At 53.5% G+C, this 57,671-nt stretch carries 51 protein-coding genes (2 of these 51 cut by a window edge); 12 read left to right on the top strand and 39 right to left on the bottom strand.

Annotated elements, in window-relative coordinates:
- Window positions 1-122: the final stretch of a hypothetical protein gene (locus MYS68_RS00685; RefSeq protein WP_248923972.1), read on the top strand. Its footprint begins 253 nt before the window's first position; only the last 122 of its 375 coding nucleotides appear in the window; its start codon lies off the left edge, out of view; the stop codon is at window positions 120-122.
- A 135-nt stretch (window positions 123-257) separates the two neighbouring features.
- Here MYS68_RS00685 and MYS68_RS00680 read toward each other — a convergent pair whose 3' ends face one another.
- Together MYS68_RS00680 and MYS68_RS00675 are read right to left on the bottom strand one after the other, a co-directional pair.
- Window positions 258-1,028 carry a hypothetical protein gene (locus tag MYS68_RS00680; protein WP_248923971.1) on the bottom strand — a complete coding sequence of 257 codons (771 nt, stop codon included), beginning with the start codon at window positions 1,026-1,028 and terminating at the stop codon, window positions 258-260.
- Between the two features lie 231 nt (window positions 1,029-1,259).
- Window positions 1,260-1,502 carry a hypothetical protein gene (locus tag MYS68_RS00675; protein ID WP_248923970.1) on the bottom strand — a complete coding sequence of 81 codons (243 nt, stop codon included), beginning with the start codon at window positions 1,500-1,502 and terminating at the stop codon, window positions 1,260-1,262.
- 245 nt (window positions 1,503-1,747) lie between these two features.
- Between MYS68_RS00675 and MYS68_RS00670 the strand changes: the two genes are divergently transcribed.
- Window positions 1,748-2,533: a stalk domain-containing protein gene (locus tag MYS68_RS00670; RefSeq protein WP_248923969.1), complete on the top strand. Its 786-nt coding sequence runs from the start codon at window positions 1,748-1,750 to the stop codon at window positions 2,531-2,533.
- Window positions 2,534-2,620: 87 nt separating this feature from the next.
- Here the strand turns inward: MYS68_RS00670 and MYS68_RS00665 are convergent, their stop codons facing one another.
- The 26 genes from MYS68_RS00665 to MYS68_RS00545 all read right to left on the bottom strand — a co-directional run bounded on the left by MYS68_RS00665 (window position 2,621) and on the right by MYS68_RS00545 (window position 36,507).
- The gene (locus MYS68_RS00665; protein ID WP_248923968.1) at window positions 2,621-4,282 is read right to left on the bottom strand and encodes a glycerol-3-phosphate dehydrogenase/oxidase; all 1,662 of its coding nucleotides are present in this window, start codon (window positions 4,280-4,282) and stop codon (window positions 2,621-2,623) included.
- Window positions 4,283-4,308: 26 nt separating this feature from the next.
- A complete protein-coding gene (locus tag MYS68_RS00660) occupies window positions 4,309-6,795 on the bottom strand; it encodes a glycoside hydrolase family 31 protein (RefSeq protein ID WP_248923967.1) in 2,487 nt (828 codons plus the stop codon).
- A gap of 26 nt (window positions 6,796-6,821) precedes the next feature.
- Window positions 6,822-8,309 carry a glycerol kinase GlpK gene (glpK, locus tag MYS68_RS00655; RefSeq protein ID WP_248923966.1) on the bottom strand — a complete coding sequence of 496 codons (1,488 nt, stop codon included), beginning with the start codon at window positions 8,307-8,309 and terminating at the stop codon, window positions 6,822-6,824.
- 77 nt (window positions 8,310-8,386) lie between these two features.
- Window positions 8,387-9,208, bottom strand: a complete 822-nt coding sequence (locus MYS68_RS00650) for a carbohydrate ABC transporter permease (RefSeq protein ID WP_248923965.1) — start codon at window positions 9,206-9,208, stop codon at window positions 8,387-8,389.
- A gap of 1 nt (window position 9,209) precedes the next feature.
- Window positions 9,210-10,115: a carbohydrate ABC transporter permease gene (locus MYS68_RS00645; protein WP_248923964.1), complete on the bottom strand. Its 906-nt coding sequence runs from the start codon at window positions 10,113-10,115 to the stop codon at window positions 9,210-9,212.
- A gap of 82 nt (window positions 10,116-10,197) precedes the next feature.
- Window positions 10,198-11,496 (bottom strand): ABC transporter substrate-binding protein, encoded by a 1,299-nt coding sequence (locus MYS68_RS00640; protein WP_248923963.1) that lies wholly within the window; start codon window positions 11,494-11,496, stop codon window positions 10,198-10,200.
- Window positions 11,497-11,555: 59 nt separating this feature from the next.
- The gene (locus MYS68_RS00635) at window positions 11,556-12,419 is read right to left on the bottom strand and encodes an AraC family transcriptional regulator (protein WP_248923962.1); all 864 of its coding nucleotides are present in this window, start codon (window positions 12,417-12,419) and stop codon (window positions 11,556-11,558) included.
- Window positions 12,420-12,990: 571 nt separating this feature from the next.
- Window positions 12,991-13,854 carry an SDR family oxidoreductase gene (locus MYS68_RS00630; protein WP_248923961.1) on the bottom strand — a complete coding sequence of 288 codons (864 nt, stop codon included), beginning with the start codon at window positions 13,852-13,854 and terminating at the stop codon, window positions 12,991-12,993.
- 96 nt (window positions 13,855-13,950) lie between these two features.
- Window positions 13,951-14,367: an Rrf2 family transcriptional regulator gene (locus MYS68_RS00625; RefSeq protein WP_248930769.1), complete on the bottom strand. Its 417-nt coding sequence runs from the start codon at window positions 14,365-14,367 to the stop codon at window positions 13,951-13,953.
- A 79-nt stretch (window positions 14,368-14,446) separates the two neighbouring features.
- Window positions 14,447-15,148, bottom strand: a complete 702-nt coding sequence (locus MYS68_RS00620; RefSeq protein ID WP_248923960.1) for a response regulator — start codon at window positions 15,146-15,148, stop codon at window positions 14,447-14,449.
- On the bottom strand, window positions 15,132-16,799 hold the full coding sequence (locus MYS68_RS00615) for an ATP-binding protein (protein ID WP_248923959.1): 1,668 nt from the start codon (window positions 16,797-16,799) through the stop codon (window positions 15,132-15,134). The genes MYS68_RS00620 and MYS68_RS00615 overlap by 17 nt, the downstream gene beginning before the upstream one ends.
- Before the next feature lie 35 nt (window positions 16,800-16,834).
- A complete protein-coding gene (locus tag MYS68_RS00610) occupies window positions 16,835-19,159 on the bottom strand; it encodes a histidine kinase (protein WP_248923958.1) in 2,325 nt (774 codons plus the stop codon).
- 369 nt (window positions 19,160-19,528) lie between these two features.
- Window positions 19,529-20,092, bottom strand: a complete 564-nt coding sequence (kdpC, locus tag MYS68_RS00605) for a potassium-transporting ATPase subunit KdpC (protein ID WP_248923957.1) — start codon at window positions 20,090-20,092, stop codon at window positions 19,529-19,531.
- Window positions 20,093-20,115: 23 nt separating this feature from the next.
- Window positions 20,116-22,158: a potassium-transporting ATPase subunit KdpB gene (gene kdpB, locus MYS68_RS00600; protein ID WP_248923956.1), complete on the bottom strand. Its 2,043-nt coding sequence runs from the start codon at window positions 22,156-22,158 to the stop codon at window positions 20,116-20,118.
- 30 nt (window positions 22,159-22,188) lie between these two features.
- A complete protein-coding gene (kdpA, locus tag MYS68_RS00595; protein ID WP_248930768.1) occupies window positions 22,189-23,862 on the bottom strand; it encodes a potassium-transporting ATPase subunit KdpA in 1,674 nt (557 codons plus the stop codon).
- A gap of 47 nt (window positions 23,863-23,909) precedes the next feature.
- Window positions 23,910-23,987, bottom strand: a complete 78-nt coding sequence (locus tag MYS68_RS39005; protein WP_420852196.1) for a potassium-transporting ATPase subunit F — start codon at window positions 23,985-23,987, stop codon at window positions 23,910-23,912.
- Window positions 23,988-24,240: 253 nt separating this feature from the next.
- The gene (locus tag MYS68_RS00590) at window positions 24,241-25,323 is read right to left on the bottom strand and encodes a Ger(x)C family spore germination protein (RefSeq protein ID WP_248923955.1); all 1,083 of its coding nucleotides are present in this window, start codon (window positions 25,321-25,323) and stop codon (window positions 24,241-24,243) included.
- Window positions 25,320-26,405, bottom strand: coding sequence for a GerAB/ArcD/ProY family transporter (locus MYS68_RS00585; RefSeq protein WP_248923954.1), 1,086 nt, complete (start codon window positions 26,403-26,405; stop codon window positions 25,320-25,322). Before MYS68_RS00585 ends, MYS68_RS00590 begins: the two co-directional genes overlap by 4 nt.
- Window positions 26,398-27,729, bottom strand: coding sequence for a spore germination protein (locus MYS68_RS00580; RefSeq protein WP_248923953.1), 1,332 nt, complete (start codon window positions 27,727-27,729; stop codon window positions 26,398-26,400). Before MYS68_RS00580 ends, MYS68_RS00585 begins: the two co-directional genes overlap by 8 nt.
- A gap of 41 nt (window positions 27,730-27,770) precedes the next feature.
- On the bottom strand, window positions 27,771-29,597 hold the full coding sequence (locus MYS68_RS00575) for an APC family permease (RefSeq protein ID WP_248923952.1): 1,827 nt from the start codon (window positions 29,595-29,597) through the stop codon (window positions 27,771-27,773).
- Window positions 29,598-30,003: 406 nt separating this feature from the next.
- Window positions 30,004-30,891, bottom strand: a complete 888-nt coding sequence (locus MYS68_RS00570; RefSeq protein ID WP_248923951.1) for a sugar phosphate isomerase/epimerase family protein — start codon at window positions 30,889-30,891, stop codon at window positions 30,004-30,006.
- Entirely contained in the window at window positions 30,888-31,835 is a 948-nt protein-coding gene (locus tag MYS68_RS00565) for an NAD-dependent epimerase/dehydratase family protein (protein ID WP_248923950.1), read from the bottom strand. Before MYS68_RS00565 ends, MYS68_RS00570 begins: the two co-directional genes overlap by 4 nt.
- Before the next feature lie 51 nt (window positions 31,836-31,886).
- On the bottom strand, window positions 31,887-32,813 hold the full coding sequence (locus tag MYS68_RS00560) for a sugar phosphate isomerase/epimerase family protein (RefSeq protein WP_248923949.1): 927 nt from the start codon (window positions 32,811-32,813) through the stop codon (window positions 31,887-31,889).
- A 63-nt stretch (window positions 32,814-32,876) separates the two neighbouring features.
- On the bottom strand, window positions 32,877-34,541 hold the full coding sequence (locus MYS68_RS00555) for an extracellular solute-binding protein (RefSeq protein ID WP_248923948.1): 1,665 nt from the start codon (window positions 34,539-34,541) through the stop codon (window positions 32,877-32,879).
- A gap of 85 nt (window positions 34,542-34,626) precedes the next feature.
- A complete protein-coding gene (locus tag MYS68_RS00550) occupies window positions 34,627-35,523 on the bottom strand; it encodes a carbohydrate ABC transporter permease (protein ID WP_248923947.1) in 897 nt (298 codons plus the stop codon).
- Window positions 35,524-35,541: 18 nt separating this feature from the next.
- Complete coding sequence (locus MYS68_RS00545) at window positions 35,542-36,507, bottom strand: ABC transporter permease (protein ID WP_248923946.1); 966 nt, start codon at window positions 36,505-36,507, stop codon at window positions 35,542-35,544.
- Between the two features lie 244 nt (window positions 36,508-36,751).
- Between MYS68_RS00545 and MYS68_RS00540 the strand changes: the two genes are divergently transcribed.
- Window positions 36,752-37,660, top strand: a complete 909-nt coding sequence (locus MYS68_RS00540) for a helix-turn-helix domain-containing protein (protein WP_248923945.1) — start codon at window positions 36,752-36,754, stop codon at window positions 37,658-37,660.
- A gap of 115 nt (window positions 37,661-37,775) precedes the next feature.
- On the opposite strand, the gene MYS68_RS00535 is transcribed toward MYS68_RS00540, so the two are convergent.
- The 7 genes from MYS68_RS00535 to rpoN all read right to left on the bottom strand — a co-directional run bounded on the left by MYS68_RS00535 (window position 37,776) and on the right by rpoN (window position 44,880).
- Window positions 37,776-39,104: a DRTGG domain-containing protein gene (locus MYS68_RS00535; protein ID WP_248923944.1), complete on the bottom strand. Its 1,329-nt coding sequence runs from the start codon at window positions 39,102-39,104 to the stop codon at window positions 37,776-37,778.
- 104 nt (window positions 39,105-39,208) lie between these two features.
- Window positions 39,209-40,486 (bottom strand): isocitrate lyase, encoded by a 1,278-nt coding sequence (aceA, locus tag MYS68_RS00530; protein ID WP_248923943.1) that lies wholly within the window; start codon window positions 40,484-40,486, stop codon window positions 39,209-39,211.
- A gap of 37 nt (window positions 40,487-40,523) precedes the next feature.
- Entirely contained in the window at window positions 40,524-40,697 is a 174-nt protein-coding gene (locus MYS68_RS00525; RefSeq protein ID WP_248923942.1) for a hypothetical protein, read from the bottom strand.
- A gap of 196 nt (window positions 40,698-40,893) precedes the next feature.
- Window positions 40,894-41,079 (bottom strand): hypothetical protein, encoded by a 186-nt coding sequence (locus tag MYS68_RS00520; RefSeq protein ID WP_248923941.1) that lies wholly within the window; start codon window positions 41,077-41,079, stop codon window positions 40,894-40,896.
- Between the two features lie 498 nt (window positions 41,080-41,577).
- Window positions 41,578-41,937 (bottom strand): DUF779 domain-containing protein, encoded by a 360-nt coding sequence (locus tag MYS68_RS00515; protein WP_248923940.1) that lies wholly within the window; start codon window positions 41,935-41,937, stop codon window positions 41,578-41,580.
- 16 nt (window positions 41,938-41,953) lie between these two features.
- Window positions 41,954-43,474: an aldehyde dehydrogenase gene (gene adh, locus MYS68_RS00510; RefSeq protein WP_248923939.1), complete on the bottom strand. Its 1,521-nt coding sequence runs from the start codon at window positions 43,472-43,474 to the stop codon at window positions 41,954-41,956.
- Between the two features lie 95 nt (window positions 43,475-43,569).
- Window positions 43,570-44,880, bottom strand: coding sequence for an RNA polymerase factor sigma-54 (gene rpoN / locus MYS68_RS00505; protein ID WP_248923938.1), 1,311 nt, complete (start codon window positions 44,878-44,880; stop codon window positions 43,570-43,572).
- A gap of 313 nt (window positions 44,881-45,193) precedes the next feature.
- Here rpoN and MYS68_RS00500 point away from each other — a divergent pair, with 313 nt between their 5' ends.
- The 6 genes from MYS68_RS00500 to MYS68_RS00475 all read left to right on the top strand — a co-directional run bounded on the left by MYS68_RS00500 (window position 45,194) and on the right by MYS68_RS00475 (window position 52,910).
- Window positions 45,194-46,189 (top strand): thiamine pyrophosphate-dependent dehydrogenase E1 component subunit alpha, encoded by a 996-nt coding sequence (locus tag MYS68_RS00500; RefSeq protein WP_248923937.1) that lies wholly within the window; start codon window positions 45,194-45,196, stop codon window positions 46,187-46,189.
- Between the two features lie 33 nt (window positions 46,190-46,222).
- A complete protein-coding gene (locus tag MYS68_RS00495; protein WP_248923936.1) occupies window positions 46,223-47,257 on the top strand; it encodes an alpha-ketoacid dehydrogenase subunit beta in 1,035 nt (344 codons plus the stop codon).
- Window positions 47,258-47,283: 26 nt separating this feature from the next.
- Complete coding sequence (locus tag MYS68_RS00490; RefSeq protein WP_248923935.1) at window positions 47,284-48,528, top strand: dihydrolipoamide acetyltransferase family protein; 1,245 nt, start codon at window positions 47,284-47,286, stop codon at window positions 48,526-48,528.
- A 16-nt stretch (window positions 48,529-48,544) separates the two neighbouring features.
- Window positions 48,545-49,924, top strand: a complete 1,380-nt coding sequence (gene lpdA / locus MYS68_RS00485) for a dihydrolipoyl dehydrogenase (protein ID WP_248923934.1) — start codon at window positions 48,545-48,547, stop codon at window positions 49,922-49,924.
- A gap of 25 nt (window positions 49,925-49,949) precedes the next feature.
- Entirely contained in the window at window positions 49,950-50,726 is a 777-nt protein-coding gene (locus tag MYS68_RS00480) for an acetoin reductase (RefSeq protein WP_248923933.1), read from the top strand.
- 345 nt (window positions 50,727-51,071) lie between these two features.
- On the top strand, window positions 51,072-52,910 hold the full coding sequence (locus tag MYS68_RS00475) for a sigma-54-dependent Fis family transcriptional regulator (protein ID WP_248923932.1): 1,839 nt from the start codon (window positions 51,072-51,074) through the stop codon (window positions 52,908-52,910).
- Between the two features lie 55 nt (window positions 52,911-52,965).
- On the opposite strand, the gene MYS68_RS00470 is transcribed toward MYS68_RS00475, so the two are convergent.
- A complete protein-coding gene (locus MYS68_RS00470; RefSeq protein ID WP_248923931.1) occupies window positions 52,966-54,012 on the bottom strand; it encodes a 2,3-butanediol dehydrogenase in 1,047 nt (348 codons plus the stop codon).
- Between the two features lie 440 nt (window positions 54,013-54,452).
- Here MYS68_RS00470 and MYS68_RS00465 point away from each other — a divergent pair, with 440 nt between their 5' ends.
- From MYS68_RS00465 to MYS68_RS00455, 3 genes are all read left to right on the top strand, one after another.
- On the top strand, window positions 54,453-54,866 hold the full coding sequence (locus tag MYS68_RS00465; RefSeq protein ID WP_248923930.1) for a BlaI/MecI/CopY family transcriptional regulator: 414 nt from the start codon (window positions 54,453-54,455) through the stop codon (window positions 54,864-54,866).
- A 1-nt stretch (window position 54,867) separates the two neighbouring features.
- On the top strand, window positions 54,868-55,725 hold the full coding sequence (locus MYS68_RS00460) for a M56 family metallopeptidase (protein WP_248923929.1): 858 nt from the start codon (window positions 54,868-54,870) through the stop codon (window positions 55,723-55,725).
- Window positions 55,726-55,820: 95 nt separating this feature from the next.
- The gene (locus MYS68_RS00455; RefSeq protein WP_248923928.1) at window positions 55,821-56,507 is read left to right on the top strand and encodes a YceI family protein; all 687 of its coding nucleotides are present in this window, start codon (window positions 55,821-55,823) and stop codon (window positions 56,505-56,507) included.
- 139 nt (window positions 56,508-56,646) lie between these two features.
- On the opposite strand, the gene MYS68_RS00450 is transcribed toward MYS68_RS00455, so the two are convergent.
- From MYS68_RS00450 to MYS68_RS00440, 3 genes are all read right to left on the bottom strand, one after another.
- Window positions 56,647-56,742 carry a YjcZ family sporulation protein gene (locus MYS68_RS00450; protein ID WP_248923927.1) on the bottom strand — a complete coding sequence of 32 codons (96 nt, stop codon included), beginning with the start codon at window positions 56,740-56,742 and terminating at the stop codon, window positions 56,647-56,649.
- Between the two features lie 118 nt (window positions 56,743-56,860).
- Entirely contained in the window at window positions 56,861-57,085 is a 225-nt protein-coding gene (locus tag MYS68_RS00445; RefSeq protein ID WP_248923926.1) for a spore germination protein, read from the bottom strand.
- Window positions 57,086-57,435: 350 nt separating this feature from the next.
- Window positions 57,436-57,671, bottom strand: the 3' portion of a protein-coding gene (locus MYS68_RS00440) for a hypothetical protein (RefSeq protein ID WP_248923925.1). Its footprint extends 295 nt past the window's final position; the window shows 236 of its 531 coding nt (coding positions 296-531); its start codon lies beyond the right edge, outside the window — the gene reads right to left on this strand; the stop codon is at window positions 57,436-57,438.

The following is a 57,671-nucleotide window of genomic DNA, read 5'->3' as shown; positions in this document are numbered from 1 at the left end:
CGGGCGATTCGGACTTCAGCCAGGTCTACGATACCGACCAGATAGAAGATTACGAACTGAGGGTACAATGCCTCCAGGCATGGCAATGCGAAGGCGAAGCTTTCATGGAAGCCACCGATTAGCATTCTCCTCCTCTTTTTTATATAGATTCGCTGGCACTGTCCCGAAAGCTATCACATGGCTGCGGGATAGCTTTTTTTAATGCGCAAAAAAACTGCCTGATAAGAGGCAGTTTTTTCGTGCATCCTCCTTATGACTTAATCAGCGGCCTTATCGCTTGAGTTTGACGAGGATGGAGCCTGATCTGCGGTTCCTTTTTTATCGATGAATTGGGTGATTTTGTCCGTCATGCTGTCTTTGATTTTACCGATCAGCTGATCTTTGGCAATTCCTTTGGCCTCTGCAATTTCAGCCAGGGATTTGCCTGCCTGAAGCTCCGTGTTCAGCTCCGTTTCGGTCATCCCGAGGATTTGGGACAGCGCCGCCGGGTCGGTAAAGGAACCGAAGCGCCCATCACCTTTGCCATGTCCGCGGCCTTCGTTTTGCCTTATCTCGGACACTTCCTGTTTCAAACGATCCGCCAAAGCGGATTTTTGTTGATCGGCTTGTTCCTGTGTCAAGGTGCCGGTCGTAACGGCGGCGTCAATGGACGTGTTGGCGGCGGCGGTCAGCTTTTGCATAAGGACGTCCTCCGTTACGCCTTTATCCTGTGCGATTTGCAGAAGTGTTTTGCCTTGCGCCTGCTGATCGCGGATGCTGGTCTCATCGACTCCCAGAATGGACGCCGTTTCCTTTTCCACGTTAACGACGCGGAATCCGTCGTGGCCGCCGCCGCGTTTGCCTTGGCCATGGCCGGGAACCGCATTATTCGATGCCGCCATACCCGCATCCGCGTTTACGGGCGCCGATGCGCTTGTCCCATCCGCTGCCGCAAAAGCTGTGTTATAAATCGCTCCGGTTAAGCCGCCTCCCAGTAAAATGCTTGCCGCCAGCGTGCCCGTCAAAATTTTCTTGTTCACCGTCTTCATAGTATCTCTCCATCCTTTTTTTTGTATTTGCCTTACACCCAGTACTTTACCGCCCAGGCCTGAATCCCCACTGAGCAGGGACTGAGAGAAACCTAAAGTTTGCCTTAAGGTATGCTGAATTTACCATATTTTCGGCAAACGGGTATGCGCGATTTTGTCATATTGGTCATGCAAAAAGAAAAGACCCTGAGGAAGCCCTCACGATCTTTCGTGTTTTTTGCATTTTTCGACTCAGCGAATGAACACATAGGTCTGATCACCATGCAGTTTATCCACATGATCTATTATTTCATGTATGTTGGCGCTTTCCAACTGAAAGCGGTCATTTAAAGTAATTATCCACTTATCGTCAATGTAAGATACCAAAATGACTCCATTCACCGCTTTGACGGCAACGTTGCGCATCTTTGCATCTTTCAAGCTCATCAGCTCGTCGTACAATGGATGAGGTTCGCCTTCTCTGAACAAATCCATAAAAACCTCCGTTTTACCGTTAGGCTTCCCCTCACGTAACACATTTATGCGGCATTCTGCCGGGTGTTATTGCGACATTTACAACACCAACAACGTTATATTATTACGGACGCTCAACTCAGTTTGCCAACTCAAACACCAGGTGAACTTCGAAATCGAACGCGGAAATCACCGAAGGGGCAACAGCTTGGACCGCATATTGGAGAGTGGAAACTATTTATACTTTACTTTAGGAGGGTGTGAAAATGAAAAAATTTGTACCCGGATTATTGGCGGGAATCATACTCGCATCGGCATCAGCTGCATATGCTGAAGAAGGTCTGCAAAAGGTGGAAGCCTATCTTAGACCGGCGCTGCCTATCACTCTGGACGGAAAGCCCGCTAAACTTGAGAGTTCGCCGGTTATTTACGACGGATCGACCTATCTTAAGCTTCGCGATTTAGCTGCATTGACAGGTCTTCAAGTAAATTGGAACGAAGCTGCTCAAACGGTGGAGCTTCAAAATGGAGAAGCGAAGATAAGCTCTCATGTTATTGAAAGTAAGGCGTCGACAATAACTGATTTTCTTCAAACAAAATCACTTGAACTCATCAGCGGCGATATTGGAGATGATAAGGTTACTTTGACTATAAGGAAGCTCCATGACCATCGTTCACTTTTAAAAGCTTCAGAAGTAAGTGAGCTGATAAGTTCCATTTATCGGTTAATAGGTCAGAATAATTTTGACCTGATCATCGATCAATTTATTATTCCGGAAACGGCGAATATTGTTGGAGAGATATCGTCAATTGATGTCGAAAATAAAAAAGTACTTATTATCAATAAGGATAAAATTAATTCTAATGGTAATCCAGATGCCGTTTGGGTCTCTTTCACTCCTGATGCATTTATTGGCATCGACTCTAAGGAGAGGATTCCATTTAACGATCTTAAGGTTGGACAAAAAGTAAAAGCGTGGAGTGTAGGTGCTGGGTTCGATAGTTATCCGGGTCGAGCTAGAGTTATCCAACTTATTGTTGCAAAGGAATAGCTGTGCCATAGCGAGCCACTCATTTTTTTACAAATTTCGGGTGTTCTCAACAAACTCAAGGCGCATGCCTGTGCATGCGCCTTGGTTTTACTCGGCGGGAACAACCGCTTCGTGAAGGTATTTTTCCAGCTCCTCGCCGTACTTTCGCGTCTCATCAGCGCTCCAATGCAAGTAGTGCGCCATAATAGCGATAACCGGCTCCTTATATTTATGCACCCAGGCGATATCGAACAGCAGTGCGCCGGTGCGCCGGTTGAAGAAGTCGATCGGCTTCACTGCCATCTCCTCTTCCAAAGCGTAAATGATCATAGCCAGCACGTCCAAAGAAAGCCCGAAGGCCGTACCGCTCTCCGCGTACGCCTCCGCCAACTCGTACACCCGGTCGATATTCGAGCCGTATTTGCGAACCAGCTTCTCCGCCTGTTCCTTGGTAAATCCCCGATTCAAGCCTTCCGCCGTTTTCTTGGCGATAAAGGCGGGAAATTGCTTCGATCCGCCGACATGCCCGCCCGAAATCGGCATCGTCTTCGTTTTGCAAGGGGTGAAGCGGGTTACGCCTTCCTTCTTGAACAGTTCGTCGACAAGATCGACGACCATCTCCGCCATTTTACGGTAACCGGTCAGCTTGCCCCCGGCGATGGTAATCAAACCGGATGCCGACTGCCAAATTTCATCCTTACGGGAAATTTCCGACGCGTTTTTGCCTTCTTCAAAGATGAGCGGACGAAGTCCGGCCCAGCTGGATTCGATATCCTGAGGGCCGATATTCAGCGTAGGGAACATGTAGTTGATCGCATCGATGATATACTTCCGGTCCTCCGCAGTCATCCTCGGATGTGCGGTATCACCCTTGAACACGGTGTCGGTGGTGCCTACGTACGTTTTGCCGTCTCTTGGAATGGCGAATACCATCCGGCCGTCCGGCGTGTCGAAGTAGATCGCCTGCTGCAGTGGGAATCGGGACTGGTTGATGACCAAATGCACCCCTTTGGTGAGCTGCAGGTGCTTGCCCGTTTTCGATTTGTCCATTTCTCGCAGCGTGTCCACCCACGGCCCGGCCGCATTGACGATTTTGCGGGCATATATATCATATACGCCGCCATGGATCATATCGGTCACCTTCACTCCGACCGCTTTGCCGTTTTGGTAAATAAACTGCTCGACCTTGGCATAGTTGACCGCTTTGGCGCCACGGGAAACCGCTTCTTTCATGACCTCGATCGTGAGCCGGGCGTCATCGGTCCGATATTCGACATAGACGCCGCTGCCCTTCAGCCCTTCGCGTTTGACAAGCGGCTCCCGCCGGATCGTCTCCTGCACTCCCAGCATCGTCCGCCGTTCGCTCCGTTTCACGCCCGCCAGAAAATCATACAGCCGGAGGCCCAGAGAGGTGCTGAATTTGCCGAACGTACCGCCTTGATGGAACGGCAGCAGCATCCACTCCGGAGTGGTCACATGCGGACCGTTCTCATACACGACCGCGCGTTCTTTGCCGACCTCGGCGACCATTTTCACCTCGAGCTGCTTCAAATAACGGAGCCCGCCATGGACCAGCTTGGTCGACCGGCTGGACGTGCCTGCGGCAAAGTCCTGCATCTCCACAAGCACCGTGTTCATGCCCCTGGTCGTTGCATCCAGAGCAATGCCGGCCCCTGTAATGCCGCCGCCGATGACGAGCAAATCAAACGTTTGATTGTCCAAATCCCGTAAAATATCCGTTCGTTTATCGCTTGAAAAAGTTCCGACCATCTTGCATTACCCCCGAATCAGACGAATTATATGGAAATCAGGTCTTTGACATCGAAGTTGACGGCAATGTCATAATCGGCCCGGCTGTTGTCGTATTTGATTTTCGCCGATTTGAGTTCCATATCGTAATACCAGCCTTCTTCCTGCGCTTCCCACTCTGCCGGATCCAGAAACATCGGAAGTTTTCTGCCCTGCAGCGTCACTTGAACCGGAGCGATTTCTCTGCATACCAGATCGATGACGATCCGCTTCACACTGCTGGCGTAAGCCCCTTCTTTCTTGAAGGATATCGTCGTATTCCGATTCGTTTCGACACCGATCGCCGTTTTCAAATAGTCTCCGTTCTTGTAATTGTTCGTAACTCCGTCATCTTCATAAAACACGAAGCTTGCTTGTTCGGACGGTTCGATCAGCAGGTGCAGTTCTTCCACACGGTCGTTGTGAATGTTTTGCAAATTCGGGGCGAGCGGAATAACGGCTCCGCTGCGAATGAACATCGGAATCGACCCGAGAGTTACGGGAATTTCGATCGTCTGTCCACCGGCATACCTTTCCCGCGTATACCAATCGATCCACTCGCTTCCTTTCGGCAAATACACCTTCCTCGTTTTCGCATCCTTTTCAAGGACGTTGGCCACCAGAATCGACCGCCCGAGCATGAAATCGAAGCTTTCCTCCCAGGTGGCGGGGTCATGCTGGAACTCGTACACCATCGGGCGCATCACCGGGGAGCCCAGTTCGGAAGCCTCGTACAGCAAGGAGTAAAAGTACGGAACGAGGCGGTAACGAAGCCGGATCGCTTCCCGGACATACGGAGTGTACGAAGGATACATCCACGGCTCGGTTACGGTATTGTCGGTGTTGCAGGAATGGATCGAAAATCTCGGCTGGAAAATCCCGTTCTGCACCCAGCGGACGAACAGCTCCGGTTCCGGAGCGGGACCGAAGAAGCCGCCGATATCGCAGCCCTGATTGGCCACGCCGGAAAGCCCCATTCCCAAAATAACGGGAACATTGAACTTCAGGCTGTGCCAGCTCGTATTGTTGTCGCCGGCCCACGTTTGGGCAAAACGCTGAATGCCGGCAAATCCGGCGCGGTTGACGATATACGGCCTCGTATTCGGCGCCGCTTCGGCAATGGCTTCCTTCGCCATTTGCGCCATCAGGTTAGGCAAAATCGGCCGCAAGGCGCTGATCTCCTTCTTGTCGCCTTCAAACTCGCAAAGCGCATCCGGATTGTTGATTTCATATTCGTTGTTGTCGTTCCAGATCGAGGTGACGCCCAGCTCGATAAACGATGCTTTCAGATGCTTCTTCCACAATTCTCTGCCCTTCGGGTTCGTGAAATCGACAAAAGAAGCTTGTCCGCCCCAATAGCGGTCGGTTTGCGATGTTTCGCCTTTTTCGTCCTTAATGTAGGCGCCCGCCTCGTCGAATTGCTTGTAGAGCGGGTGGGTCAGCAGCATGCCCGGCTTGATGTTCGGCGCAAGCGCCGCTCCCTTTTGATGCATCTGTTCGATGAAGCTTTGCGGGTCGGGGAACCTGTTATAATTCCAGTTAAACACATATCTTTTCCCGTCTTCTCCCGTCGTATACCCCGAAGACATGAAAAACCCGTCGCAAGGAATGCCTTCCGCCTTGCATTTATCGAGAAAATTCAAGATCGCTTTGTCCGAATCCCGGTCAAGCTCGGTGTAATACATCGTGGAGCCCATATAACCAAGCGAATATTGGGTCGGCAAAATCGTCTTGCCCGTCAAATCCGTATAATGCCGGACGACATCCTTGATCTGCGGACCGTACATGAAAAAGAAGTCGAGCTCCCCGCCGTCCGCGCAAAAATAGCTGTACTTGTTCCAATAGCCGCTCCGTTCGCAGCCCATGTCAAAGGTGGAATCGTAGCTGTTATGGTAGAACAACCCTGTTGCGGCTTGCGTCGCTCCGTTAAATTTAATGTAGAACGGGATATGCTTGTACAGCGGATCCGTGTGCTCGGAATCGTAGCCGATCGTATCCACGTTATGCATCCGCAGCCTTCTTTTCTTTTTATTCAAATGCCCGCTTTTTTCGCCGAAGCCGTAGTAATGATCTTCGTCTTTCATGCAGGAATAGTGGTACAATCGGCCCTGCTTATCCTTTACATAGGAGCGCTCTTTCAAATCCTCATGCAGCACGCGGCCTTCCGCATCCGTAATTTCAATGGCAAAAGGCTCCCGGTGAATGAGCATGCGCAGCTCCTTCGTTGCGAGCAGCAAATGGGTTCCGAGATCCTCGTAACGGGCCGGAAGCGCGTCCACCCGCCTGCGGCCCTCCACCATCGCATCCATCTTGTCGTCCCATGCGGTCATCGTCAGCGTATATGAAGCCTCATCGGCGAAATGGTCGTCGAACGTGCAGCGAATCCGGACCACATGGTCATTCATCAAATAGATGCGATACCTTGCCGCATCCGTCACCAAGTCCAAGTAATGCCGCTCTTCCACAACCTGCAATAACTTGCTGCTTACTTTCATGATCTTCCCTCCACGGTTCCTATCCTTTATTTAAAAGCTCTCGCTGCATGCACGGCTTTTTTCCAACCGTCATACAGATCGCGGCGTCTGGTCTCGTCCATATCCGGTACAAAAGTTTTGTGTATTTTCCACTGTTTGACAATATCCGATTGATCCGCCCAATAACTTATCGCCAGTCCGGCCAAGTATGCCGCACCGAGCGCCGTCGTCTCATTAATCACCGGACGGTCTACAGGCACGTTCAGGATGTCGCTTTGAAACTGCATCAGGAAATTGTTTTTGACCGCTCCGCCATCCACCCGCAGCGAGTGCAGTGAAATGCCCGCATCCTCTTCCATCGCGGCGAGAACGTCCTTGGTCTGGTAAGCGAGCGATTCCAGCGTCGCGCGGATGAAATGCTCCTTGGTCGTTCCGCGGGTAAGCCCGAATACCGCTCCTCTCACATCGCTGTCCCAATACGGAGTTCCGAGCCCGACGAGCGCCGGCACGACGTATACGCCATCGGTGGAGTCCACGCTTGCGGCCAGCTGTTCGCTTTCCGCAGCGTTCCCGATCATGCGAAGACCGTCGCGCAGCCACTGGATCGCCGAACCCGCCACAAAAATGCTGCCTTCCAGCGCATACTCCACCCGGTCTCCGAGACCCCAGGCAATTGTCGTCAGCAGCCCATGCTTCGAGCTGACCGCCTTGCTTCCGGTGTTCATCAGCATGAAGCAGCCGGTGCCGTACGTGTTTTTGACCGAGCCTTCCGCAAAACATGCCTGCCCGAACAACGCGGCCTGCTGGTCCCCGGCTGCACCGGCGATCGCAACCTCAGCACCGAGCAGTTCTTTCGCCGTCACGCCGTAAATGCAGGAGGACGGCCGCACCTCGGGAAGCATCGAATCCGGAATGTTCAGCAGGTCAAGCAGCTGCCGATCCCACTTCAATTCCCGGATATTGAACATCATCGTGCGGGAAGCGTTGGAATAGTCGGTCACATGAACCTTGCCTCCGGTCAGCTTCCAAATCAGCCATGTATCGATCGTCCCGAACAGCAGCTCTCCGCGTTCCGCACGTTCTCTGGCGCCGGGCACCTCGTTTAAAATCCAGGCGGCTTTCGTCCCGGAAAAATACGCATCGATCAGAAGCCCGGTTTTCTCGCGGACCCTATCCTGCCATCCGTCCGCTATAAGCCGTTCGCAGATCGGAACGGTTTGCCTGGATTGCCATACAATCGCGTTATAAACCGGCTTGCCGGTCGCCTTATCCCAAACGACCGTCGTTTCCCGCTGGTTGGCAATGCCGATAGCGGCAATTTGCTCCGGCCGGATGCCGGCTTCCGAGATACAGGAAGAAATGACCGATACCATCGATTCCCAAATTTCCTCCGCATCGTGCTCCACCCAGCCGGGCTGCGGGTAAATTTGCGTAAATTCCTTTTGAGCCGCATGTACGATTTCGCTGTCGCGGTTAAACAAGATCGCCCGGGAACTGGTCGTCCCTTGATCCAATGACATAATGAAACGTTCCATGGTTCCAACTCCCCCAAAAAAATCCCTTCACCGACAGAGACATCCGGTCACTGTAACTGAAGGGAGTGATGTTTCCGTTATTTCATTCCGGATGTCACCATACCGCTGACGAATTGACGCTGGAATATGATGAAAACGACAAGCACGGGAATCATCGTAATGACCGACATGGCAAGCAGGCTGCCCCAATCGACGTTAAATTCCCCTATAAAGTTGGACAAAGCCAGTTGAATCGTGTACAGGGACGGATCGCTGATACCGATGAGCGGCCACAGGAAGTCATCCCAACGCCACATGAACGAAAATATGGCAAGTACGGCCAAAATCGGCTTGCTTATCGGCAGGATGATCCGCGAATAAATCCGCCATTCGGATGCTCCGTCCATCCGCGCCGCTTCCAGCAGCTCGTCCGGTACCGTAAGCAAATACTGCCTGAGCAGAAATACGCCTGTCGGCGTAGCCGCCGGCGGAATGATCAGAGCGAGCAGGCTGTTGAACATCCCGAGGAAGCTGAGCACCTTGAAGATCGGAATCATGATGACCTCAAGCGGAATCATCAAGGTCGAGACGAATCCGACGAGCAGCAGCGCATCGCCCTTAAATTTATATTTAGCCAGCGCGAACCCGGCCATCGAGTTGATCAACAGCAGCAAAATCGTCGAGCTGACGGTTACGATGGCGCTGTTCATGAAGTAGCGGCCAAAGTTGCCTTTCTCAAAGGCGTCCGTAAAATGCTCAAACGTAAACGGCTGCGGCCAGAACCGCGGCGGGAAGCTGTACAAGTCGTTGTTGGTCTTGAAGGACGAAATAACGATCCAAAGAACAGGAAACAGCCATAATGCGGCTAGCAGGAAAAGAATGATATACAAAGCAGTTTTGGCGGAAGATTTCAGTTCCACGTTAATCGGCTCCTCCTTTAGACAATCTGAACTGCAGTGCGGTAAATATCGAAATCAACAGGAACAACACGACGGACATCGCGCTGGCCATGCCCAGCTCCTGCTTGGCAAAACCGGTTTCGTAAATATACTGCACGATATAGGTCGTCTCTTTTCCCGGCCCGCCGCCTGTCAGCGCAAACAATAACGGATAAGCCTTAAACGCTTCGATCAGCGAAAGCATGACGACAAGCACGGTCGTCGGCTTAATCAGCGGCAGCGTAATGCTCCAGAACACCCGCGGTTTGGAAGCCCCGTCAAGCCTTGCCGCCTCGTAGAAATCGGTCGGTATCGCCTGCAGGCCGGCCATGAAAATAACCATATAAAATCCGAGACGCGACCAAACCGTAGCGATAATTACCGATACGTTAGCAAAAAACGAATCCGACAAAAAGTGAACCGGACTTGAGCCGAACAACGTCATCATGTAATTCAAAATCCCGAAATCGCCGAAAATCCATTTCCACGTCAGACCGACGATAATATACGAAATCATCGTAGGCCAATAAAACACGGAGCGGAACAGCCCTTTAAACCGGAGCGGCTGAATCAGCATCATCGCAATAGCGAGGGAGATACAGTAAATAAGCGGCACCACGATAACGGCATACATCGCCGTTTTCCCGAGCGCGGTCCAAAATTCGCCGTTCGTGAAAATTTCTTTATAATTGTCGAACCCTACGAATTCCATCGGGTTCAAACCATCGTATTCGTGGAAGGAATAAATAAACCCGATAATGGTTGGAATCACAATAAACGTGGTGAAAATGAGCAAATTGGGCAGTACGAACAAATACGGGATCCATCCCATCGATTGATTCGGACTCCGCCTTTTCACCGACTTGGCCGCCGAGGCTTGTGCAGACATCAAGCATACTCCTTTCCGTTAAGAAAAACGTCTGAAAACATCGACCGCTGCCGGTTTGACCCGGCAGCAGCCCATCCTTGGATTATTTCTTTTCTTCGGCGATCGCTTTGTCGATCAAGCCGGCAACCTTGTCAAGGCCTGCCTTCGCCGGTGTTTTTCCGGCAACGATTTCCGATAACGTCGTCTTCAAATCGTTGCTGAACTTCGGCACGATCGTCTGTCTGGACCAGTCCGTAGCTGCGGCGGGTACGGTGTTCGCAAGTTCATTCGAGAACACTTCCATCATGTCCTTGCCGAAGGAGTAGTCCAGCTTCGCATTGTCTTTGCGCGGGCTGAGGAACAGCGCATCCTGGGTATATTTCGCGTTCACTTCTTTAGTGCTGATGTAGTTGATGAAATCCGTCGCTTCCTTCTCGACGCCGGACTTTTTGAACGCCATTGCGAATTTGCCGCCCGGTACCGAGGAACGCTGCGTGCCTTTCGGCATATACGTAACGCCCCACTGGAAGTTCGTAATATCCTTATAGTTGCTGATCATCCAGTTGCCCGCCAGGTGAGCGGCTACCGTCCCGGTGCGGAACAGGTTATTCGGGTTTTCTCCGCCGAACCAAACGGATGTCGGCATAATCCCGTCGTCATGCAGCTTTTTGAAGTATTCGGCTGCCTTGACGCCCGCGTCGTTGTTGATCGTCGCTTTCGTTCCGTCCGCGCTCATCATGCTGCCTCCGAATTGATACAGCATCGTCGACCAGCGCTGCGGCGTGTAGTCCCATACAAGACCGTATTTGGCTCCGCCTTTGTCCATTACCTGCTTAAGCGCAGCGGAGAATTCGTCCCATGTCCACACATTGTCCGGGGAGGTCGGTACCTTTACTCCGGCTTTGTCAAACAAGGTTTTGTTATAAATCAATCCGTTGGCCGTAACGTCCATCGGTGCGGCAACCGCTTTATTGTTAACCACATAAAACGGCTTCAGGGAATCGACGAACTGGCTCGTATACTTGTCCAATCCGCCGTTGCTTTCGCTCAGGTCCACCGCTTGGTTGGCGAATCCGCCAAGCTCCGTCGTGCTGATCCGGGCAAGCGCAGGAGGTTGTCCGCCGGCGATCATCGTTTTCAATTTCGTGGACAAGTCTTTGTAAGGAACTTCGATCATGTTGATTTTGACATTCGTATTTTTCGCTTCGTAATCTTTAATGATACCTTTCATGATATCGCCTTCATTACCGTCCGAGAACCAGACAAAGTCCAGCGTGACATTTTTTTTGCCGCCGGCTTGCGTTCCCGCTCCCGCCGATTCTTTCTTGGCGCAAGCTGCCAGACTCATCGTCGACAGAGCAAGTACGGTTGCGATGGATACCGTTTTCAAAGCTTTGTTCATTGCGTATACCCCTTTTCTTTTCATCGATGTTTGAAACGTTTGCAGCGATTCCCAAAAAGTTACTGCCCGCCGCCCTGCTTGCGGTAATACTGCGGCGACACTCCGGCAAACTTCTTGAAAGAGCGGCTAAAATGAACCGCGGTGTTGAACCCGAGTTTTTCCGATATGAACGCTATCGGCTCGTCGGTCGTGCGGAGCATCTTCTTGGCTTCTTCAATCCTTTTGCTTATGATATAGTTGTTGATGGTATAACCGGTCACCTCTTTGAAACAGTGACACATGTAATATTTATTCAAATGCAGCTCGTTCGACAGATCCTGAAGCGAAAAGTTTTCCGTAAAATGCTGGTTGATATACTGCAAAATACGGCGAACATTTTCCTGGCTGTGCGATTGCTGCCCGGCAGGCGCAATTTCATGCAGCCTTTTGGCTTTTCGGTAGGTTGCAATCAACAACTGAATCAACAGCGTTTTCAAAACAAGCTCGTATCCGAACGACTCCCGTTCGTTTTCCCGGTGAATGGCCCGGAAATACGTTTCGATTTCCTCGCGTTCTTCCGGAGCCCAACGAATCAACGTTCCGTTGGCCGAGTCGAACATAGACATCAGCTTTTCAAACATATCTTCCGACATCTGTTCCCGCAAAAAAGACTCCTTGAAGTTGACATAGCTGCGAATATAGGGAACATCTTTGGACGGATTCACCCGGTGAATCGTGCTTCCCCGGAACAGAAGCATGTCTCCCGGAGACAAATCGTAAATATTTTCTCCAATAATGTAATTCGCATCCCCGCGAATGAAATAATAAACTTCAAGCCCTTCGTGAGTATGAACAGGCCAGCTGTACTGCCAATCATCCGCGTCCGCCCTGACGTAAATCCCCAATTTTTGAAGCGCAAGGTTAGTGGGCGTATGAATTACCAAAAGGGCCCTCCCTCCAATGCAAGCGAGATACGAAGCAGTAAGATTGCAATTCAAAATATAACATACTGAAATTGTTCACACTTAACATATATTGCTCTTAATTTGATATGTATTGTTGAAAAATATACATTGTGCCTCGTGGCCCCCCTAAATCCCCCCACCGGGGGGACCCCAGGCGCTCGGGCGCCCTGGACCCGCCAGCCGGGAGTTCATGCTCGCTTCTGGTTCGCGTCTGCCGGGCATGGATTTTTGGGCTTGCGCCAAAATTCCTATTCCCGGCACGCTTTACTCTTGAGTTGAGACGTTAGGAGGTCGTTCGTGCCTCTGGCTCGCGTTTGTCAGGCATGGATTTTTTGGGGCTGCGTTTCCAAAAATCCTATGCCTGACACGCTTTACTTTTGTGCGGAGACGTTGGGAGGACGTTCGTGCCTCTGGCCCGCGTTTGCCGGCCATGGTTTTGCTTGCGCAAAACCTATGGAGGGCACGCTTCAGTTCCCGCAAATTTGTGGCGTCCAAAAATAAAAAACCGGCCTCTCAGAGAAAGGCCGGTTTATGGGAGGCTTGTTTATTTTCAGGAAATCTTGCTGACAACTTGACGCAAAGCTTCGTGAATCGGCGTTAATGGGCGGCCGAGCAGCTTTTCAAAATCACTGCTTTCGATCTCCAGGGTGCCTTCCCGAATGCCTTGCTGGATTCCAACGAGAATCGGGATGACGAAATCCGGTACGCCGGCGTTTTTCATAATCTCCGCATAAGCGGCATCGTCGACTTGCTGCACGGGAACTTCCTTGCCCAACACAGCACCGAGAGCGGACGCCAGCTCTTCCTGCGTCAGCAGCTTGCCGGAAAGCTCGTAGATCGTGTTCTCATGTCCGCTTCCCGTCAGTACGGCCGCCGCCGCTTCTGCGTACTCCTGCTGCAGAGCCCAGCCTACTTTGCCGGAGCCTGCGGACGTGATCCAAGGCGCTCCCGCCAATACCGCCTGAATGCTTGCAGTTTCGTTCTCGAGGTACCAGTTGTTGCGCAGGAACGAGTAAGGAATGCCGGTATTCAGGATGGCTTTTTCCGCGGCTTGGTGCGGCGGAGCGAGGAATAGCTTGCTGTCGCTCGCATTTCCCACACTCGTATAAGCGATGAAGCTTACTTTTGCGCGGGCGGCGGCTTCTACCGCGTTCGTATGCTGGCGAATTCTCGTTTCATTGTCACCATCTGCGGAAATGATCAGAATCCGGTCAATCCCCGCGAAGGCCGCATCCAATGTTTCCGGACGGTCGAAATCTCCTTGACGGACGTCCACTCCCCGCGCGCGTAAGCTTTCCGCTTTCTCCGGGTTTCGCACGCTTACTGCGAGCTGGCTCGCCGGCACTGTTTTCAATAACGCCTCCACCACTTTGCTGCCCAGTTTCCCTGTGGCTCCTGTCACTAACAATTTCATCTTCGATTCCTCCCATTGGGTTGTATTTTACATTGTTATAACATTTATTGTTACAACAAAGCTTTAAAATAAAAGCTCTGTCAGGAGCTTTCATCTTTACTCGATCTTGCCGATCAGTTGAGCTATCGTCGTCCGGGCTAACCTTTGTTCCATTACGGACTGGGCGTCTTTCAATTCTTCCTGAAGGAGCTGTTCGATATTGCGCCCGACCTGGCAAGCGATATTGGAATTTTCGTGAATCCGAAACAGCTGGTTCTCCTCCGTCGCATTGACCGCCCGATACACGTCAAGCAGTGTAATCCGGTCGGGATCTTTGAGCAAAGAAGCGCCGCCTACCCCGGGACGAACGTCCACCAATCCGGCCTTCTTCAGCATGCCCATAATTCTCCGGATGACGACAGGATTCGTATTGACGCTGCCCGCGATGTAATCTCCGGTGCATTCGTTCGGATTGACCGCAATGAGGGTAAGGGAATGCACCGCCATGGAAAAGCGCGTACTGATTTGCATCATGATCACCACCGTTGTAACCATTATAGTTATAACTATCCTTAAAGTCAATATTCTTTTCTGTTCGGGCTTTCGATCCTGCTTAATCCCGGGAAAGAAACCGGTACCCGATCCCCGGCTCCGTAACGATAAACTTCGGTCTTGTCGGGTCTTCCTCCAGTTTTTTCCGCAAATGGCCGATATACACCCGCAAATAGTGGCTGTCCGATTCATGATGGTGACCGCCCCAAACCTGCTGAAGCAGCTGGCGCTGGGTGATGACCTTACCGGCGCTTAACGCCAGCACCTTCAGCAAATCGTATTCGGTCGGCGTCAGCTTCAAGCGTTCCCCGTGAAGTTCGACGGAGCGATGAGCCAAATCGATCTTCAGCTCGCCGAACTCAAGCACCGGCTCATTGGCCGATTTGGCCACATGACGGAGAGCCACGCGGATCCGCGCCAGCAGTTCCCCCATGCCGAACGGCTTGGTGACGTAGTCGTCGGCGCCGCTATCAAGCGCAGCGATTTTATCCTCCTCCCGCTCCTTCGCCGTAAGCACGATCACCGGCACGCTTGACCATTCCCGTATACGCAGCAGCACGTCCATGCCGGAAATATCGGGGAGACCCAAATCGAGCACGATCAGGTCGGGATGGCTGACCGATGCCTGCAAAATCCCCTCTTCGCCGGCAGACGCTTCAAATATGTCAAAACGATGGGCCTGCAGCGTAACTTTCAGCAATTTGCGGATTTGCGGTTCGTCGTCAATGATTAAAATGCGCGCGCCATTATCCGGGTTCGTCATCGTTGTAGTTTCTCCCCTCTTGAAGCGACGGATTCCGCCTGCTTTCCTCGTTCTGTGGAAGAGCAATCGTCATGACCGTGCCTCCTTCAACATTCGGCTGTGCGGAAATCGTCCCCCCGTGCAGTTCGGCGATTCCTTTGCAGATGGCAAGTCCGAGGCCGGTTCCGGGTATATGTTTGGTCCGGCCCGCCCGGTAAAATTTTTCAAAAATGCGTTCCCGGTCAGCCGCGGACAGACCGACTCCGGAATCCGCGACGCTTATCTCGACATTGTCTTCGTCCGCTTTAACCGATATCGCAATCCGGCTGTAATCGGGAGAATATTTAATGGAGTTGCTCACGACATTTACAAGCATTTGCTCCAGCAGCACTTCATCGCCCAAAAGCACAGGAACGCGTTCCGGCAATTTTACGTTTATTTCCCGATGCTGCTGGAAATCTTTCACCTGCGCCAGCACCACCCCGATGATATCTTCGAGATCGCACCACTTTTTCCGCAGCTGCAGCATGCCGCTTTCCAATTTCACCATACCGAGCAGGTTGGCGACAAGACGATTCATTCGCAGCGCTCCGTCCCGAATCGCAGCAAGAAGCTCCAGCCTGTCTTCGGGGGAAAAAAGCTTGTCTCCTTCGATCAGTCCGGTTGCGGAGCCGATGATGGTGGCGAGCGGTGTTCTCAGCTCGTGAGAGACGGAATCGAGCAGCGCCGTCCGCAGCTTTTCCGACTCCGCCGACAAATGAGCGATCCTGGCTTCCTCCGTCAGCTTCAGGCGGGCGATGGCGATCGCGGCGAGTCCGCCCAGAGCCTCAAGCAAACGCCGGGTATCCGGAGGAATTGCTCCGCTCTCTTTTTCAAGCTTGATCGCCAAAACCCCGTAGACCCGATCCTCGGTGCGCAAAGGAACGTAAAACCCGGACGTTTCTCTCAGTACGCCCGACCCCTTCCCTGCCGCTTCTCCATGCTGAAAAACCCACTTGGCTATCATCCGTTCCGACTCGCTTTGCCCCCCATCGGAATGGCCGGGGGATGCCGCTGTAAGCCTCAGTTCATCATGCTCATCCGGCAAATATATGGCCGCTTGCGTTTGGATCATTTCGGAGACCTTCCGGGTTACGTTCGCGAGCAGCGAATGAATGTCCGTGATCGCGCTCATTTGCCGGCTCAGCTCATAAAGCGAGGCTGTGTGAGCTTCCCGCTGCTTCGAGAACCGCAGCTGCTGCTTCAAACGGGCAGCCAGGCTGCCGGTTAAGCCGGCCACAGCCAAAAATACGGCGAACGAAATCAGATAGCGCAGATCCGCCACCGTGAAGCTGAGAAACGGCGGGACAAAAAAGAAGTCAAACGCGAGAACGCCCAGAAGCGCCGCATAAAATGACGGCCCTATTCCTCCGTATGCGGCGCTTAACAGGACCGGGATCAAATAAATAAGCGCTATGTTCACCGGATCGAGAAAAAGCCCGAAAGGGTGAAGCACTGCGGTGAGCAATCCGATCAGCGCCGTGATCCAGACATAGGGAGACCATGAGAAGATTGACGAAGTTCCTGCTTCGTCTTCCCGGACGAAGACCGCTTTGCGGCGGAACCATTCCCCGATTCGCGATCGTCCCCGTTTTGAGATGATCGTATGTTTCCCGTTGCGGCTGCGTTCCAATATGCTCACTTCCCGTACGTTCTATTTTCCCTTCACTATAACGCCAGGTTCGGGTCATAGTCCGCCACGACCAGGACGTCCCGATGGCGAGACAAACGGATGAGCCGATTGACCAACGAACCTTGCCGCAACTTGTTCCGCAAATTTTGCTTCGATTGACCGATAACCAGTTGGGTGGCTCCCGCTTCATCCGCTTTCCCGGATAATATCCCCGCGATTTGCCGAATATGCGCTCCTTTATGGACGACAAACGTGCCGCCCAGACGGGCAGTTAACGTTTCAAGCGACTCCAGTCTTTTTTGCAGCTCTGCGGTCGGCGGCCCGCCTATGTGAACATAATTGACGTACCAGGCCGCTTTTAGCCGGTAAGCCGTGCGAAAACCGCGGCGGATGAGCCGCTCGGCGCAGGGAGTGAGATTGACGCAAACGAAAATCAGTTCCTTTCTCCGCCACGGACCGCGAAGCGAGCTTTTCCGTTCCAGCGACTCCAATCTTTCGTCGACGTCGTCGGCGATTTCCCGAAGAGCCAGCTCGCGCAAGGCGATCAGATTTCCCGTTTTGAAAAAATGATTCAGCGCTTGATCGATCTTGCTTTTAGCGTATATTTTACCTTCGCGCATCCGCTGCCGCAACGCCTCCGGAGAAACATCGATCAGCTGCACCTCATCCGCCATACGCAAAATGCTGTCGGGCACTGTTTCCCTTACCCGTATGCCGGTGATTTGCTCCACCGCATCGTTCAGGCTTTCGAGGTGCTGAACATTGACGGTGGCGATGACGTTGATCCCGCTATCTAGAATCTCCATCACATCCTCGTAGCGCTTGCGGTTTTTGCTTCCCGGAACGTTCGTATGGGCGAGCTCGTCGATCAGCACCACTTCCGAACAGCTGCGGACAATGGCCGCCGTATCCATCTCCTCCAGTCCAACGCCCCGGTACGGGATGATTTGCCGCGGAATGATGCCGAGGGATCCGATTTGAGCGGTCGTTTCTTTGCGGTTATGGGTTTCGAGCAGTCCGATCCGCACATCGACCCCTTTTTTCAGCAAGTCGTTGCCTTCGCGCAGCATCGTGTACGTTTTGCCCACACCCGGCGCAGCGCCTATATATATTTTAAACTTGCCGCGTTTGATTTTGTGTATTTTCTCGGCGACTTCCTCTTCGCTCAGCCGGCGGTATTTTTCGAATTCACGATTTGGCGTCAGTATTGCCGGCAAAATCCGTTCGCCATCGTGTTCGGCCCGATCGGCAATGAGAAACAAATCGATATTTCTCATCTTCCTCAGAAGCCGATTGACGATCGAGCCTTGCCGCAGCTCCTGCCACCGGGAATGCTTCGTATGTCCCATCACGATTCGCGTCACGTTATGTTGGGAGGCATACTTGACCAACGCATCCGGAATGCTCCGGCGGCCCCGGAAAGGCAGCTCCTCGAGTCCGCAGCCGATCTTCCCGGCGAGCTTGATCATGCTTCTGCGAAACGCCGCGGCTTCTTTGGACAGCGGCCTCTTGAAATTGCGGAACGTGACTACCCGCAAATCCCCGTTCAGCCTTTTGGCAATCTGCTCGCCGCGGCGGATGTAGATGGAGCCGTTCCAATGGTACTGCGTCGATACGAGAATACGTTCGCTGGCGCCGGATGGCCCGACAAGCCCCATCTCCTCGCGGTGCTCCTCCAGAGACTCGTTCACTTCTCCGGCAACGAGCCTAAGAGCGAGCTCCCTCAGGACGCCTAAATTGCCGCGCCTGAAGAGGGACAAATCTTTGTTCACCTTGAAGTGCCCTTCCGCAAGCCGGCTAAGAATCGCTTCCGGGGTCACATCGATAAGCCGCACCTCATCGGCAAGCTCCAACGTATCGGCGGGAACGGTATTTTTCACATCGATTCCGGTCAGCTTGCGGGCGATTTCCGTATAGCCCTCCAGCTCATACACGTTAACCGTCGTGATGACGCTGATGCCGTTCGCAAGCAGAAACTTGATATCGTCCAGACGAGTCGGAAACCGCGCTCCGGGCCGGTTCCGGTGAGCCAGCCCGTCCGCGAGCACCACTTCCGGGTTCCTCTCCAGCAAAACGTCGAGGTTCAAATCCTTAAACTCCGCTTCCCCTTGCCGCCAATGGATGCTCGGCACCCGTTCCAGATCGCCCAGCTGCTCTACGGTTTCCGGCCGCTGAAGCGTGGAAACGGCGCAGATCACGACATCGATTCCCCGCTGCTTCAGGGCGTTCCCGTCGCGCAGCATATGATACGTTTTGCCGGAGCCGCTCACCGGCCCGATGTAAATTTTCAAGGTGCCGCGACGAAGCCTGGAGATGGAATGAAAAATTTCCTCCGGCGTTTTTCTGCGAAAGTTGTCCATATGCGTTTCCCCTAAAAAGCCGCTCCCCTTTGCGGAACGGAGAGCGGCCGCTTCAAGTTTGGCAGACGATGTTCCAACGGATTCCGTAGAGGAAGGCTAACGGTTGCTGCCGAGCTTATTTGGCTCGAAAACGTCATTTTTGCATTGTAACGGTTGTAGCAGAGCTTATTTCTCATTTTGTACCTCTCCATACAATGAAAGTTCACAAATAACAGCTCTGGCAACCGTTACCGTTCCGAAATCACCAATTTAGCCCCTATAAGCTCATCTGCAACCGTTACACCGTACCGCATGAGCCGTAACCGACCTCGGCACCATGTATCAATATATAGAAAAATATAGTATGGGTCAGTTAGCATTCACTTTCTTCTAAAACTTGACCAGTTTCAGCAACTCGATATTCAAGGCCGACACATTGACGCGCGGCTCGCCGAATATGCCGAGCTGGCGGCCCTGGGTCAGCGAATCGACGAGCTGCTGCAATTGCTGCTCCGCAATGCCGGCAGCCCGGCTGATTCTCGGGATTTGCGCCTTGGCCGCTTCGGGCGACAGATCCGGGTCGAAGCCGGAGCCGGACGTCGTGACCAGGTCGGAAGGAATATCTTCCAGCACAGGATTTTCCTTCCTCAGCTCATTGATCCGCTCGGCCATCTCCTTCGCATAATCGTCCGATGCCACCGCCCGGTTGGAGCCTGCCGAGGCTGTCGGATCGTATTTCGCGGCCGACTCCCTCGGGTGGAACAGCTTCGGCGATGTAACGTTTTGCGCGAGCAGCTCGGAGCCGATGACGGTATCCCCCAAGCGGATTAAACTGCCGTCCGCCTGCTTCGGGAACAAAACCCCGGCAAGCCAGGTCGTTACAAGCGGATAAATCAGCCCGCACAATATCATAAGTACGATGGAAACGCGGATCGCGGTTACAGTCGTTTTCATTTTTCATTCCCTGCCTTCCAGTTTTAAACGATGTGCAAACCGTTCAGAGCCATATCGATAAGCTTGATTCCGACGAACGGCACGACCACTCCGCCGATGCCGTAAATCAGCACGTTGCGGGCAAGCAGCCTGTCAGCGGACATGGCGCGGTATTTCACGCCCTTCATCGCGATCGGGATGAGCAGCGGGATAATGACCGCGTTGAAGATCAGAGCGGACAATATCGCCGATTCGGGCGAAGCGAGACGCATGATGTTCAGCGCCTGCAGCTGCGGCATCGCCGCAATAAACATCGCGGGAATGATCGCAAAATATTTCGCAATATCGTTGGCGATCGAAAAAGTTGTCAGCGCGCCGCGCGTAATGAGCAGCTGCTTGCCGATCGAGACGACGGACAGCAGCTTCGTCGGATCGGAATCGAGGTCGATCATATTGGCGGCTTCCTTGGCCGCCATCGTTCCCGAGTTCATGGCGAGTCCCACGTCCGCCTGAGCAAGCGCCGGCGCATCGTTTGTGCCGTCGCCGGTCATGGCGACCAATTTGCCCTCCTGCTGCTCCTTCTTGATGGCCGCAATTTTATCCTCCGGCTTCGCTTCGGCGATAAAGTCGTCGACACCGGCTTCCAGCGCGATGGTGGCGGCCGTCAGCGGGTTATCTCCCGTACACATGATCGACTTGATCCCCATCGCCCGCAGCTCCTCGAACCGTTCCTTCAGCCCGGGTTTTACCGTATCCTTCAAATAAATGACGCCATAGATGCGATTGCCCACAGCTACCGCCAGCGGGGTTCCGCCGGCCTTGGCGATACGGTTTGAAATCTCTTCGAGATCGGCCGGCACGCTGCCTCCTTTCGCGGAAACATACCTCTTGATCGCATCGATCGCCCCCTTGCGAACGACAGTGCCGTTTTTCAGGTTCAATCCGGACATGCGGGTTTCCGCCGTGAACTCCACGGCCTCGGCAGCTTCATATTCGGAGGCGGCCCACGATGCGCCCAGCTTCCCCGCCAGCTCTACGACGGAACGTCCTTCCGGCGTTTCATCCTTGACCGATGCCTGCAGCGCGGCAATTGTCATCTCCTTGGCGGATACGCCTTGCACCGGGGTGAACTCGAAAGCCATCCGGTTGCCGTAGGTGATCGTCCCCGTCTTATCCAGGATAAGCGTATCGATATCTCCCGCCGCCTCCACCGCCTTGCCCGACATCGCGAGCACGTTGAACTGCGTCACCCGATCCATCCCCGCAATGCCGATCGCGGAAAGCAGCCCGCCGATCGTGGTCGGGATCAAACAAACGAGCAGTGCGATCAATGCGGCCAAATCCAGACGTACCCCCAAATAATCCGCCATCGGAACCATAGTGATAATGACAATAAGAAAAATGAGCGTGAGAACGGCCAGCAGTGTCGTCAGCGCGATTTCGTTCGGCGTCTTCTGCCGCTTCGCACCCTCGACGAGCGAGATCATCCGGTCGAGAAACGATTCGCCGGGATCGGTCATCACCTTCACGACGATGTAGTCGGAGACGACTCTCGTGCCGCCGGTGACGGACGAGAAGTCGCCGCCCGCTTCCTTGATGACCGGCGCCGATTCGCCGGTAATCGCCGATTCGTCGATCGAAGCGAGCCCTTCCACAATCTCGCCGTCGGTCGGTATGATCTCGCCGGCATCCACCCGGACGATGTCTCCTTTTTTGAGCTGAGTCGAAGCGACCTGCCTGAGGCTGCCGTCCTTTTCCACCAGCTTCGCCATCGTTTCCGACTTCGTTTTGCGAAGCGTGTCCGCCTGCGCTTTTCCCCGTCCTTCTGCGAGCGCCTCGGCGAAATTACCGAAAAGCACGGTAAACAGCAGTATAAAGAAAACGGCGATATTGTACCCCCTGCCGACGCCGGATGCCCCGAAAAGCTCGGGGGCAAAGGACAAAAGCAGCGTAATGACCGTACCGGCCTCCACGATAAACATGACCGGATTTTTCGCCATGACGAGCGGATTCAGCTTCTTGAACGCATCCGCCATCGCCTGCAATACGATTTCGTTCGTCATCGCTTTATTGCGGGTTGCTGCCATATAAATCCTCCTCTATATTAACCGCCGTATTCAATGCAGCATCGCGAGATGTTCGGCAATCGGTCCGAGCGCAAGCGCCGGGAAAAACGTCAGAGCCCCGATCACAACAATAATCATGACGAGAACTCCCGTAAACAGCGGCGTATCGGTTCTTAGCGTCCCCGCCGTCACCGGAACGACTCGCTTGACCGCCAGTGACCCGGCAATGGCCAGCATTGCAATGATCGATATATACCGCCCGAGCAGCATGACGATCCCGATGCCGATATTGTAAAAATCCGTATTGACATTAAGCCCGGCAAAAGCGGAGCCGTTGTTCGCGGCGCCCGATGCGAAAGCGTACAGCACTTCGGTAAGACCGTGCATGCCCGGATTGGAAATCGACGCCACCGCTTCCGGGCGTATAAGCGCAAGCGCCGTAGGCGCCAATATGATAACCGGATGCACCAGCAGGGCGATCGATGCGAGCTTCACTTCCCCGCCTTCGATTTTCTTGCCGAGAAATTCCGGGGTACGCCCCACCATGAGGCCGCAGATGAAGATGGAAAGAATCAAATACAGCAGCCCGTTGAGCAGCCCGACGCCCTTCCCGCCGAACACGTTGTTCAGCATCATTTCGGCCAGAGCCGTGAAGCCGCCCATCGGCGTCAGCGATTCGTGCATGCTGCTCACGCTCCCGGTCGTTGCCGCAGTTGTCACCACGGTGAACAAGGCCGATTCGGATATGCCAAGCCGTACTTCCTTGCCTTCCATATTGCCGTGAACGCCGAGCGCATCCAATGCCGGCACTCCGCGGTACTCGGCAGTGAAGACGGTCGTCAGCATCACCATGAAAATGATGCTCATCGCCGCGAAAATCGCCCAGCCTTGCTTTTTGTTTTTGATCATAACCCCGAAAGCGAAGACGAGCGACGTCGGAAGCAGCATCATGCACACGATATGAACCAGGTTCGCAAGCGGAGTCGGATTTTCAAACGGATGCGCCGCATTGGTGCCGAACCATCCCCCGTCGTTCGTTCCAATATGCTTGATGGACTCGAGTGAAGCGACCAGGCCTCGCGTAATCGTTTGCGTTTGGCCTTCCAATGTCGTCGCTTCGACAGCCCCCCGAATCGTTTGCGGCACTCCCTGGAATACCAGGAACAAAGCGACAACGAGGCTGAGCGGTAAAAATACGCGTGTAATCGCCCGCACCATATCGACGTAAAAGTTTCCCAGGTTGTCCCGGCGCCCGATCAATCCGCGAATGAACGCGACCGCTGCGGCGAAGCCTGTCGCAGCTGAGGTGAACATCGGAAATGTAACCGCCAGCATTTGCGACAAGTATGACAGCCCGTTCTCCCCGCTGTACGACTGCCAGTTCGTATTGGTTATAAAAGAAACGGCCGTATTAAACGCCTGCGCGGCCGGCATATTGCCGATCCCGTCCGGATTGAGCGGCAAATAGGTTTGCAGCCTGAGCACCAGGTACATAAGCAGCAGCATCGCGAAGTTGCTTAGAAGCATTGCGGCAAGATACGCCCTCCAGCCCATCGCCTCGTTCCAGCGAACCCCCGTCAGTCGGTAAATGCCGCGCTCGAAAGGGCCGAATACCCGGTCAAGAGCCGTTTTGTCGTAATCGAATACTTTCACAAGGTAGCTTCCCGCCGGTTTGACCAGCAATAAAATAATGGCAAGTGTAACCGCTACTTGCACGAATCCCATGCCCATGGCAAAATGTCCCCCTTCATCCATAAAGCCGGCCCGTTCCGTTAAAATTTTTCCGGTTTCACCAGCACAAAACCAAGGTAGATAATTAAAGCAATCGCAACGATTCCGATGACGAGCATGCAGCCGCCTCCTTACTTTTTTTCCGCAAATTTCATAAAACCCCAAAAGCCGATGAATGCTGCAGCCATCAGCAAAACCATCGTCAAATCGTTGACCATCCTCTCATCTCCTCATCCATAACCTCAACTCTTGCTTGGTATAGAGAAATCTTAAACCGATTCGCTGTAAAAAGGGGGTAAAGAATTCGGCCGCAGGTGTAAAAAAAATATAAAAATCGGGGCATGAAAAAAACCCTCCGGATTTCCGGAAGGCTTACTGTTTCATTTTGAGAAGTCCTTCGTTCTGAATAATCGAATCAACCTTAAGATTCAACTCCATATGCGGATAATAATCCGACCTCCAATGTTCCAGGCGATCGCGGGGAATCTTGGAACGGAAAAATTGACCCAATCCCAAAATATCGGCTTCTTTGGATTGAACCTTGCGAAACATTCGCTGCAACCTGCGGGCGAGCAGCTCGTCAAGTTCCTGTTTGATCATGGTTACGGTCGGCGATCCCTTTGTTTCTTGAACGGTAACGTTCAGGGTCATCCGACTGTTTAAAACCGGTTTGTTCCCTTCAAAAGAAGATCTGTGCGTCAGCTTGTCCGCTACGATCAATACCGATGCATGGGCCATAACTTCGATTTTCCCTTGCGAGCTTAATCCATGGTAAACATTGAACAACAGGGTTTCGTCCGGGGTAATCCGGTCAACCATCTTTGCATTTTTTATCACAGCCGAGCCGGTGCTTGCAATGGCCGTCGTTTGGCCTGCTTCGACGATGGGAATGACGACGTCGCGCGTGTAGGAATTAAGACTTCGAAAAACTTCCCAAATTCGCGTTTGCGCCACTTGAGGCGTCCACCCGGCGCTTTTTTCAAAATAATCATAAATTTCCATTCCGCTGGTCGTTGATGAGGATTTCAGCTTTTGAAACAAGGTTTCCATTTTTCCTTCCGTAATGGCCACTATCGCCTTGGGGGATACGTCGCGTGCACGCATAAAACTTGAAATGCTGTCCCTTAAACCTTGTTCAGCGAACCCCCGATCAAACACGATGACTTTTAAATGAAGCAGATCGACCTGCATCTCCAAATTTTTGCCGATCCGGTCAATGACGCTGTTGATCGTGTCGCCTGTATCGGTTACGATTCTCACGTCGGTTCGGCCCTGAGTCGTTTTCGGGAGGAGAAAAGAGATTTTATATCCTCCATCATGGCTTTCCAGACCCATAGCAATGGGCAAGGCTCGATGATTGATGTCTTTGATGTCCCAGCATCCGCCTAAGACGACCGGGAATCCCGCTATCAGCAGCATCTTTAGAGCATAGTGAATGCCTTTCTTTGCGATCATGAAAAAACCGCTCCTTTTCGATGATGACGAATTCCCAAAATCAGCGTGATGAACGGAATGGCAATCGTCACATAAAGGCGCAAAAAGGTGTTCCACCAAAGCAGCTGTTCAACGGTTTTAAAATCCGGAATTTGCAAACAAAGGATAAATAGAGCCAGAGCCAGCAGCAGCTTCGCCGGGATCGGCCGGATAAAAGGCAAAGCGCGCCGAATCAGCAAAGTCGCCTTCCACATGACCAATGAAAAAAAGAGCAAAACGAAGCAAATCAGAGTAATCATGAAAAACATCGTGACCCGGTCAAACATCAGCCAAGTAATATTCACCGTATCTATCGCCGTGATGAACGGGAATTGAAGCTCGAACACCGTGTTTTGTCCGAATGTAAGCAAAGGGACGTAAACCGAGATCAGAAACAGCGGGAGAAGCAGCGCGCTGGCCCCCATTACGCTGCGGCGTTTGTAAGGGATATAAGGCTGAATGAAACCGAGAAAGGTAAATCCTCCTGCGAATGCAAACAAGCTAAGCAGGAAAGGACGGCTCAATACGTACGACAAAGAAACCGCCCGTTCGTCCATTAAAGGAAAAACATAACGCCAATCCGCATTTTGGAATGAAATGGAAAGAACCAATAAGAATATGGGGAGAAACAGAACGGCAATAAGCAGTCCCGTTCTGAACACCGTTTCGATGCCGAGGGAGGAAATCATCGTCGTTACCGCCAGCAACAAGGCGATTATCGCCCATATCGGCGTATTCTCCAAAAAAATCATCTTGATGATTTCCGAATATGCGCGGACCATGATAACGATCTCCATCAAAAAGTAGAAAGTTACGGGCACAAGCAGGATGACGGCAAAAGCTTTGCCCGCCCCGAGAAAAATATCGATCAAGTTTTGGGACTTAAAATAACTTAAGCCTTTCGTGAATATGCCGAGCAAAGTGACATGAAACAAAAATCCCAGCAATATGGGGCTCCAATGGCCTATAGGCACTGATTCAATAATCTCCGTCGGGTACATGAAAAAAATAAGCCCCACATGCGTCAGGAGATACATGACCGTCACTTGCAAGCTTTTATCCATCCGAATGCTCCCTTGCTTTCCACTTATACAAATAAGGTATTCCAAAAACGCTCGCACTGGCTAAGCTTGCACAAACAAGCATCATCCCGACGAATAGACCAAGTACCCCGTACATCGCCGATAAAATGAGGATCAGATATTTCGGCAATCGGATGATCACCGCATTGTTGAATCCGACCACCGCAAAGCTGGCAATGGTCGTTGCCGCTAAAATAATGATCAGAACGTTGCTGACAAGCTGCGCCTGCACGACAGCCTGTCCGAGAATGATGCCGCCGACCATCGTGATCGTAGGTCCTATTGTTTTCGGAAGCCGAACGCTTGACTCCAGCGTCAGTTCCAGAATGACGAGTAGAAGCAGCGTCTCGAAAACAGCCGGATACGGGACGCCTTCACGGCTGCCGGCGATCGACAAGGCAAGTTCTATGCGAAGTACGTCGGGATTTACCGAAACGAGCGCGACATACAATCCGGGCATCAGCATGTTGGAGAGTACGCCGATGATCCGCAAGAACCTGATGATGAACATGAAAATGGGAAGAAAATTATGGTCATTTTCGGCAGCGAACATATCCATAATCACGCTCGGCATAATTATGGCGAAAGGAAAGCGGTCGAGAAACAAAACCGTTTTCCCTTGTCCGAGCGCCCAGGCGGCATTTTGGGGCAGTTCCGTCGTGTTGAAGCCGGGAGCGAGCACCCATTTGGAGAATCCCAGCACATGGGCCAGCGCTTGCAGGTTAGGAATGTCTTTGTCTAAATTGGATTCGATTTTTTGAATTAAATCATGATTGAATTTAGAGCTTGCTTTGCCCTCCGTGTACAAGATGATCGCTCGTCTGCGCTGATCAGTTCCTACCCAATACGACTGTATTCGCAATTTGTCGGAAATGAATTGTTTTTTCAGGATCCCGAGATTCGTATCGATATCTTCGATGAAAGCGCTGATCGAACCGCGCAGCACGTTTTCGGTCGTCGGCGCTTCAATGGAACGGGATAACGTACGGTTTACCGGTGTGAGCTTGAAGGTCATATCGGAACCGTCCGGAAAAACAACCAAATTCCCTTCCGATATTGCCGCGATCACGGCTTGCTCGTCCGCATCGTTCATATATTCGCCGATTCCGCTTGCCAAAGCAAACAAAGGCCGATCTTCGGCGACGGCATTTTGAGCCTGCTGCTGAAGCAGCATCATCGTATGGGGCAAATCGATCAGCGATTTGTATCCTGTGAGCGTGACCGGCTGGCGGGCAAGCAGCATTCGATGAAGAAACAAATCGGCATCCTGCTTCTGTCTTGACTGCAAACGTTCCAATAGTTCCAAGTCGGGTCACTTCCTGTTGCTGATAATCTGCTAGTATTCACCTATTTTGTTAAATGATACGGCACGGTTGTTACGACCACGTCTCTGCGGCGCAGCAAGTAAGCGCGAATAAGCAAGCTGGACTGGTTGTGCAGGATGTTATGCCAAGCTTTTTTGGGAATAAACTGCGGAATTACCACTGTCACATGGTAGTTCGACTCGCCGGCTCTCCGCTGAACCGTATCGATAAACTTGGACAGCGGATTAATAATGCTTCTGTACGGGGAATGCAGCGTAACCAGCCTTACGTCCGGCTGCCACTTTCCCCACTTTTCTTCAAATATCGCTTCCTCTTCCCTTTCGAACGGAACGTAAACCGCGATGATTTGGTCGGGCGAAAGAGATTTTACGTATTTTAACGAATTTTCCACCACCCGCGTGACGCCGGCAACAGGCAGGATGAAAACATTGCCCTCGATAGGAAGAGTTTCTGCGCATTCCGTAATCCTTAACTGGTCGCCAACGGCGTCATAGTGCTTTTTAATCCGATGAAAGAGCAAAATGATCAAAGGCAGGAAAACCAGCACGGACCATACTTGCGCAAACTTGGTCAAAAAGAACATAAGGCTCACGACCAGACTGATCAGGGCGCCTACCGTGTTGATCATTAATTTGGGTTGCCATCCCCTCGGCTTTTGGCGAACCCATTTTAAGATCATTCCCGTCTGGGCAAGGGTAAAGGGGATAAACACCCCGACGGCATAAAGGGGGATAAGGTGTTCCGTTTGCCCTTTAAAGCCGATGATTAAAAGAATCGATAACACGCCGAGAAAAATAATGCCGTTCGAATATCCGAGCCGGTCCCCTCGGATGGTGAACATTCTTGGAATAAATTTATCTTTGGCCAGGTTTACCGCAAGCAGCGGGAAGGCGGAATACCCGGTGTTGGCGGCAAGAATCAAGATTAACGCCGTTGTTCCTTGAATGAAGAAGTACATAAAGTTCCGCCCAAATGTCCGTTCGGCGATCTGCGAAAGAACGGTCACTTCCTCCTTGGGAGCAACACCGTAGTAATAAGCCAAATAAACGATTCCCGAAAACAGCAAAGCGAGCAAAGCCCCCATCGCGAGCAGCGTTTTCGCCGCGTTATTCGGGGCAGGATCTTTGAAGTTCGGAATGGCATTCGAAATGGCCTCTACGCCGGTTAAAGCCGAGCTTCCCGAGGCGAATGCCCTGAGCAGCAAAAACAGGCTGATACCGGCGATCGGGGTACCGATAGGGGCGTGCAGATCGGGCGGTACGCTACCGGCAGCGATTTGATAAATACCCGCTCCAATCAATATAAATAAAGCCAAAACGAATAAATAAACCGGATAGGCTAAAATGGAAGCGGACTCCGTAACACCCCGCAAATTCAATATGGTAATCAAAATGACGAACAAAACGGCTATGCCGACGGTATGGGCATGCAGCGCGGGAAAAGCCGACGTAATGGCATCCGTTCCCGCAGACACACTCACCGCAACCGTTAAAATGTAGTCCACAAGCAGCGATCCGCCGGCAATCAATCCGGGATACATGCCGAGATTTTCCTTGGATACCACGTAAGCTCCCCCGCCATGAGGATAAGCGAAGATCACCTGCCGATAAGATAATATAAGCGCCACTAGCAGGATCAAGACCCCGACCGCAATCGGGATGGAATACCAGAACGCTGCGACGCCAACCGAAATCAGGACGATCAGAATTTGCTCCGGACCGTATGCAACCGAAGATAACGCATCCGAGGAAAGGATGGCCAGAGCCTTCGTTTTGCTGATTTTCTGCTCCCCTAGTTCCGTCGACTTCAGCGGCCTTCCGATCAGTAATCTTTTCAGGTAGGAAAACATGGTTTCACCGCCAACATTTTTATGGGTATTATGCCCAATTGCGGCGATCAAACACGCTCCCGTTCAATCCACTTTCAGAACAAAGTAGTAAAAAGCGTCGCCCCGGGACTGGTTCGGGACTTGCTCATCCATCCACCAAACGCCGTCAGCGAAAGTAATGCCGCCATCATCCATATCATTTTCTTCAAATCCGCCCCCTCCGGTTATTAAAAATCCCTACTTATTCCAACGAAAGGTCCGACGCCGATGTTGCATGTACAGGGGAATAAAAAACAAAAAATCGGCAAGCATACGCTTGCCGAAACAGACTGTTGAAATACTCCACTTCAAGATGAATCCCTTGATAGAAGGGGAGGGGTATTCCCCGAAGAGTTTACGTACCGCCTTTGAAAATGTGCAAATACCGCTATGTCGGTATATCGGTTTTGAAATTCGAATAGCCGAGCTGCTGCAGGTAGCTTTTGCTCGTCTGTATTGCCTCCAGCGGCGGCAACATCGGATTGCCCTTGCGGGTCGGGCTCCACTGGTTGCCGTCCAATTCCACATGGGCGTAACCTGTGTAGCCGGAATTTTCCAAATACTGCAAAATCCCTTTGATATCGACGCTTCCCTGCCCAAGCGGGGTGTAACCGAGAAACCCGGTTTTGTCGATTTCCCTCCCCTGCGCGTCATGCTCGATAGGTCCGCCGATGTAATCCTTAACATGAACGATGCGGATCAGCTCACGGTATTCCTTTATAATGCCAAGCGGTTCCGAACCGCCTTTGGCGATTTGCCCGGTATCGGGGGCAAAGGCGGCATAACGGCTGTCCAGCGCATTCATCACGCGGTGGATCTCCTCTTCCGTTTCCACCGGAGTTCCGGTATGCGGATGAAAGCAGCAGAGCAAGCCCCGGTCTGCAATTCGTTCGGCCAATTCGTTGATCGTCGCAACTACATCGGCCAAATGATCGGTTAATGAAAACGAAGGACGATGGACCATTTTGCCCCCGATGATGACGACCGGTCCGGCGAATTTCTTGTACATCTCCACCCACTGCAGCACCTTGCCGATCTCCTCCTGCCGCACGTTCGGATCGACAAGATCCAGGTGGCAGTACAGCGATGTAAGCTGCAGCCCGTGCCGCCCCATCAGCCCGGGTAAATCCCGGCCGCTCGCCTCCCACTCCTCCAGCACCCAGCCGAATGTCTCCGTACCCCAATAGCCGCACGAAGCGATGGCCGGAATGGCCGACTCTATGTCCGAATTGTCCCACGTGATGGCGGTATGTCCGAACCGGATCCGATTTGTCATGGCGTCGTCTGAGCCTCCTTGACTGTTTCCGGCTGATTGCGCCAGGAATACTTCGGCTCGTAGCCGAGTTTTTCGCGCAACTTTTTGCAGGTGATAATCCCCTCGGTCCCCTCCAAATGAGCGGCCATCTCCTTAAGCTCCGGCCACACCTTGGCGGCAAAATGTTTCGTCTCCTCCGAGTGGCGGCTGTCGGTCAGCAGATAAAACGCTTCGAACGGCTCCAGATGCTCCGCTTCGATGGCCAATTGAAAAGCTTGCGCCGCATCCCTGGGGTCCAAATACTGGTACGTCGTAACGACCGGCCCGCCCTTGGGAACGGTTCTTGGCTCCAGCGCATCGCCGTATTTATAATCGCTTTTGCGGGACGGCCAGTCGATGCCCTGCAGGCGGAAAGCGACGGTCCGGATGCCGTATGCTCTGCTGTACGTTTTCAATATTTCCTCGCCGATCATTTTCGACAAAGCATACGTATCCTCCGGACGGTTCGGATGATCCTCGTCGATCGGCAAATAATCGACCTGAAACGGCGTGCCGCTGATTCTTCTCCCAAGTCCGAGCGTATAATAGGAGGACGCCATAACGACGGTTTTCACATGCTTGAACCTTCTGGCTGCGTCCATCAAATAATACGTCCCCATCGTATTCACCTTCATCGTCTCATCCTCCGGCAGCCTCTGGATGCGGGACTGCCCCGGATGGAGATCGGTGTCGTACGGGATGGCCGCAAGATGAACGATCGCCTCCGCTTCGGAAAGCGAAACCGCCCGCATGCAGTCGCCCGGATCGGTCAAATCTCCCTTCACGAACGGCACGCCAGCCGGGTAATCCGCCGCATCCGGGGCTGCACAGTCGAATCCGGTCACCCGGTAGTTTCGCTCCAGCAGGTACTCGATCACGTAACGCCCGAGACGGCCACTGCCGCCCGTAACCAATACGTTTTTCATTCGTTTTCACTCCCCTTAAAAGCTTCTTTAAGCGGCTTATTCAAGTTAAGCCTATTCGTGCTGCAGCGCTTTTAAAAATTCGATGCCGTGCCGGAAAAACTCAGCCTCCTGTTCCTTCACATCCCGGTCCTGCTCCCACCTCATCCAGCCGGGCTCGATGATCAGATGCAAACCTTCCGCATGCGGACTGCTTCCCGCCAGCAATTGCAGCGCCCTTGGAATATCGACGTGCCCGCTTCCAAGCGGACAGCCGAACGCGGTAAACGGGATCAATCCTCTCACCGGCGAATCGACGACGACCATATCTTTCATATGGGTCGTAAACGCATAAGGCGCCAGCGCCTCGATGTCTTCGTTCGGATCGCAAAATACGGTAAAGCCGTTTGCCGTGTCGAGCGCCGCGCCTACAAGCGGAGAATCGACCGCATCCAGCAAATGGGCCAGCTCGCGGCCGGTAAAATCGCAATGGTTTTCGACCGCAAGCAAGATGCCGGCATCCCCGGCGATTCGCGCCGCTTCCTTAAGGGAAGGAAGCAGCGCATCCAGATGGTCCCGGACGGACATGCTGCGGTTAAACCTGCTGGTCGCCGCCTTGAGCCGGCCGTAGGCGGTCCGCACGACCGGCATGCCGAGCAGCTTGGCTTGCTCCATGCCCTGCACGAACATCGCTTTGGCATCCGGATCGGCAAACGGGCCGGCAAGCCCGAACGCTCCGGGCACGGACATCTCCAATTCGACGGCCAGCGACTGCGCGAGCCGTCCGAGCTCCTCAAGCCCGGAGCGTTCCTTCGGAAGGTGCCGGACCTGCAGCACCTCGCATCCAAGCTCCGCCGCTCTCCGCAGCTGCCACTCCGCCGCAGCCTCCTGATCCACCCCGTCCGGAACAGGATAAAAGCTTCCGGTGAACCCGACTTTCATGGAGCGTATTTTTAATTTCAGAGCGGAATCGGGTTCCTCGTCCGTATGCCGTTTCAGCACGCGATCATCTCCTTATTGTAAGCCTCCGGGGGATCGGATGCGGCCGATCCCCCGGTACGCGGCTTATTTTTTGCTGCCCTTCCATTTGGCGTCGTATTCCTTCTGCATGATCGACATGTACTCGTCAAGCCCCAGAGCTTTCAGCTCCGCCTGAAATTTATCCCAATCCTTCTCGATATCCTGATTGCCGACGATAAAGTCGGCGATGGCCGCTTCCAGCTTTTTATTGATTTCCGTCTTCAGATCGTTAAACCGGGTGGCCGTATTAGGCTCGAAGAAAAACTTCGGCACCGACACCTTGGCCGCATATTTGTCGTACAGCTTCGCCGCATCGAACAAAACTTTTTCCAGATCGAAGCGGCCCTCGGGCAGCATCTCCCGCGAATCGGAGCCGAAAGGCGGCCATGCCGTGTTGGCTCCCTGCCAGTGCACATTTTGCGGCTCCTGCCATAAATCTTTGCCGATCAGCTTGAACTGCGCGGGCCCGCCGTTGGCCGCCGTCGTCCCCTTCGGAATTTCCCAGTTCACTCCCGGCACCCCGTAACGGCTCCGCAGAAAAGCTTCGTGGGAATACATGAAATCGATCAGCTTCATCACCGCGTCCGGATGCTTGGAAGCGGCCGGAATGACAAACTGATAGCTTCCGACAATGCCGAATTCATTGAAATATGCGGTTTGAAACCCTTTGGGCCCCTTAAGCGGAGGTACGATCTCGTAGTTCAATCTCGTCAAATCCTGCGCGGCAAAAGCATGCGGACCGCCGTTCGGGACGGCGCCGACCGTATTTCCGCCGTTCAGCTCGACCATCTGCTTGAGCTGCGCCTCATCGTTGGTAAAGGACGATTGGTCGATCAGCCCTTCCCTGTACAGCTTATTCAAGTAGCGGATGCCGTCTCTCCAATCCTGCGTCGTAAACGCTGCGACCACCTTGTCGTCCTTTACGTAAAGCCCGTTCGAATCCTGATACGTAAACGCGTTCATAATGAATTGATCGACTTTGGCGAACCAGCTTTTCGGCGAGCCGACGATGCCGATCTCATCTTTTTTGCCGTTTCCGTTCGGGTCCTTTTCCTTCACCGCCTTCAAATATTCGTACAACTCGTCCGTTGTCGTCGGCACCTTCATATTCAGCGCTTTCAGGAAGCTTTTATTGACCCAAAACCGCATCGCCCGGTCGCAGTTGTAGCAGATGCCGACCTGCGGGAAGCCGTACACGTGCCCGTCCGGGGCTGTCGTGGCCATCTTGATATTCGGGTATTCCTGATACATTTTTTTCACGTTCACGCCGTGCTTTTCCACCAGATCCTCAACCTTGCGGATGACCCCCTGCGTGCCGTATGTCGCCAGCGCGGAGTTATCCAGGCCGAAGTTGCCCATGATCAGATCGCCCAAATCCCCTCCCGACGAAAGCTCCAGGTTCAGCTTCGTCTTCGCATCGGCCGCCGGATAGAAGTTCCAGTTGATATGCACGTTCGTCTGATCTTCCAGCCACGTAGTCAGCTCATTTTTCCCGTAATCCCAGGACAGCACGGTCGGGCTGGACGGAACCGTCACCGTAATGGTGACCTTTTCCTTGGAAATCGGCAGCGCTCCCGGTGCCGATACGTTCGCCGAGTCCTTGGGATTGGAGGAATCCCCCGAACCGCCGCCCCCGCTGCACGCGGCAAGCAGCATGGAAACGCACAGCAGCGCGGATACCCCGCCGGTGTAATATCTTTTTTTCTTCATCCCGCTTTCACCCCTCGATAGTGGATCTATACAATTATGCCGGCCTCCGCCTCTACCTTGCGAAGAGCAGGCCAACTGCCCGGCCTCATCCTTTAATCGAACCGATCATCACGCCTTTGACAAAATGCTTCTGCACAAACGGATAGACAAGCCATACCGGCAAGCTGGCGACAATGATGACGGAATATTTCAGCAGATCGGCCAGCCCTTGCTTCTTCGTCATCGATTCGGGGTCGGTGATCGTGCTCGGATCGATTTCGTTCTGAATCAGGATATCGCGAAGTACGATTTGCAGCGGAAACAAACTTTTGCTTTTCAAATAAATAAAAGCGTTGAAATAGGCGTTCCAGTGCGAGATGCCGTAAAACAGCACAAGCACGGCGATGATAGCCTTAGAGAGCGGCAGCACGATGCTCCACAAAAACCGGAAATGCGAGCATCCGTCCATGGAGGCGGCCTCGAACAGCTCCTGGCTGATCGTCGTTTGGAAAAAGGTGCGCGCGATGATCATGTTCCAGACGGCGATCGCCCCCGGCAGTATTAACGCCCATCTGGAGTCGATGAGGCCCAGGTCCTTCATTAACAAATAATTGGGGATGAGCCCCCCGTGAAAGATCATCGTGAAGGCAAACAAATACATCAGCACGTTTCGGCCGACCATCGTTTTCCGCGACAGCGGATAGGCGGCCATGATCGTGAGCGCCACGTTGATGACGGTGCCGATCACCGTGTAATAGACGGTATTCGCATAGGCGGGCAGTATGCGCGGGTCCTTGAAGATGGCGGCATACCCCTCAAGGGAAAAATCGACCGGCCATAAAAACACCTTCCCCGATACGACGGCCAGCCTGTCGCTTACCGAGGCGCTGAACATGTAAATGAGCGGATACAGCACGATGCAGAGGGCAAACAGCAAAATCAGGTCGTTGACGGAGTAAAAAATTTTATCCGCATTCGTTAAAGCGGTGCGATTTGTCTTCATGGGCAGACCTCCTTGAAGTTACCATAAGCTGGTTTCCCCTACTTTTTTGGCGATCTGATTGACGAGCAATATCAAAATCATATTGACGACGGAGTTGAACAAGCCGATTGCCGTCGCGTAGGCGTAATTCGGGGCGCTAGACGCCAAGCTGACCGAATACACGTAGGTGGAGATGACCTCGGAAGAAGCGATATTCAGCGGATTTTGCATCAAATATATTTTTTCGAACCCGATGCCCATAATCGACCCCGCATTCAAAATAAGCAGCGTCACGATCGTCGGCGCAATGCCGGGAAGATCGATATGCCATACCCGCTGCAGCCGGCTGGCGCCGTCAATCGTCGCCGCCTCGTGAATTTCCGGACTGATTCCCGACAACGCCGCCAAATAAATAATGGTCCCCCAGCCTGTCGTCTGCCAAATGCCGGACCACACATAGACGGACTTGAACCAGGACGGATCGCCCATAAAGTTAACGGGCTCCCCGCCGAACAACCCGATGGCCATATTGACGATGCCGATGCGCGGATTGAGAAACTGCAGGATCATGCCGACCATCACGACCGTAGAAATGAAGAAAGGCATGTAGGTGACAAACTGCACCGCCGTCTTGAACTTCGTTCTTAACGTCGCATTCAAGGCCAGCGCCAGCATGATCGGCAGCGGGAAACCGGCAATCAGCTCATACAGGCTGATGAGAATCGTATTTCCGACAACCCGGGTAAACTGCGGAGAGTTAAAAAAACGCTCGAAATGATCGAAGCCGATCCACGGGCTTCCCCATATCCCTTCCATGATTCTGAAGTTTTTGAAGGCGAGCTGTACGCCGGCCATCGGAACGTATTGAAAAATAACGAGCCAGACGATCGGCAGCAGCAAGAGCAAGTACAGCTGATAATCGTGCCTCATTCGCTTCAGCAGAATGCGTTCTTTTCTCAAAGCGGCGCCTGGTCTCGCGATAGCCTCCGAAGCCGTTTGTTCCATAAAACGGAGCCTCCCGTGCAAAAAGTATAGAAGTCATATTTTTCTATTCGTTACTTATATTTGTAATTGACAGCGGTTACATGATACACTTAGTTCAAACACTGTATTAAGTTTATCGTCTTCTCGCACAAGCGAACATACCCATAGTTGAATCGTTTGTTACCCAAAATGAACCTGACCCCGATACCCCGCATATGGCAAGGCAGCGTTATTAATTATAAGGACTCATGGGAAGGTGTATCTTATGGTTAATATGAACATGCCGAGGCTTGCAGACTTCACCCTGGAGGAGTATTTCGCGCACGATATCCAAAGCAATCTGCATCTGTTCAGCATGCATGTGCGCCGCGTAAAAGGAACCTGGTTTTACCCGTCCCACGAACATTTTCAGTATGAAATCAACTATTTGATCGAAGGGTGCCAGGAATTTACCGTAAACGGAAGAACGTTTGACCAGCAGGCGGGCGACATGATATTCATTCGTCCCGGCGAGGTACATTTCAACCGTTCCGGGGACGGCAAGGAGTTCACTTACTTTTGCCTTCATTTCCAGATTGACGACCGCCAGCTGCTGCCGCTGCTGAATCATTTCCGCCATTCGTTATACCCGTCCGGCTCTGCGCTGACCCGCCGGCTGCTGCCGCAGCTGGGCCGCCTGATCGAATATTCCAAAATGCCGGCCTCCCGGCAAATCCGCGACCGATGGTCCATGTTGTCCGAGCTGTTCCGATTGTTCGGCTCCATCGCCGAAGAGCATGCCCAGCAGGAGCCTGCGGAAGCCGAACCGGCGGAGAACGACCGGCTCGCCCGGCACATTGCGAATCGAATTGAAGTCATGATCAAGCGGTCGCACATCCACGGCTTTGCTGCCACGGAACGGGCGCGGATTGACGATATCGCCGAAGAATTAGGCATCAGCCTCTCCTACTGCAACCGGGTGTTCAAGAAGCGCTACCATATGTCGCCGCGCCAATATCTCTCCTCCCTGATGCTTCAGAAAGCCCAGCATTTGCTGAGACAGAAAGATTTGAAGATCGACCATGTCGCCGAGCTGCTCGGCTACCGCGATATCGCCCATTTCAGCAGGCAGTTCAAGCGCTGGACAGGCACTTCGCCGGCCTCTTTCAAGCAAAAGGCGTTGGGAAAGGAGTGACATGGTTGCGCGAAAAAAAAGAAGGCCCGGAAAGGGCCTTCAGACTGTCCAAAAAAAAACCGACTTCCAGATGAATCCCTGGATAGGGGAGAGGGGGATTCCCCGGTGAGTTTAATTACAATATCCGGGCTGTCAGCATGCCTCTGGCTACGCGGGTGCCTTTGCATACCATTTCGATATCGATTTTGCAAAACCGCCGGCTCAACTCGATGATGACGGGAACGATGTCGATTTCGTCGTCGATCTGCAGCGGCACCAGAAAGTAATGCGACGAGCTGTCCACGATAAGGTCGCCTTTCTTGTGCTCGTGAACCGCACGGTAAGCCGCCCGGGTCATCAATGTAGACAGGACGCCTTCGGATACGATCCCTTCGAAATTGATCATCGGCGGGGTGATCGCGCCCCGGAAATAAAGCTTGCCGTCTTTGTCCCTGAGCTCTTCAAATCCCGACCATATTTGGTACTCGTACGTTTCCCCGTGCTGCGGCTGCTTCTGCATGAGCTGCATCGCCTTCATGACATCCTTGCGGCTGATCACGCTGATCATCCGATGGTCCGTGCCGACGACGGGAAGCAGTTCGATCCCTTCCCAAACCATCATGTGGCCGGCGGAAGCAACGGAAGCTTTGACGCTGATCGTCAGCGGATTCGAGGTCATAAGCGAGCCGATCGATTGGCCGGGTTTCGTGCCGATAATATCCTTGGTCGTGATCATGCCCACGGGCTTCCGGTCGTTGTCGACGACGGGGTAACGGGTATGCGTCGTTTTTTCCACAAGCTTCTGCATATCCTTGACCGTATCGGTTTCCTTCAAGGAATAAACGGGGGCATCCTTGCGAATGATGTCCTCCACCCGCATGATCTGCTTCTTGATCAGCCTGTCCTCGATCGCCCGGTTGATCATCGTCGCCACCGTAAACGTATCGTACGTGCAGCCGATAATGGGCAGGGCAAGCTCGTCGGCCAGCTCCTTCACCTCGGGTGTCGTATCGAACCCGCCGGTAATAAGCACGCCCGCCCCTTGCCCCAAAGCGCACATATGCGCCTGCACGCGGTTGCCGACGATCAGAAGATTATCCCGCTCGATGTATTTGATCATCGCTTCGAGCTGCATGGCGCCGATCACGAATTTGTTCAGCGTCTTGCCGAGACCCGCCGAGCCGCCGAGCACGACGCCTTCGACCACGTTGACGATTTCGGCGAACGTCAATTTGTCGATCTGGCGCTCCTCTTTCTTCTCGACCCGGATTGTCCCGATCCTTCGCTTCGTGCTGACGAGGCCGAGGTTCTCCGCTTCCTTGATCGCGCGGTATGCGGTCCCTTCGCTGACGTCAAGGTCTTCGGCCATTTGCCGGACGGACAAGCGGGTGCCGACGCTCAAGGATTGAATATATTGGGTAATTTTCTCGTATTTGGTTTGGAGCTCCGAATTCCCTGCCTGCATTAGGCTACACCTCGAATTGTTATATCCTGTTTCAAACATTATAAACCGGCAGGGGTAAAAAAAACCAGCACCCGACTTGTTCAGGTACTGGTTTTTCATTTGAATTACGGTGAAAATTGCTCCTGCTCCGTCGAACCGGCGAGCGCCGTCGTCGACGAAGTCCCTCCCGATATGACTTGCGACACCTCGTCGAAATACCCGGTGCCGACCTCGCGCTGATGGCGGGTCGCTTCGTAGCCCCGCTCTTCGCTGGCGAACTCGGATTGCTGGAAGTCGGAGTACGCGGCCATCCCGCGCCGTTTGTAATCGTACGCCAGCTCGAACATGCTGTGATTGAGCGCATGGAAGCCGGCCAAAGTAACGAATTGGAACTTGTAGCCCATCCTGCCGAGCTCCTGCTGGAAGCCGGCGATCGTCTTGTCGTCCAGCTTCTTCTTCCAGTTGAACGAAGGCGAGCAGTTGTAAGCAAGCAGCTTGCCCGGGAACTTCGCATGGATCGCTTCGGCGAACCGGCGCGCTTCGTCAAGATTGGGCTCGGAAGTTTCGCACCAGATCATGTCGGCGTAAGGCGCATAGGCAAGTCCGCGCGAAATGGCCTGATCCAAGCCTTCGTTTACATAGAAGAAACCTTCCGGCGATCTGTGCCCGGTGAGAAACGGACGGTCGGTCGGATCGATATCGCTCGTCAGCAGCCGCGCTCCGTTCGCATCCGTTCTCGCGATGAGCACCGTGTTCACGCCCATGACATCCGCGGCCAGCCTCGCAGCGATCAGATTTCGGACTGCCTGCTGCGTCGGCAGCAGCACTTTGCCTCCGAGATGCCCGCATTTCTTCTCCGAGGACAGCTGGTCCTCGAAGTGAACGGCCGCGGCGCCGGCCTCGATCATCGATTTCATCAGCTCGAACACGTTGAGCGGCCCGCCGAAGCCGGCCTCCGCATCGGCGACGATCGGCAAATAGAAGTCGATCTCCCCCTTGCCTTCCGCCCGCTGAATCTGGTCGGCACGCTGCAGCGCCTGATTGATCCGTTTGACGACGTGGGGGACGCTGTTTGCCGGGTACAAGCTTTGATCGGGATACATATGCCCGGACAAATTGGCGTCGGCCGCAACCTGCCAGCCGCTGAGGTAAATCGCTTTAAGCCCCGCTTTGGCCTGCTGAACCGCTTGATTGCCGGTTAAAGCGCCGAGCGCCGGCACATAATCCTCCGTATTCACCAGCTTCCACAGCTTCTCCGCCCCGAGTGCGGCCAGCGTATGCTCGACCACGACGGTTCCGCGCAGCCGCAGCACATCCTCCGGCGAATAAGGCCGGCGAACTCCTTGAAAGCGTGGGGAATTCCAGTTTTCCCGCAATTGTTCGAGCTGACGTTGTTGATTCATGTCTCATCTTCCTTTCGATATGATTTTCTAAATGAAATTATTGCTCCAAATACCCGGTGCCGCCGCAAACCGGACAAGCGTCCGGCCAGGCTACACGCTCGCGCTCAGGACGCGCGGCTTCGGACGCGGCATCCTTTTCCAATCGGCCGCGTTCCTCGCTGTTCCGATAAATGTCCAATTCGCCGTTCCCGTGACAGGCAGGACAGTCCATATGCTCCCCTCCAATCCAATTGTTATATAATAATTTGTTTTCTTGTTGGTATTATATAACAATAAACAAATTTATTGCAACAATATTTTTTATTTTAATTGTTATATAATATATATCCTTTCGCCGAACAACAAAAAACCCACCGTCCGTTCGGTGGGTTTCATTCATAGCGGCCTCGTTTGCCGGCGCTTTTCTTTTATTCGCAGCTGATTTCGGGAATGAAAAAATAATACAATGTCTGATGAACCGGCGAGAGCGGGAAAAAGGCCGTCCCCCCGCATTCGTCATGCTCGCCGGCCTCCCGTCTGCCGTAAATTCCGGGCTCATATTCGCCCGGCGCATCTCCTGTCTCCCATGTCGTCGCCAATGCCGTTCCGCTCATCATTCATCTCTCCCTTGGATTTTTTCAGTCTGTAATAATACAATATTAATTTATTTATAAATTATACACTCTGTTTTTAATTTTTCAATAAAAATTATTATATTTTTTATTTTTATATAACAATATATCGGATAGAAAACTATTTATCTGGTGCAGCAACCGGTTTCGGGCACGCGCGGTAGATGGCGTAACGGTTGCAGGTGAGCTTAAAGGGGGCGAATGGGTGATTTCAGAACGGTAACGGTTGCCACAGCCGTTATTTGTGAACTTTCATCGTTTTGAGGGGCACAGGATGATAAATAAGCTCTGCCACGACCGTTACGATTTAAAATTGACGTTTTGGACCCAAATAAGCTCAGCTGCAACCGTTAGCCTGCCCGTATGCATGACGCACTTGCCATTAAGGGTTCCAGCTAACCGCACGAAAAAGAAAACGGAGCCCGCACAAACGCGAAGCTCCGTTCTTCCGAGCGGCAAACTATTGCCGCCGTTATGCTGTTATAATTGCAGCTCCTTCAGCTCCGCCTCCGTAAAAACGCGCGAACGTGTGAGAAACCGCTGTCCTTCCGGCCCTTCCAGCGAAAACATGCCTCCTCTGCCGGGGACGACGTCGATGATCAACTGCGTATATTTCCAGTATTCGTACTGAGCCCGGCTCATATAAAAGCCCGCTCCGCCGATTTCCCCGAGCCGAACGTCCTGATCTCCGAGCATAAACTCCCCTTCCCGGTAGCACATCGGCGAGCTTCCGTCGCAGCATCCGCCCGACTGATGGAACATCAGCGGCCCATATTTCTCCTTCAGCCGCTCGATCAGCTCCAGCGCTGCGTCCGTCGCCAAAACTTTCCGCACTTCCATGGCAGCCGCCGCCTTCTCAGAAAAATCCCAAAGCGTTCGGACTGTAGCTGACAAGCAGGTTTTTCGTTTGCTGGTAATGGGACAGCATCATTTTGTGCGTTTCGCGGCCGATTCCCGACACTTTGTAGCCCCCGAAGGCGGCATGCGCCGGATAAGCGTGGTAACAATTGGTCCACACGCGGCCGGCCTGAATGCCTCTGCCGAACCGGTAAGCCGTGTTGATGTCGCGGGTCCATACCCCCGCCCCCAGCCCGTACAACGTATCGTTGGCGATCGCCAACGCTTCCTCCTGATTTTTAAAGGTCGTGACGGAAACAACCGGTCCGAAAATCTCTTCCTGGAAAATCCGCATCTTGTTATGCCCTTTGAACACGGTCGGCTCGATATAATATCCGCCTTCCAGGTCGCCAGTCATTGCCGCTCTACCGCCGCCGATAAGGCATTGCGCTCCTTCCTCGCGGCCGATGCCGATATAGGACAAAATTTTCTCCACCTGCTCGCCGGATGCCTGAGCGCCGATCATCGTGTCCGTATCGAGCGGATTGCCCTGCTTGATCGCGGCTACGCGCTTTAACGCCCGTTCCATGAACGGCTCGTAGATGGACTCCTGAATCAAGGCGCGGGACGGGCATGTGCACACCTCGCCCTGGTTCAGCGCGAACAGAACAAAACCTTCGATCGCTTTATTCAGAAATGCGTCATCCTTTGTGAAAACGTCTTCAAAAAACAAGTTCGGAGACTTGCCGCCGAGCTCGAGCGTAACCGGAATAATGTTTTGCGAGGCGTACTGCATGATCAGGCGGCCTGTCGTCGTTTCTCCCGTAAACGCAATCTTGGCGATGCGGCTGCTGGATGCGAGAGGTTTGCCCGCTTCGAGCCCGAAGCCGTTTACGATATTCAGCACGCCCGGAGGCAGCAGGTCGCCGATCAATTCGGCCAGCACCATAATGGATGCGGGCGTCTGCTCCGCGGGCTTCAGCACGACGCAGTTGCCGGCGGCGAGAGCGGGCGCGATCTTCCATGCAGCCATAAGCAGCGGGAAATTCCATGGGATGATCTGCCCGACGACGCCGAGCGGCTCATGAAAATGATAGGAAACCGTATCGTCGTCCAGCTCGCCGAGCGTGCTTTCCTGCGCGCGAATGCAGCCCGCAAAGTAGCGGAAATGATCGATCGCGAGCGGCAGGTCGGCGGCCAGCGTTTCCCGGACCGGCTTTCCGTTGTCCCACGTTTCAGCCACGGCAAGCATCTCCAGATTCGCCTCCATGCGGTCGGCGATTTGCTGCAAAAGGAGCGCGCGCCGGGCAACCGCCGTGCGGCCCCATGCCTCTTTGGCGGCATGCGCCGCATCCAGGGCGAGCTCGATGTCCTCCGCGGTCGAACGGGCGACTTCGCAAAATGCTTTGCCTGTCACCGGCGTGACGTTTTCAAAATATTGCCCTTTGACGGGCGCCACCCATTTACCGCCGATAAAATTGTCGTAGCGCTTTTTGAAAGCGACTTTGGAGCCGACCTGCCCCGGTTGTGCGTAAATCATGTGTCCAGCCTCCTTGTTTTTAATCATTTTGCCTACATGGTTTAAATGAAGCAAAATTCGTGCCAACAAGAAGAGAAAGCTGGCGACATGAAAATTTACACCTCGTATCTTTTGCGCTTCGCGGAGGAGCCGATGTTCATCGATTCCCGGTATTTGGCGACGGTTCTTCGGGAAATCATACAGCCCTTCTCTTGAAGCAGCTCAGCGATGTTTTGATCCGACAGCGGATTGGTCTTGTCTTCCTTGGCCACGATATCGCGGATTTGCTCCTTGATCTGCAGGGCGGACGCCGCTTCGTCCCCGCACTGCGGAATCGATGCGGAGAAGAAATGCCTCAGCTCGTACGTCCCCCACGGCGTCAGTGCGTATTTGCCGCGGACCGCCCTGCTGACGGTCGATTCGTGAACGTTCAGCACGCCTGCGATATCCTTCAGCGACATCGGTTTGATCGATGCGGGCCCATGCTCGCAAAAATCGCGCTGGATATCGAACATCGCTTTCGCTACATGGTGCAGCGTGGCCTTACGCTGCTCGATGCACTTCGAAAGCCATTTGGCCGCGGTCCATTTTTGCCGCAAATACGAGCTCGTCTCCTTGCAGTCCGTTTGTTTGATCATATTCAGATAAAACAGGTTCCAGGACAAGGCCGGAGCTGCTCTATCGTCCAGGACGACTTCGAACCTTCCTTCGACGTTTTGGATCACGACATCCGGCACGACATACTCCGGTTTCCCTTTGCCGTACGCGAGCCCAGGCTTCGGATTCAGCCTGCCGATGCGGTCCACCGCCTTCTGAATCGCCGCCGTATCGACCGCATACTTTTTAGCCAGCAAAGCGAACTTCTTATTCGCAACATTCTGCAGATCACGAGCGACAAGCGCCCGGGCCAGCGCATTTTGCGGATCGTTCTCAGCGAGCTGCAGAAGCAGGCACTCCTCCAGACTTGTCGCGCCCACTCCGGACGGCTCCATGCTTTGAACGATGCGCAGCGCCCGCCGCAGCTCCTGCAGCGGAGCGCCGATATGCCCGGCCAGCTCTTCCGGCGTCCCGTCCAAATACCCGTTATCGTTTAAACTGCGAATAAGCATGAGACAATACAGATAGGTTTGTTTATCAAGATTTTGCCATTTCAGCTGCTCAAGCAGCGCTTCCTCCAGCGATTTCTCCGTGTCGGCATGGACGTTCAGCCACCAGTCGCTATCATGCTCCGCCGCTGATTTTTTCCTGCCGCCCGTCCTCACGCGGGGTTCCCCGGAAATCGATTCGATTAACGGATTGTCCGCCGTCTGCTCCTTGACATACTCCATTAATTCCAGAGACGACATTTGCAAAATATCGATAGATTGCCTCAGTTTCTGCGTCAGCTGGAGTCTCATCTGCTGTGCCGCCAACATCCGGAGCTCCATCAATGAACCTCCTCCCAAACAAAATGTAAGCGATTCCACATTCTTCTTCAATTATATAAGTATCGCCCCATACATATCAAGCAAAAATCGTGCCAACCCGCATTCGCCGCAGCGTAACCGGGCCGCTGCGGCCCGGTGTACAAAAGTAGACAAAACGGGACAGTGCGTCTCATTTTGTCTCCCTGTACCACACGCGCACCGCAAACGGCCTCTCCCGGCCCCGCCGCTCTTCACCTGCATCGTTTGGCACGGTATTTGCTTCAGTGATTATGTGTCGCCTGATTCACAACCATATCAAAAGGAGGATTCACGCATGGTCGAAACTGCACAGGAAAAGGGAGTTTCATTAAGTCGGGAAAAAGCGGGCTGGATGTATCAAAAGATGGTGGAAATCCGAAAATTCGAGGATGCGGTTCACGATTTGTTCGCCCAGGGCAAGCTGCCCGGCTTCGTTCATCTCTATGCGGGAGAAGAAGCGGTGGCCGTCGGTTTATGCGCGCATCTGGACGATAAGGACAGCATCACCAGCACCCATCGCGGTCACGGGCACTGCATTGCCAAAGGATGCGATCTGAGCGGCATGATGGCGGAAATTTACGGCAAAATCACCGGACTATGCAAAGGCAAGGGCGGGTCCATGCATATCGCCGACCTGGACAAAGGCATGCTCGGGGCAAACGGCATTGTCGGCGGCGGATACCCGCTGGCGTGCGGTGCCGCGTTGACGGCCAAGTACAAGAAGACCAACGCTGTAAGCGTTTGCTTTTTCGGCGACGGCGCGAACAACCAGGGCACCTTCCATGAAGGCATCAATTTGGCGGCGATTTGGAAGCTTCCCGTCGTTTTCGTCGCGGAAAACAACGGATACGCCGAGGCGACTCCGTTCACCTACGCCTCCAGCTGCAAATCGATTGCCGATCGCGCGATCGCCTACAACATTCCCGGCGTCCGGGTGGACGGAAAAGATGTGCTCGCCGTCTATAAAGCGGCCGAGGAAGCGGTGCAAAGAGCGCGCCGGGGCGAAGGACCGACACTGATCGAATGCGTGACTTACCGCAACTACGGACACTTTGAAGGAGACGCCCAGAAATATAAGAAAGATCAGGAGAAAAAGGAGCATCTGCAGCAAAAAGACGCGATCGCCAGCTTCCGGACCTACCTGGTGAGCCGGCAGCTGTTTACGGAGAACGAATTGGACGAAATCGACCAATCCGTCGAGCGGTCCGTGCGGGATGCGATCGAGTTTTCCGAAAACAGCCCGTTCCCGGACGCATCCGAGCTGCTGACCGACGTTTATGTATCGTATTGATCCGACCTTATCCAATTTTAGGAGGACTGTCAAATGGCCAGAAAAATAAGTATGTCTGCGGCGATTAATGAAGCCATGAAACTTGCCATGCGGAAGGACGAAAATGTCATTCTCATGGGAGAAGATGTGGCCGGCGGTGCGAATGTCGACCACCTGCAGGACGATGAAGCCTGGGGCGGCGTTCTCGGCGTCACGAAAGGCCTGGTGCAGGAATTCGGGCGCGAACGGGTTCTCGATACGCCGATTACGGAAGCCGGTTACGTAGGCGCCGCCATGAGCGCGGCCGCCACCGGTTTAAGACCGATCGCCGAGCTCATGTTTAACGATTTTATCGGAAGCTGTCTCGACCAGGTGCTCAATCAGGGGGCGAAATTCCGCTATATGTTCGGCGGCAAGGCGCAGGTGCCCGTCACCATCCGCACGATGCACGGAGCCGGCTTCCGCGCCGCAGCCCAGCACTCGCAAAGCTTGTACGCGCTGTTCACAAGCATTCCCGGCGTGAAGGTCGTCGTGCCTTCCACCCCGCACGATGCGAAGGGCCTGCTGCTCGCCGCCATTGAGGACAACGATCCCGTCTTCTTTTTCGAGGATAAAACCTTGTACAACATGACCGGCGAAGTTCCCGAAGAGTATTATACGATTCCGCTCGGGAAAGCGGACATCAAACGGGCCGGATCGGACCTGACGATCGTCGCCATCGGCAAGCAGGTGCATACGGCGCTGACGGCGGCGGAGCAGCTCGCGAAGAAGGGCATCGAAGCGGAGGTGATCGATCCGCGCAGCCTGTCTCCGCTTGACGAGGATACGATCCTGTCGTCGGTGAAGAAAACGAACCGCATCATCGTCATCGACGAAGCGAATCCGCGATGCAGCATAGCGACGGACATCGCCGCGCTTGTTGCGGACAAAGCGTTCGACAGCCTCGACGCGCCCATCAAACGGATTACGGCGCCGCATACGCCGGTTCCGTTCTCTCCGCCGCTGGAAGATCTGTATTTGCCTTCCCCGCAAAAAGTGCTTGAGGTCGTATCCGAGCTGCTCGGGGATATTTCACTGCAGAGAGTTTAATTTCACAGGATCGGAGAGTATGCCAAATGGCTGTAGAAATCGTGATGCCCAAATTGGGAATGGCCATGAAAGAAGGAATGGTTTCCCATTGGCGCAAACAAACCGGGGATCCCGTTTCCAAGGGAGAAATTATCGCCGATATCAATTCGGAGAAAATCGAAATGGAAGTCGAATCTCCCGCGGACGGGGTGCTTCTCGAAATCGTCGTGCCCGTGGGGCAAGGCGTGCCGCCGGGAGCCGTCATCTGCCGGATCGGGAATCCGGACGAACAGATCGTCTCGCCTGCCGCCCCTATCCCGGAGGCCAAAGCCCATATCGCGGAAGCGGCGGCATCCGCGGCCGCAGCGGAGCCTTTGCCTAACGCCGGCGGCTTGCCGAAACGAGGGGAGATCAAAATCTCCCCCGTTGCCCGGAAAATGGCGGAAGCCGCAGGCATCGACATCGAGTCGCTCGAAGGAACGGGCCCGCAAGGGAGAATTACGAAAGAAGATGTGGAGCGCGCGATGGAAAAGCGATCCTCCGCCGCTCCACCAGCAGCGGAGGCCGCCTCGGCCAACGTCACTGCCGTCCGAGGCGCTGAACAGGTCGAGCAAACCCCCGTTGCCGGCATCCGCAAAGTCATCGCGTCCCGCATGCTGGACAGCTTGCAGCAAAGCGCCCAACTGACGCTAACGCTAAAGGCCGACGTCACCGCCCTGCTCGCGCTGCAAAAACAAATGAGCGACGCTGCGCAAAAGCAGCACGGCGTCAAATTGACGGTTACCGATTTTACCGCCCGCGCCGTGGTGCTCTCGCTCGCGCAGCACAAGCAGATGAACAGCGCTTATATCGACGAGCGGATTCATACGTTTGGCCATGTGCATTTGGGCGTGGCGGTCGCTTTGGAAAAGGGACTGGTCGTCCCCGTCGTTCGGCATGCCGAAACGCTTTCACTGCTTGAGCTGGCGCGCGGTCTGAAATCTTTGGCGCAGCGAGCCCGCAGCGGCCAGCTCGGAAGCGACGAGATGCAGGGCTCCACCTTTACGATCACGACTCTCGGCGCCTTCGGGATCGAGCATTTCACGCCGGTTCTGAACCCGCCGGAGGCGGGAATTCTCGGAATCGGCGCCATTCAGGACACTCCCGTTTATAGCGGTGATGAACTGCAGCGGAGAAGCCTGCTCCCGCTCAGCCTCACCTTCGATCATCGGGTGCTGGACGGAGCGCCTGCGGCCGAGTTTCTTCGCACTCTCAAACAACATTTGGAAGACCCGTACAGACTCGTTCTTTAGAAAGAAGGGAATTTCCATGAGCAAATTAGCGATTATCGGAGGGGGACCGGCAGGGTACGTAGCTGCGATTACCGCCGCCCGGCATGGCGCCGAAGTGACTCTTGTCGAACAAAAGCAGCTTGGAGGAACCTGTTTGAACGAAGGCTGCATGCCGACCAAGTCGCTGCTGGAAAGCGCCGATATGATAGATAAAATCCGGCACGCCGGGAGGTTCGGCATCCGCCTGCCTTCCGGCCAAACGGAGATCGATTGGAACGGAGTGCAGGGATACAAGAACGGCGTTATTGAAAAGCTTGTTCAAGGCATCGGATATTTGATGAAAAAAAACAAAATCAAGGTGGTAAGCGGCAAAGCGAGCTTCGAAACGGCATACCGCCTGCGCGTGGAACAAGACGGGAAGATGTCCGCCGTGGAGGCCGACCGGTTCATCATTGCCGCCGGCTCGGAGCCGGTCGCTTTGCCTTTCGCCCCTTTTGACGGGAAATGGGTCATACACAGCGGGGAGGCAATGTCCCTCCCTTCCGTCCCTGCTTCGCTCTTGATCGTAGGAGGCGGCGTCATCGGGTGCGAGTTCGCGAGCATCTACAGCCGGCTCGGGACCAAGGTGACGATGGTCGAAATGGCCGACCAACTGCTCCCCGGCGAAGATGCCGATATCGCATCCGTCCTGCAAAAAGAACTGGAGAATGCCGGCGTGCAAATTTATACTTCCGCCGCCCTGAAACAGCTCGATTCCGCGGCGAAGACTGCCCGGATTGAAAACAAAGACGGGAGCCGCGAACTGAGCGCCGATTACGCGCTCGTCTCCATCGGGAGGAGGCCGCGAACCGCAGAGCTGGGATTGGAGCATATCGGCGTCGAGGTGTCCCGCCAGGGCATACAGGTCAACGCGCATATGCAGACGAACATTCCTCATATTTACGCCTGCGGCGACGTCGTCGGCGGAATCCAGCTCGCCCATGTCGCCTTTCATGAAGGAACGGTCGCCGCACTGCATGCGTGCGGGGAAGAAGCGCAGGTCAACTACCGGGCGGTCCCGCGCTGCATCTATACGTCGCCGGAGATCGCCAGCGTAGGAATGACGGAAAAGCAGGCGCGCGAGAAGTACGGAGACATCCGGATTGGGGAATTCCCGTTTGCCGCAAACGGAAAAGCGCTGATCCTCGGCGAGCAGACCGGCAAGGTCAAGGTTTTGGTGGAGCCGCGGTTTTACGAAATTATCGGCATTTCGATCGTCGGCCCCCGGGCCACGGAGCTGATCGGCCAAGGCACGGTCATGCTGCATGCGGAAATGACAACCGATATCGTTGAGGATCTGATCGCCGCCCACCCGACTTTGTCCGAAGCCGTCCACGAGGCGCTTCTCGGCGCCGTCGGGCATGCTTTGCACGCTTGATATTTTGGTCTCGGGAGGGATTGATATGAAAGCAAACGATAAAGTCGCCATCGTTACCGGTGCGGCCAGAGGCATCGGCAGAAGCATCGCACTCCGACTGGCCGTGGATGGACATCATGTCGTGGTGAACGACGTGAATGAGGAGAAGCTGCGGCTCGTCGCCGAAGAGATTCGGACGCTGGGCCGCCGCTCGCTGGCCATTGCGGCGGACGTCAGTGTCGGAAAAGAAGTGTACGCTATGGTCGATCAAACCGTCCAGGAATTCGGACGTCTTGACATCATGGTGGCCAACGCGGGGATTGCCCAGGTCAAGCAAGCGATTGAAATTACCGAAGAGGACTGGGATAAAGTGTTTGCCGTTAATGCCAAAGGAGTATTTTTATGCGACCAGGCCGCGGCCAAACAAATGATGAAGCAAAAAAGCGGCAAAATTATTAACTGCGCCAGCATCGCCGGGCGTTCGGGCTTCAGCTTGCTCTCCCATTACAGTGCGACCAAATTCGCCGTCATCGGCTTTACGCAGGCTCTCGCCAAAGAGCTGGGACCTTTCGGCATCACCGTCAATGCGTACTGCCCGGGAATTGTCGGAACCGATATGTGGGAGCTCATCGACGAGAAGATGGGGAGCTACCTGGGTCTTCCCAAAGGCGATACGTTGAAGAAATACGCCGAATTGATCACCCTCGGCAGAGTGGAAACGCCGGAAGATGTGGCATGCCTTGTGTCCTATCTCGCCTCGGACGATGCCAATTATATGACCGGACAATCCATCAATATTTGCGGCGGGGTTTTGATGAATTAGCTTATGAATAAGGGGCTGCGGCTTAGGCTTGTTCTTGTTGAGTGCGCTTTCAAACTGTTATATAATACGGATAGACTCCGACTGTTGAAAAAACCCAACTTCAAAATGAATCCTTTGATAAGGGAGAGGGGTATTCCCCGGAGAGTTTACGGGCCGCCTTTGAAAACGTGTAAAAACCGCTTTTTACTTATTCAAATTACACGTTTTCAAGAGTGGCCGGAGGGGATACCCCCGCCCATGACAATTGGATTCATCCGCTTTTTGGGGTTTTTCAACAATCTGGATAGACTCCGCTTAATTTGTCACACCGTCATAAAACATCCCCTTATACAGGAGAGTCGAGATATGGATACGACGCTTTCTTTAAAAATATGGGATCGTTTTGTCAGTGAAGGTGTACTGGATTCCTCGCGCCTGAACAAAAGATTGGCCGAATCCTGGTATCGCTCCAGAGAAGCCCGGGTAAATCCTCATTTCGGCAAAGGCCGTTATATTTTGCCGCCCGAGGAGCTGCATTCGCAAAAGGAAAAAAATACTTTGCTTCAGCATATCGCCCTTCCTCATTTGGATAAAATGAAGCAGTTTACGAACGAACTGGGCATGATTTCGCTGCTGATCGATCCGGAAGGATATGTGCTGACCATGTCCGGAAATCGCGATACTCAAAACGAAGCGAAAAAAATCAATTTCGTCGAAGGCGTCCGCTGGACCGAAGACGAAGTGGGAACGAACGCCATCGGCACGGCGCTGCTTATCGGAGAGCCCATTATGGTAACCGGAAGCGAGCATTATTCGGTCGCCTCTCACCGGTGGAGCTGCGCCGCCGCTCCCATTCGAAACGACGAAGGGAAGCTTCTCGGCATCCTCGATGTTTCATGTCCGGTGGATTGTGCGCATCCTTACACGCTCGGGATCGTTTCCACCGTCGCCTATACGATTGAACGCGAAATCAGCATTCGCATGCATAGGGACGAGATGGAGCTCGCTTATCAATCCATGGACTTGATCGAATCGGATAGACCGCTGATCGTCTGCAATCATAAGATGGCCGTCGTCAGCGCAAGCAAATCCGTCCGGCAGACGGTCCCGAAATGGCAAGGACTGCATGCCGGAAAGATCGCCGAATACGGCTTTGATTTCCAGATGGAGTTCCCCATCCTTTCCCGTTCTCATGGCGGAATCATCGGAACGTGCTTGTATTTGCTCAAAAAAGACGCCAAGCCAACTAATCAGCATTTTTTCTCTTCGCCGCCTTCGGCGCCGTTTGAATTTAAAGGAGAGGCCGGCGTAAGCCAGTCGTTTCAGCGCACGCTCCATGAAATGAAGCGGGTGGCTCCTACGGATGCGACCGTCTATCTCTTGGGTGAAACAGGGACGGGAAAAGAAGTCATCGCCCGGTCCATCCACGAAAACAGCCCGCGGAAAAACGGCCCGTTCGTTGCCGTGAACTGCGGAGCGATTCCCAAAGAGCTGATGGAGAGCGAGCTGTTCGGTTATGCAGAAGGGGCTTTTACAGGGGCGCGCCGCGGAGGGTACAAGGGGAAATTCGAGCAGGCGAACCATGGAACCATTTTTCTCGACGAAATCGGCGAAATTCCGCCTTCCATGCAGGTCGCTCTGCTGCGCATATTGCAGGAACGCAAGGTGACCCCCATCGGCAGCCACAAAGAAATTCCTTTGGATATCCGAATTATCGCCGCGACGCACCGCGACCTTCGCCAACTGGTGGACGAGGGGAAATTCCGCGAAGATTTGTATTACCGCCTGCACGTATATCCGATTTCCGTCCCCCCTTTGCGGGAAAGGAAGGAAGATATTCCGTATTTGGTCCGGTATTTTTGCGAGAAGCTGGGCTGGAACCTGCCGCTGTCTTCCCCGTTCTGGGAGCAGCTTATGAGCTATCATTGGCCGGGAAATATCCGGGAGCTTATGAACGTACTGGAACGCCAGCATATTTTATATCAGGGGGAAATGCACGATCCGTTCCCGCTGTCACAACGGGAGAAAACGGAAGTTCCGCATTCTCCTCACACGTCGCTTTCTTTGCGTGAAAAAATCCAGCTCGATCAAATGACCGACGCTTTGCAAAAAACGAACGGCAACGTCTCGAAAGCCGCCAAACTGTTGGGCGTTCCGAGAAGCACCTTCTACAAAAGACTGCAAAAATTCCAAACCCCGTTTTGAAACGGGTCCGCCATGCGGCCGTTTCTTCAAAACGGGGCTTTTTCCGTTTGCGGCGTTACGGCGAAACCAAAATCTTCAAATTGTTTTTGTCGTTCGCCAGCGCCTCCAATCCGCCTTCCACCAAATCGTCCAGCGCGATTTTCTTCGAAATCATCTCATCGATCTGCAGCTTGCCGTCGGAAATCAGCTGAATGACCTGCGGAAAAATGTCCCGGTAGGCAATGATCCCCCGAACCTCGCGTTCTTTGAGCACAAGCGCGTTCGGATGGATGGCGGCCGGTTTTTCCCATATGCTGACGATCACAATTTGGCCCGCCGCCTTCGCGCATTGAATCGACTGGTTCAGGCAAACTTCCGCCCCCGTAACTTCGAAAACGACGTCCGCCCCGCCGTCCGTCATCCTGCAGACAGCCTGGGCCGCATCTTCTTTCAATGGGTTGACGATTGCCGTCGCCCCCATCTTGAGAGCCGTTTGCTGCCGTCCTTCGGAAACCTCGACCGCTATGATGCGGCTCGCCCCGGCCGCTTTGGCCGCTTGAATGACCAGCAGCCCGATCGGGCCCGCTCCGAAAACGACGCACGTATCCCCCATTTTCAGCCGGCTCTCCCTGACCGCATGAACGGCTACCGCGGCGGGTTCGACCAGCGCTCCCTGCTCATAACTCATGTTGTCCGCCAGCTTGTGCACCATATGCTCCTTCACCATGGTCACTTCCGAGAATCCTCCGCCACCTCCGCTCAGGCCATGAAATCCGAGGCTGTCGCAAGCGTTGTAAAGCCCTTTTCGGCAGCTGTAGCACGTCCCGCAGTTCAATATCGGTTCGACCGTTACCCGGTCTCCGGCTTTAACTTTGGATACTCCCGGCCCGACTTCGATAACCTCCGCCGAAAATTCGTGTCCCAGGATGAGCGGGTATGTCTCTTTTGTAAGCGGATGGGGCTCCGCCGGAATAAAGATCGGACCTGCCAAATACTCGTGCAGATCCGTTCCGCAAATGCCGCACCATTTGACCCTCAGCTTGACCATTCCCGGCTGAATCGCCGGTTCCGCCACTTCCTGCACCCTGACGTCCCGTATGCCGTACCAACATGCCGCTTTCATACGAATCCTCCTTTTTCCCGCCGTATGCGGACCGATTGTAACCGCTCTCAAGAAACCCAGAGACTGCATTTCTTTACTTCGTATAAAGCAATAGCAAGTTCCGTACCAAGTCCCCGCTAAAGCCCGGGAAAAGGAAATCCCGCGCTTCACCCGCCGCATGCGCGATTCCACGCGCCGTTCGAGCCGCTCCCGGCACGCGCTCTCCTTGCGTACAAAACAAGACAACCCGGGACAAATCGAGACAATGAGTCTCATATTGTCCACTTGGCTGCGGGAAATCCTCTCGCTTGGGGAAAATGTGGAACCGCTTGTTTTTCATCATATTTTAATATTCGTTTAAGGTTTTTTTCAGGTTGAAGCAATAGATTAGAAAATAGAAAGTTGCGATTTGCTTTTGGCGGTATCATTCACTACAATAAGTAGTGAAAGGTGTGTGCGCGATGAATAAGACCAGACGAAACAATAGCCAAAGAGGACTCGAACGGTTCTTTGGGCCGCTTGAGGCCAAGATCATGGACATTCTTTGGGCGCATTCGGGCTTGTCCATTAAAGATGTGCAGCTGAAGCTGGAGAAAGAAAAGGATTTGAACTACAACACGGTCATGACGGTCATGACCCGCTTGCTGGACAAAGGCGTCTTGACCAAAACGGTCGTCGGCCGAACCTCGCTGTTTACGCCGGTTCAATCGAAGGAGCAGTTTCTGGAGAAGCAGTCCAAGGAGCTCTCGCAAAGCCTTATGGAGGATTTCGGTCCCCTGGTCGTCAATCATATGATAGATGCGCTGGATGGTGCGGACCCGGAGCTGATCGAGAAGCTGGAGCGAAAACTAAAAGCTCTCAAAGAGGGTAAATGAGATGAATTGGGAACGAAGATCGAAGTTGCTTTTTTTAACAACGGCATCCGTGGCAACCGTCATCGTGATGGAGATGATTCTTTATGTCTGCCAGTCTCTGTACGGCAGGCCTTTGGCCTACAACCTGTTCCAGCATTGCAGCAGCTGGCTGAAGTCAAGCGGGTTAGGATGGATGGTCCCGGCGTTGGACCTGCTTGTGGTCAGCACGCTTGTACTGGCGTTCTGGCATATCATGCAGCAGCTGTATCGCTCCTTGCGGGCTCATCGAAAGTTGTCCAGGCTGGTGCATAAGGAGCTCACAGCGTCATTAAACGAAACCTTCTGCGGCGGGCGCCGGGAGGTGCTGGTCGTAGAGCATCGGGACACTGCCGCACTTACGATGGGTCTTATCCGTCCGAAGATCATGCTGTCCACCGGCTTGCTGGACATTTTGCACGATGATGAGCTTGCCGCAGTAATTCGGCACGAAATTTTCCATAAACAGAGCCGGGATCCGCTGAAAACGGCATTTATGCATGTATGTTCCGCGGTCTTATGGTATATCCCGATTTTAAGGTGGTGCTGTACCCAGTATCAGATGGCGCGCGAAGTTTTGGCGGATGCTTACGCCATCCGGTCGACGGGTTCCCCGACAAGCCTGGGAAGCGCCTTGGTCAAGCTGATCAAACATAACCAGATCCGGAAATATTCGTTTACCTACGCGTCCTTTGCGGAAACTTCGATCAATTACAGGCTGCAGCAGCTGCTGGAGCCGGAGACAAAGCTGGTTTTCAAGCTGCCTGTGAAACGGGTGGTGGTCTCGCTCCATATGGCCGTTTCGGTAACCGTCATGCTTTTTGCCGAGCTGCTGTTAGCTTGAATTTTTTTTATACAGTTTCACTACGATGTGTAGTGAAAGATGTACAAGCACATCGTTTTCTCTAAAAAAAAAAAAATAGGGTGGAGGAATTCGAAATGAGATTGAAAATGGTTGCTTTCGCAGTTGGTGTCATAGCGGTTCTGGGGGGAGGTTATGCGGCTTACGATTATTATGCCGGCAATCATGTTACGGTTGAGGGGGTTATTCCGGCGAGCGGAAACAATTCGGTCCAGGCGGCCGCGGGCGTTATCGAGGCGGCGAAGCTAAGCGGCCAGTGGAGCATCAAGCAGCCCGATTCCAAGGTATACATCTCCGTAACGACGTCGAAGGAGACCGTAAACATCGAAGCCGGCTCCGTCACAGGGGTATGGACCTTGGATTCGGCGGACGCCGGCAAGATGAAGGCGGAGGCGGCGGTATCGCTCGGCTCGCTGCAGTCCGGCAACGGACAGCGCGACAACCACATTAAAGGCGCGAATTACTTGGACGCGGCAGCTCATCCGGAAGCGAAGTTTGCGCTGAAAGGCTTTGAAAATTTCCCGAAGGAATGGAAGGAAGGCGAGAAGGTATCCTTCAACATGAACGGGACGCTGACCGTTAAGGGGATTTCCAAAGACGTCACATTCAAGAACGATGCCGTATACAGCCAAGGGACAATTCGGATGGAAGGAAGTACGGTGGTAACCTTCGCGGATTTTGGCATGAAAAACCCGCACGCGGTTGTGCTGGATACGGAAAATAACGTAACCGTGCAAACGCGGCTTGTTTTGGAGAAAGTATAAACAAACCCATGGAAAAGCTACGCGAACCTTTGCAGCTTATCTTGAGGAGCCCCCGTTTTTCCGCAAAAGTTAGCTGCGCATAATTAAAAAAAGACGAGTTCCGGCGAAGAAATTACGCCAAAACTCGTCTTTTACCAAATTAGATGACAAATGCACGAGTAACAATAACCAGAAGAATGAAGAGAACAAGAACAATTCCAACGGTAGCCCCAAGACCGAATCCGACTGCGCTCATTTTTTCGCCCCCCCTCAGCTGCGTTTTCAACTACATAATCAACGTATGAACGCAAGGGGAAACGCGTCTGTACGATTGTACCGTATGATGCGGAAATTTTTACGCTGCAGCCGGGTTGTCAGTTGTCGGCGATATTGGCCGAATCGATCGCGTCGGGGTCGAACGTATTCGTGGAGCTGAAGACGGACACCGATACGGATAAATCTCCGATGTTGCCGCCCCCGCTCCCCGTATACGTTTTGGACGTACTCTTCGGCGTAATCTGAAGCGCATCTCCAATATTGACCGTGCTGTTCGCCGTGACATCGATAATCTTAATAGGCGCCGCTACAATAGAGGGCATGATTTTTTGCCTCCTTTGGCATTTGTTACCTTAATCATATGCTCCTCCCTGAAAAAGTAATCAAAAAAAATACCGCCGCGGCAATCAAGCCATACCGACGGCGGAACGAAATCGGGGTCATTTGCATGGTACCTGCCTGCGGTACGCCAGCCCCGAACGGGCCGCGCTTTTGCGGTCAGTCTGTGAGCTCCGTTTCCGGCACCGCCTTCTCCTCTCGCGCCTCCTCGCCAATCTTATCGTCGTCGACCCCGGCAAAATGGCGCAGCGCCTGACGGTATTCATCATCGCTCATATAATTTTCATCCTGTACCGAATGAAAATCCGACATAAGATCACCTCTCTGCTGATGGTCAGTCTGACTTGCTTAAGGAACGCAAGCCTTCCCGGTATGCGTCGTCTTTGCCCGGCGGCTCCGCATGCTCTCCGTTCTTATCGCCCGGACGGTCGGCGTCGCCGACAAAGCCGCGCAGCGCCTTGCGGTATTCCTCGTCGCTTTGCTCCCAATTGAGCGAGGTGGTGCCGGACCTGCGTGCGCGCGGCGGCAGCGCCGTTTCCGCCTCCGCCGCACGGGAGCGGCTCGCCTGCT

Origin of the sequence: Paenibacillus hamazuiensis (genome assembly GCF_023276405.1) — a bacterium.
Classification (GTDB): domain Bacteria; phylum Bacillota; class Bacilli; order Paenibacillales; family NBRC-103111; genus Paenibacillus_AF; species Paenibacillus_AF hamazuiensis.
Note: the sequence above shows the minus strand (reverse complement) of the source record. Positions and strands in the feature narration are given on the sequence as shown.

Excerpts from the sequence above, each read along its gene's own strand:
- MYS68_RS00680 (WP_248923971.1), bottom strand. The coding sequence starts at position 1,028 with ATGAAGACGGTGAACAAGAAAATTTTGACGGGCACGCTGGCGGCAAGC.
- MYS68_RS00675 (WP_248923970.1), bottom strand. The coding sequence starts at position 1,502 with ATGGATTTGTTCAGAGAAGGCGAACCTCATCCATTGTACGACGAGCTG.
- MYS68_RS00670 (WP_248923969.1), top strand. The coding sequence starts at position 1,748 with ATGAAAAAATTTGTACCCGGATTATTGGCGGGAATCATACTCGCATCG.
- MYS68_RS00665 (WP_248923968.1), bottom strand. The coding sequence starts at position 4,282 with ATGGTCGGAACTTTTTCAAGCGATAAACGAACGGATATTTTACGGGAT.
- MYS68_RS00660 (WP_248923967.1), bottom strand. The coding sequence starts at position 6,795 with ATGAAAGTAAGCAGCAAGTTATTGCAGGTTGTGGAAGAGCGGCATTAC.
- glpK (WP_248923966.1), bottom strand. The coding sequence starts at position 8,309 with ATGGAACGTTTCATTATGTCATTGGATCAAGGGACGACCAGTTCCCGG.
- MYS68_RS00645 (WP_248923964.1), bottom strand. The coding sequence starts at position 10,115 with ATGTCTGCACAAGCCTCGGCGGCCAAGTCGGTGAAAAGGCGGAGTCCG.
- MYS68_RS00640 (WP_248923963.1), bottom strand. The coding sequence starts at position 11,496 with ATGAACAAAGCTTTGAAAACGGTATCCATCGCAACCGTACTTGCTCTG.
- MYS68_RS00630 (WP_248923961.1), bottom strand. The coding sequence starts at position 13,854 with ATGAAATTGTTAGTGACAGGAGCCACAGGGAAACTGGGCAGCAAAGTG.
- MYS68_RS00625 (WP_248930769.1), bottom strand. The coding sequence starts at position 14,367 with ATGATGCAAATCAGTACGCGCTTTTCCATGGCGGTGCATTCCCTTACC.
- MYS68_RS00620 (WP_248923960.1), bottom strand. The coding sequence starts at position 15,148 with ATGACGAACCCGGATAATGGCGCGCGCATTTTAATCATTGACGACGAA.
- MYS68_RS00610 (WP_248923958.1), bottom strand. The coding sequence starts at position 19,159 with ATGGACAACTTTCGCAGAAAAACGCCGGAGGAAATTTTTCATTCCATC.
- kdpC (WP_248923957.1), bottom strand. The coding sequence starts at position 20,092 with ATGAAAACGACTGTAACCGCGATCCGCGTTTCCATCGTACTTATGATA.
- kdpB (WP_248923956.1), bottom strand. The coding sequence starts at position 22,158 with ATGGCAGCAACCCGCAATAAAGCGATGACGAACGAAATCGTATTGCAG.
- kdpA (WP_248930768.1), bottom strand. The coding sequence starts at position 23,862 with ATGGGATTCGTGCAAGTAGCGGTTACACTTGCCATTATTTTATTGCTG.
- MYS68_RS39005 (WP_420852196.1), bottom strand. The coding sequence starts at position 23,987 with ATGCTCGTCATCGGAATCGTTGCGATTGCTTTAATTATCTACCTTGGT.
- MYS68_RS00590 (WP_248923955.1), bottom strand. The coding sequence starts at position 25,323 with ATGATCGCAAAGAAAGGCATTCACTATGCTCTAAAGATGCTGCTGATA.
- MYS68_RS00585 (WP_248923954.1), bottom strand. The coding sequence starts at position 26,405 with ATGGATAAAAGCTTGCAAGTGACGGTCATGTATCTCCTGACGCATGTG.
- MYS68_RS00575 (WP_248923952.1), bottom strand. The coding sequence starts at position 29,597 with ATGTTTTCCTACCTGAAAAGATTACTGATCGGAAGGCCGCTGAAGTCG.
- MYS68_RS00570 (WP_248923951.1), bottom strand. The coding sequence starts at position 30,891 with ATGACAAATCGGATCCGGTTCGGACATACCGCCATCACGTGGGACAAT.
- MYS68_RS00565 (WP_248923950.1), bottom strand. The coding sequence starts at position 31,835 with ATGAAAAACGTATTGGTTACGGGCGGCAGTGGCCGTCTCGGGCGTTAC.
- MYS68_RS00555 (WP_248923948.1), bottom strand. The coding sequence starts at position 34,541 with ATGAAGAAAAAAAGATATTACACCGGCGGGGTATCCGCGCTGCTGTGC.
- MYS68_RS00550 (WP_248923947.1), bottom strand. The coding sequence starts at position 35,523 with ATGAAGACAAATCGCACCGCTTTAACGAATGCGGATAAAATTTTTTAC.
- MYS68_RS00545 (WP_248923946.1), bottom strand. The coding sequence starts at position 36,507 with ATGGAACAAACGGCTTCGGAGGCTATCGCGAGACCAGGCGCCGCTTTG.
- MYS68_RS00540 (WP_248923945.1), top strand. The coding sequence starts at position 36,752 with ATGGTTAATATGAACATGCCGAGGCTTGCAGACTTCACCCTGGAGGAG.
- MYS68_RS00535 (WP_248923944.1), bottom strand. The coding sequence starts at position 39,104 with ATGCAGGCAGGGAATTCGGAGCTCCAAACCAAATACGAGAAAATTACC.
- aceA (WP_248923943.1), bottom strand. The coding sequence starts at position 40,486 with ATGAATCAACAACGTCAGCTCGAACAATTGCGGGAAAACTGGAATTCC.
- MYS68_RS00525 (WP_248923942.1), bottom strand. The coding sequence starts at position 40,697 with ATGGACTGTCCTGCCTGTCACGGGAACGGCGAATTGGACATTTATCGG.
- MYS68_RS00520 (WP_248923941.1), bottom strand. The coding sequence starts at position 41,079 with ATGAGCGGAACGGCATTGGCGACGACATGGGAGACAGGAGATGCGCCG.
- MYS68_RS00515 (WP_248923940.1), bottom strand. The coding sequence starts at position 41,937 with ATGGAAGTGCGGAAAGTTTTGGCGACGGACGCAGCGCTGGAGCTGATC.
- adh (WP_248923939.1), bottom strand. The coding sequence starts at position 43,474 with ATGATTTACGCACAACCGGGGCAGGTCGGCTCCAAAGTCGCTTTCAAA.
- rpoN (WP_248923938.1), bottom strand. The coding sequence starts at position 44,880 with ATGGAGCTCCGGATGTTGGCGGCACAGCAGATGAGACTCCAGCTGACG.
- MYS68_RS00500 (WP_248923937.1), top strand. The coding sequence starts at position 45,194 with ATGGTCGAAACTGCACAGGAAAAGGGAGTTTCATTAAGTCGGGAAAAA.
- MYS68_RS00495 (WP_248923936.1), top strand. The coding sequence starts at position 46,223 with ATGGCCAGAAAAATAAGTATGTCTGCGGCGATTAATGAAGCCATGAAA.
- MYS68_RS00490 (WP_248923935.1), top strand. The coding sequence starts at position 47,284 with ATGGCTGTAGAAATCGTGATGCCCAAATTGGGAATGGCCATGAAAGAA.
- lpdA (WP_248923934.1), top strand. The coding sequence starts at position 48,545 with ATGAGCAAATTAGCGATTATCGGAGGGGGACCGGCAGGGTACGTAGCT.
- MYS68_RS00480 (WP_248923933.1), top strand. The coding sequence starts at position 49,950 with ATGAAAGCAAACGATAAAGTCGCCATCGTTACCGGTGCGGCCAGAGGC.
- MYS68_RS00475 (WP_248923932.1), top strand. The coding sequence starts at position 51,072 with ATGGATACGACGCTTTCTTTAAAAATATGGGATCGTTTTGTCAGTGAA.
- MYS68_RS00470 (WP_248923931.1), bottom strand. The coding sequence starts at position 54,012 with ATGAAAGCGGCATGTTGGTACGGCATACGGGACGTCAGGGTGCAGGAA.
- MYS68_RS00465 (WP_248923930.1), top strand. The coding sequence starts at position 54,453 with ATGAATAAGACCAGACGAAACAATAGCCAAAGAGGACTCGAACGGTTC.
- MYS68_RS00460 (WP_248923929.1), top strand. The coding sequence starts at position 54,868 with ATGAATTGGGAACGAAGATCGAAGTTGCTTTTTTTAACAACGGCATCC.
- MYS68_RS00455 (WP_248923928.1), top strand. The coding sequence starts at position 55,821 with ATGAGATTGAAAATGGTTGCTTTCGCAGTTGGTGTCATAGCGGTTCTG.
- MYS68_RS00450 (WP_248923927.1), bottom strand. The coding sequence starts at position 56,742 with ATGAGCGCAGTCGGATTCGGTCTTGGGGCTACCGTTGGAATTGTTCTT.
- MYS68_RS00445 (WP_248923926.1), bottom strand. The coding sequence starts at position 57,085 with ATGCCCTCTATTGTAGCGGCGCCTATTAAGATTATCGATGTCACGGCG.